Annotated in this window: 45 protein-coding genes and 1 tRNA gene; 25 read left to right on the top strand and 21 right to left on the bottom strand. The window is 68.2% G+C overall.

Annotated elements, in window-relative coordinates; translation table 11 throughout:
- Window positions 1–150: 150 nt before the first annotated feature.
- Window positions 151–798 (bottom strand): class I SAM-dependent methyltransferase, encoded by a 648-nt coding sequence (locus BEMPMBAN_RS24760; protein WP_159233966.1) that lies wholly within the window; start codon window positions 796–798, stop codon window positions 151–153.
- Window positions 795–1,709 (bottom strand): NAD(P)/FAD-dependent oxidoreductase, encoded by a 915-nt coding sequence (locus tag BEMPMBAN_RS24765; protein ID WP_159233968.1) that lies wholly within the window; start codon window positions 1,707–1,709, stop codon window positions 795–797. Before BEMPMBAN_RS24765 ends, BEMPMBAN_RS24760 begins: the two co-directional genes overlap by 4 nt.
- A gap of 46 nt (window positions 1,710–1,755) precedes the next feature.
- Between BEMPMBAN_RS24765 and BEMPMBAN_RS24770 the strand changes: the two genes are divergently transcribed.
- Both BEMPMBAN_RS24770 and BEMPMBAN_RS24775 read left to right on the top strand, forming a co-directional pair.
- Window positions 1,756–2,331, top strand: coding sequence for a type II toxin-antitoxin system RelB family anti-toxin (locus BEMPMBAN_RS24770; RefSeq protein ID WP_159233970.1), 576 nt, complete (start codon window positions 1,756–1,758; stop codon window positions 2,329–2,331).
- Between the two features lie 80 nt (window positions 2,332–2,411).
- A complete protein-coding gene (locus BEMPMBAN_RS24775; RefSeq protein WP_159233971.1) occupies window positions 2,412–2,717 on the top strand; it encodes an Rv3488 family transcriptional regulator in 306 nt (101 codons plus the stop codon).
- A gap of 46 nt (window positions 2,718–2,763) precedes the next feature.
- Here the strand turns inward: BEMPMBAN_RS24775 and BEMPMBAN_RS24780 are convergent, their stop codons facing one another.
- The 4 genes from BEMPMBAN_RS24780 to BEMPMBAN_RS24795 form a co-directional block, all read right to left on the bottom strand.
- Window positions 2,764–4,062, bottom strand: a complete 1,299-nt coding sequence (locus BEMPMBAN_RS24780; protein ID WP_159233973.1) for an APC family permease — start codon at window positions 4,060–4,062, stop codon at window positions 2,764–2,766.
- Between the two features lie 159 nt (window positions 4,063–4,221).
- Window positions 4,222–5,340: a bifunctional RNase H/acid phosphatase gene (locus tag BEMPMBAN_RS24785; protein ID WP_159233975.1), complete on the bottom strand. Its 1,119-nt coding sequence runs from the start codon at window positions 5,338–5,340 to the stop codon at window positions 4,222–4,224.
- Entirely contained in the window at window positions 5,337–6,074 is a 738-nt protein-coding gene (locus BEMPMBAN_RS24790) for a zinc ribbon domain-containing protein (RefSeq protein WP_159233977.1), read from the bottom strand. The genes BEMPMBAN_RS24785 and BEMPMBAN_RS24790 overlap by 4 nt, the downstream gene beginning before the upstream one ends.
- Window positions 6,071–7,207 carry a Nif3-like dinuclear metal center hexameric protein gene (locus BEMPMBAN_RS24795; RefSeq protein ID WP_159233985.1) on the bottom strand — a complete coding sequence of 379 codons (1,137 nt, stop codon included), beginning with the start codon at window positions 7,205–7,207 and terminating at the stop codon, window positions 6,071–6,073. Before BEMPMBAN_RS24795 ends, BEMPMBAN_RS24790 begins: the two co-directional genes overlap by 4 nt.
- Window positions 7,208–7,298: 91 nt before the next feature.
- Between BEMPMBAN_RS24795 and BEMPMBAN_RS24800 the strand changes: the two genes are divergently transcribed.
- From BEMPMBAN_RS24800 to BEMPMBAN_RS24810, 3 genes are read left to right on the top strand one after another with little or no spacing between them, the layout of a single operon-like run.
- Window positions 7,299–7,988, top strand: coding sequence for an HAD-IA family hydrolase (locus tag BEMPMBAN_RS24800; RefSeq protein WP_234897683.1), 690 nt, complete (start codon window positions 7,299–7,301; stop codon window positions 7,986–7,988).
- A 52-nt stretch (window positions 7,989–8,040) separates the two neighbouring features.
- Window positions 8,041–8,556, top strand: coding sequence for a low molecular weight protein-tyrosine-phosphatase (locus tag BEMPMBAN_RS24805; RefSeq protein WP_272952251.1), 516 nt, complete (start codon window positions 8,041–8,043; stop codon window positions 8,554–8,556).
- A gap of 2 nt (window positions 8,557–8,558) precedes the next feature.
- Window positions 8,559–9,413 (top strand): SURF1 family cytochrome oxidase biogenesis protein, encoded by an 855-nt coding sequence (locus tag BEMPMBAN_RS24810; RefSeq protein ID WP_159234053.1) that lies wholly within the window; start codon window positions 8,559–8,561, stop codon window positions 9,411–9,413.
- Here BEMPMBAN_RS24810 and BEMPMBAN_RS24815 read toward each other — a convergent pair.
- Window positions 9,367–10,317 (bottom strand): cobalamin biosynthesis protein, encoded by a 951-nt coding sequence (locus BEMPMBAN_RS24815; protein ID WP_159233989.1) that lies wholly within the window; start codon window positions 10,315–10,317, stop codon window positions 9,367–9,369. The two genes, BEMPMBAN_RS24810 and BEMPMBAN_RS24815, sit on opposite strands and share 47 nt — an antisense overlap.
- Window positions 10,318–10,389: 72 nt before the next feature.
- Between BEMPMBAN_RS24815 and BEMPMBAN_RS24820 the strand changes: the two genes are divergently transcribed.
- The 3 genes from BEMPMBAN_RS24820 to BEMPMBAN_RS24830 all read left to right on the top strand — a co-directional run bounded on the left by BEMPMBAN_RS24820 (window position 10,390) and on the right by BEMPMBAN_RS24830 (window position 14,485).
- Window positions 10,390–12,099 (top strand): amidohydrolase, encoded by a 1,710-nt coding sequence (locus tag BEMPMBAN_RS24820; RefSeq protein ID WP_159233991.1) that lies wholly within the window; start codon window positions 10,390–10,392, stop codon window positions 12,097–12,099.
- 186 nt (window positions 12,100–12,285) lie between these two features.
- Entirely contained in the window at window positions 12,286–13,842 is a 1,557-nt protein-coding gene (locus tag BEMPMBAN_RS32820) for an alpha/beta hydrolase (RefSeq protein WP_234897684.1), read from the top strand.
- Window positions 13,843–13,852: 10 nt separating this feature from the next.
- Window positions 13,853–14,485 (top strand): LppA family lipoprotein, encoded by a 633-nt coding sequence (locus BEMPMBAN_RS24830; RefSeq protein WP_159233993.1) that lies wholly within the window; start codon window positions 13,853–13,855, stop codon window positions 14,483–14,485.
- Window positions 14,486–14,702: 217 nt separating this feature from the next.
- Here the strand turns inward: BEMPMBAN_RS24830 and BEMPMBAN_RS24835 are convergent.
- The 4 genes from BEMPMBAN_RS24835 to BEMPMBAN_RS24850 all read right to left on the bottom strand — a co-directional run bounded on the left by BEMPMBAN_RS24835 (window position 14,703) and on the right by BEMPMBAN_RS24850 (window position 16,427).
- Window positions 14,703–14,774, bottom strand: a tRNA-Val gene (locus tag BEMPMBAN_RS24835).
- Between the two features lie 47 nt (window positions 14,775–14,821).
- A complete protein-coding gene (locus BEMPMBAN_RS24840) occupies window positions 14,822–15,286 on the bottom strand; it encodes a peroxiredoxin (protein ID WP_159233995.1) in 465 nt (154 codons plus the stop codon).
- A gap of 35 nt (window positions 15,287–15,321) precedes the next feature.
- Window positions 15,322–15,750: a DUF3052 domain-containing protein gene (locus tag BEMPMBAN_RS24845; protein ID WP_200846113.1), complete on the bottom strand. Its 429-nt coding sequence runs from the start codon at window positions 15,748–15,750 to the stop codon at window positions 15,322–15,324.
- A 104-nt stretch (window positions 15,751–15,854) separates the two neighbouring features.
- Window positions 15,855–16,427: an Rv2240c family protein gene (locus tag BEMPMBAN_RS24850; RefSeq protein ID WP_200846111.1), complete on the bottom strand. Its 573-nt coding sequence runs from the start codon at window positions 16,425–16,427 to the stop codon at window positions 15,855–15,857.
- A 199-nt stretch (window positions 16,428–16,626) separates the two neighbouring features.
- Here BEMPMBAN_RS24850 and aceE point away from each other — a divergent pair, with 199 nt between their 5' ends.
- From aceE to BEMPMBAN_RS24885, 7 genes are all read left to right on the top strand, one after another.
- A complete protein-coding gene (aceE, locus tag BEMPMBAN_RS24855) occupies window positions 16,627–19,416 on the top strand; it encodes a pyruvate dehydrogenase (acetyl-transferring), homodimeric type (protein ID WP_159234002.1) in 2,790 nt (929 codons plus the stop codon).
- A gap of 50 nt (window positions 19,417–19,466) precedes the next feature.
- A complete protein-coding gene (locus BEMPMBAN_RS24860; protein ID WP_159234004.1) occupies window positions 19,467–20,756 on the top strand; it encodes a PucR family transcriptional regulator in 1,290 nt (429 codons plus the stop codon).
- A 143-nt stretch (window positions 20,757–20,899) separates the two neighbouring features.
- Window positions 20,900–21,844: an ACP S-malonyltransferase gene (locus tag BEMPMBAN_RS24865; RefSeq protein WP_200846114.1), complete on the top strand. Its 945-nt coding sequence runs from the start codon at window positions 20,900–20,902 to the stop codon at window positions 21,842–21,844.
- Window positions 21,845–21,908: 64 nt separating this feature from the next.
- On the top strand, window positions 21,909–22,208 hold the full coding sequence (gene acpM / locus BEMPMBAN_RS24870) for a meromycolate extension acyl carrier protein AcpM (RefSeq protein ID WP_159234008.1): 300 nt from the start codon (window positions 21,909–21,911) through the stop codon (window positions 22,206–22,208).
- Window positions 22,205–23,455 carry a 3-oxoacyl-ACP synthase KasA gene (kasA, locus tag BEMPMBAN_RS24875; protein WP_159234010.1) on the top strand — a complete coding sequence of 417 codons (1,251 nt, stop codon included), beginning with the start codon at window positions 22,205–22,207 and terminating at the stop codon, window positions 23,453–23,455. Before acpM ends, kasA begins: the two co-directional genes overlap by 4 nt.
- A 55-nt stretch (window positions 23,456–23,510) precedes the next feature.
- The gene (gene kasB, locus BEMPMBAN_RS24880; protein ID WP_159234012.1) at window positions 23,511–24,764 is read left to right on the top strand and encodes a 3-oxoacyl-ACP synthase KasB; all 1,254 of its coding nucleotides are present in this window, start codon (window positions 23,511–23,513) and stop codon (window positions 24,762–24,764) included.
- Between the two features lie 11 nt (window positions 24,765–24,775).
- Window positions 24,776–26,197: an acyl-CoA carboxylase subunit beta gene (locus BEMPMBAN_RS24885; protein ID WP_159234014.1), complete on the top strand. Its 1,422-nt coding sequence runs from the start codon at window positions 24,776–24,778 to the stop codon at window positions 26,195–26,197.
- Between the two features lie 50 nt (window positions 26,198–26,247).
- Here BEMPMBAN_RS24885 and BEMPMBAN_RS24890 read toward each other — a convergent pair whose 3' ends face one another.
- Both BEMPMBAN_RS24890 and BEMPMBAN_RS24895 read right to left on the bottom strand, forming a co-directional pair.
- On the bottom strand, window positions 26,248–27,831 hold the full coding sequence (locus BEMPMBAN_RS24890) for a glycerol-3-phosphate dehydrogenase/oxidase (RefSeq protein ID WP_159234016.1): 1,584 nt from the start codon (window positions 27,829–27,831) through the stop codon (window positions 26,248–26,250).
- Window positions 27,828–28,406 (bottom strand): TetR/AcrR family transcriptional regulator, encoded by a 579-nt coding sequence (locus BEMPMBAN_RS24895; RefSeq protein WP_159234057.1) that lies wholly within the window; start codon window positions 28,404–28,406, stop codon window positions 27,828–27,830. Before BEMPMBAN_RS24895 ends, BEMPMBAN_RS24890 begins: the two co-directional genes overlap by 4 nt.
- A gap of 53 nt (window positions 28,407–28,459) precedes the next feature.
- Between BEMPMBAN_RS24895 and BEMPMBAN_RS24900 the strand changes: the two genes are divergently transcribed.
- Both BEMPMBAN_RS24900 and BEMPMBAN_RS24905 read left to right on the top strand, forming a co-directional pair.
- On the top strand, window positions 28,460–30,040 hold the full coding sequence (locus tag BEMPMBAN_RS24900) for an FAD-binding oxidoreductase (protein WP_159234019.1): 1,581 nt from the start codon (window positions 28,460–28,462) through the stop codon (window positions 30,038–30,040).
- Between the two features lie 22 nt (window positions 30,041–30,062).
- Complete coding sequence (locus BEMPMBAN_RS24905; RefSeq protein ID WP_159234021.1) at window positions 30,063–30,989, top strand: diacylglycerol kinase; 927 nt, start codon at window positions 30,063–30,065, stop codon at window positions 30,987–30,989.
- On the opposite strand, the gene BEMPMBAN_RS24910 is transcribed toward BEMPMBAN_RS24905, so the two are convergent.
- The 5 genes from BEMPMBAN_RS24910 to BEMPMBAN_RS24930 form a co-directional block, all read right to left on the bottom strand.
- Window positions 30,970–31,482 carry a DUF3145 domain-containing protein gene (locus tag BEMPMBAN_RS24910; protein WP_159234023.1) on the bottom strand — a complete coding sequence of 171 codons (513 nt, stop codon included), beginning with the start codon at window positions 31,480–31,482 and terminating at the stop codon, window positions 30,970–30,972. The genes BEMPMBAN_RS24905 and BEMPMBAN_RS24910 overlap by 20 nt on opposite strands.
- Before the next feature lie 118 nt (window positions 31,483–31,600).
- Window positions 31,601–32,425 carry a serine hydrolase domain-containing protein gene (locus BEMPMBAN_RS24915; protein WP_159234025.1) on the bottom strand — a complete coding sequence of 275 codons (825 nt, stop codon included), beginning with the start codon at window positions 32,423–32,425 and terminating at the stop codon, window positions 31,601–31,603.
- 12 nt (window positions 32,426–32,437) lie between these two features.
- Window positions 32,438–33,406 carry a mechanosensitive ion channel family protein gene (locus BEMPMBAN_RS24920; protein WP_159234027.1) on the bottom strand — a complete coding sequence of 323 codons (969 nt, stop codon included), beginning with the start codon at window positions 33,404–33,406 and terminating at the stop codon, window positions 32,438–32,440.
- A gap of 51 nt (window positions 33,407–33,457) precedes the next feature.
- Entirely contained in the window at window positions 33,458–34,540 is a 1,083-nt protein-coding gene (locus BEMPMBAN_RS24925) for a class I SAM-dependent methyltransferase (RefSeq protein ID WP_159234029.1), read from the bottom strand.
- Between the two features lie 115 nt (window positions 34,541–34,655).
- Window positions 34,656–36,272: a LuxR family transcriptional regulator gene (locus BEMPMBAN_RS24930; RefSeq protein WP_159234031.1), complete on the bottom strand. Its 1,617-nt coding sequence runs from the start codon at window positions 36,270–36,272 to the stop codon at window positions 34,656–34,658.
- Between the two features lie 141 nt (window positions 36,273–36,413).
- On the opposite strand from BEMPMBAN_RS24930, the gene BEMPMBAN_RS24935 reads away from it, so the two are divergent.
- Together BEMPMBAN_RS24935 and BEMPMBAN_RS24940 are read left to right on the top strand one after the other, a co-directional pair.
- Window positions 36,414–37,499, top strand: a complete 1,086-nt coding sequence (locus BEMPMBAN_RS24935) for an S-(hydroxymethyl)mycothiol dehydrogenase (RefSeq protein ID WP_159234033.1) — start codon at window positions 36,414–36,416, stop codon at window positions 37,497–37,499.
- Window positions 37,496–38,134, top strand: a complete 639-nt coding sequence (locus tag BEMPMBAN_RS24940; protein ID WP_234897685.1) for an MBL fold metallo-hydrolase — start codon at window positions 37,496–37,498, stop codon at window positions 38,132–38,134. Before BEMPMBAN_RS24935 ends, BEMPMBAN_RS24940 begins: the two co-directional genes overlap by 4 nt.
- A gap of 102 nt (window positions 38,135–38,236) precedes the next feature.
- Here the strand turns inward: BEMPMBAN_RS24940 and BEMPMBAN_RS24945 are convergent, their stop codons facing one another.
- On the bottom strand, window positions 38,237–38,848 hold the full coding sequence (locus BEMPMBAN_RS24945; protein WP_200846112.1) for an SHOCT domain-containing protein: 612 nt from the start codon (window positions 38,846–38,848) through the stop codon (window positions 38,237–38,239).
- 100 nt (window positions 38,849–38,948) lie between these two features.
- On the opposite strand from BEMPMBAN_RS24945, the gene BEMPMBAN_RS24950 reads away from it, so the two are divergent.
- Complete coding sequence (locus BEMPMBAN_RS24950) at window positions 38,949–40,034, top strand: class I SAM-dependent methyltransferase (protein ID WP_159234035.1); 1,086 nt, start codon at window positions 38,949–38,951, stop codon at window positions 40,032–40,034.
- A gap of 56 nt (window positions 40,035–40,090) precedes the next feature.
- Here the strand turns inward: BEMPMBAN_RS24950 and BEMPMBAN_RS24955 are convergent, their stop codons facing one another.
- Entirely contained in the window at window positions 40,091–41,119 is a 1,029-nt protein-coding gene (locus BEMPMBAN_RS24955) for an NAD(P)H-dependent amine dehydrogenase family protein (protein ID WP_234897687.1), read from the bottom strand.
- Between the two features lie 100 nt (window positions 41,120–41,219).
- A complete protein-coding gene (locus BEMPMBAN_RS24960; protein ID WP_159234039.1) occupies window positions 41,220–41,741 on the bottom strand; it encodes a hypothetical protein in 522 nt (173 codons plus the stop codon).
- Window positions 41,742–41,841: 100 nt separating this feature from the next.
- Here BEMPMBAN_RS24960 and BEMPMBAN_RS24965 point away from each other — a divergent pair, with 100 nt between their 5' ends.
- The 5 genes from BEMPMBAN_RS24965 to BEMPMBAN_RS24985 are packed head-to-tail and all read left to right on the top strand — an operon-like array spanning window position 41,842 to window position 47,644.
- Entirely contained in the window at window positions 41,842–43,401 is a 1,560-nt protein-coding gene (locus BEMPMBAN_RS24965; RefSeq protein WP_159234041.1) for an ABC transporter substrate-binding protein, read from the top strand.
- Window positions 43,402–43,403: 2 nt separating this feature from the next.
- The gene (locus tag BEMPMBAN_RS24970; RefSeq protein WP_159234043.1) at window positions 43,404–44,378 is read left to right on the top strand and encodes an ABC transporter permease; all 975 of its coding nucleotides are present in this window, start codon (window positions 43,404–43,406) and stop codon (window positions 44,376–44,378) included.
- Window positions 44,375–45,250, top strand: a complete 876-nt coding sequence (locus tag BEMPMBAN_RS24975) for an ABC transporter permease (RefSeq protein ID WP_159234045.1) — start codon at window positions 44,375–44,377, stop codon at window positions 45,248–45,250. The genes BEMPMBAN_RS24970 and BEMPMBAN_RS24975 overlap by 4 nt, the downstream gene beginning before the upstream one ends.
- Window positions 45,250–46,872, top strand: coding sequence for a dipeptide ABC transporter ATP-binding protein (locus BEMPMBAN_RS24980; protein ID WP_159234047.1), 1,623 nt, complete (start codon window positions 45,250–45,252; stop codon window positions 46,870–46,872). Before BEMPMBAN_RS24975 ends, BEMPMBAN_RS24980 begins: the two co-directional genes overlap by 1 nt.
- A gap of 31 nt (window positions 46,873–46,903) precedes the next feature.
- Window positions 46,904–47,644 (top strand): SDR family NAD(P)-dependent oxidoreductase, encoded by a 741-nt coding sequence (locus BEMPMBAN_RS24985; RefSeq protein WP_159234049.1) that lies wholly within the window; start codon window positions 46,904–46,906, stop codon window positions 47,642–47,644.
- Window positions 47,645–48,004 lie beyond the last annotated feature (360 nt).

The raw sequence follows: 48,004 nt of genomic DNA on the forward strand, positions 1-48,004 counted from the left end.
GAGCTGCTCGACCTGCGCGCGCAGCTCAGCCTCACCAGCGGCCACATCCACATCGAACACACGTTCGAACATGAAACCCGGGCTACTACCGCCCGCCGACAAGAAAGCCCTACACGCCGTCATCTCGGGAGCCGGCCTCTCGCCACCTGACTATCCCGACTGACCGGCTTCAGCCGCTACCCGGCGCAACACGATGAGGTTGTCCACCAGCACCCCGGCCTGCCCGTCCGGCCCGACCGCATCGCGTTCTGCAGATCCGACCCGCACCCGATCCCATTGTCGTTCATCGAGTTCGATGGTCTGCAACACTTCCTCGGCGCTGGGGAAGACATGCTCACGAAAATGCTCCGGCGCCCACGGCGGAGCGGCACCGTGATCCACGATGATCAGCACCCCACCCGGGGCGACGGCATTCGCGGCCGCCGTGAAGATCCACATGCGGTCGAGGTGCACCATCGATTGCAGGAACTGCGCCGACACCAGGTCGAACGCTCCTTCGGGGAACGACTCGGACAGGTCCCTCTGCTCGAACCGCACCCGGTCGGCCAACCCCATGGTCACTGCTTGCGTTGCTGCGCGGCGCAGCGCGGTGTCAGAGATGTCCACTCCCAGCACATCCCAGCCGTGTTCGGCGAGCCAGAGGGTGTCCGCCCCCTCACCGCAACCGAGATCCAGCGCACGCGCCGGCGTTGACGACGCCGCGAACTCTGCCAGCCAGGGGTTGACGCGCCCACTCCAGATCCGCTCGCGTTCGGCGTACCTGTCTTCCCAATGCTGCTTGACCTCAGATGCTGTCATATCTCCTCCATCAGACTTCGAACCATTGATGCCGCAGCTGCCGAGCCGGCCGCAACAGCGGCCGCCACCTGAGGCATCTGCGTACACACGTCCCCCGCTGCGAACACTCCCGGTGCCGACGTCTGGTACAGCGCGTCGACTTCGACCGCCTCCATCGAAACCGGGCCCGGGTCAACAAAATTCACACCGAGCTGAACGGCCAGGTCGGTGCGCTGGTGCAACATCGCAGGCACCAGCAGCCCTCGCCGGGCCAGCCGGGACCCGTCTGCGAACACCACCGCCTCCAATTCACCGTCGGCCGTTGCCAGTCGGTCGATCGGGCGTTCGTCCACCGGAACCCCTCCGGCGCCGAGACAGGCCCTGGTTTCGGCAGTGAGCTCCCCCGTCCCGTTGGTCAGCACGATCACGTCGTCGCTCCACCCACGCAGCATCCGCGCCATGTGCATCGCGCGCTCGCCCTGGGCCAGTACCGCGAGGGGCTGGTCGCGGACCTCCCAGCCGTGACAGAACGGACAGTGAAACGCCGAGCCGCCCCACAGCTCATCCAGACCGGCCAACGCCGGTGGCCGATACTCCATCCCCATGGCCAGCAGCACCAGCTTGACCCGTTCGCGGCTGCCGTCGGCGAGCTCGATGTCGAATCCGCCGTCGTGGCGCTGCACGGTGCGCACCTCGCCGGTGCGCACCTCGACGCTCGGATACTGTTGCAGCTCTTTTCTGCCCAGCTCGTACAACTCGGCGGCGGGCCGGCCGTCGTGCCCCAGGAGACCGCCGATCCCTTTGGCCGCCAGGTTGCTCTGTCGGCCGGCATCGACGACCAGCGTGCGTCGACGCGCCCTGCCGAGCACCAGCGCGGCACTCAGTCCCGCCGCTCCGCCGCCGACAACCAGACATTCCCAATCCGTGTTCATGACCCGAGCTTGCCCAAGCGCCGCAACAATGCCAAGCTAGCTTGCCATGCAGGCAAACGACGACGACGGCGTCGACCTTCGGGTCCGGCGACGACTGCGAGAACTACGGCAGCAACGCGGCATGACGCTCGACGACGTCGCCGGCAGGTCCAACATCGACGTCTCCACGCTCAGCCGGCTGGAATCCGGCAAGCGCCGGCTGGCCCTCGACCACCTGCCCCGACTCGCCGCCGCCCTGTCGGTGAGTACCGACGAGCTGCTCAGCGCCCCGGAGGCGCCCGACCCGCGGGTCCGCGGGGGTGCACACACCCGTCATCTGGTCACCTATTGGCCGCTGACCCGGCAGGGTCCGGCAGGCGGACTCCACGCGTTCAAGATCCGGGTGAGCGCGCGGCGGCGTACCCCGCCCGCCGAGTTACCGGTTCATGAGGGGCACGATTGGATGTACGTGCTGTCCGGGCGGCTCCGGCTGATCCTCGGAGAGCGCGATTTCGTGATCGAACCCGGTGAAGCGGTGGAGTTCTCGACGTGGACGCCGCACTGGTTCGGTGCCGTCGACGGCCCAGTGGAAGCGATTGCGCTGTTCGGCGCACACGGTGAGCGGGCGCACCTGCACACCTGACGGTGATGGTGTGCCTCGCTGCACACCGCGTAGAATCGGCTTCCGATATCGGATTCATCACTACCGGGGAGACGCCTGCCATGCGTGAGTTCCAGCGTGGCGCGGTGCGATTGCACATCCTGCATCACGCCGCCGAGCAGGAGGTCCACGGCGCGTGGATCACCAAGGAGCTTGCCCGGCACGGCTATGACATCAGCCCAGGCACGCTGTATCCGACATTGCATCGGCTGGAGGCCGAGGGGCTGCTGAGCTCCAAGCAACGTGTCGTCGACGGCCGGGCGCGCCGGGTCTACCGAGTGACGCAGGCCGGGCGGCGCGCATTGCGCGAGGACCGCAAGGCACTAGAAGAGCTCGCTCGGGAAATCCTCGGCTACCCGCCCGGATAGCCGGCCAGCCGAACGCGGACCCGATGCGGGGCCGTCGGCTTGTGGATCACGGCGAATCGCCGGGTCCAGTCTGTTGTTCGCGGCGGGTGACGATGCGACGTATCCGGTATGCGGCGACGCCGACTCCGAGCACTGCAGCGCCCGAAATCACCGAGGACACCGGCAACGCGAACGCCAGAACCACACATCCGATCGCACCCACCACGGGGACACCCCGGTGGGGCCTGCCCTCACCGGGGCGCAGCGTGAAGGCCGAGGCATTGGCGATCGCGTAATAGACCAGGACGCCGAATGACGAGAAGCCGATCGCACCGCGGACGTCCGCGGTTGCCGCCAGCGCCGCGACCACCGCCCCGACCACGAGTTCGGCGCGGTGGGGCACCTTGAACCTCGGGTGCACGGCGGCCAGGGCGTGCGGTAGGTGCCGGTCGCGGGCCATGGCCAGGGTGGTGCGCGACACCCCGAGAATCAGGGCCAGCAACGCGCCCAGCGCGGCCACCGCAGCACCCACTCGAACCACGGGCTCCAGCCAGCTCACGCCGGCGGCCGCTACGGCTTCCGACAACGGTGCCGTGGCCTGCGCGAGCCGCTGCGGTCCGAGGACCGTGATCACGGCGACGGCGACGACGACATACACGGCCAGTGTGATACCAAGCGCGAGAGGGATTGCGCGCGGGATCGTGCGGGCAGGGTCGCGGACCTCTTCACCCAGGGTCGCGATGCGTGCGTACCCGGCGAACGCGAAGAACAGAAGGCCCGCCGCCTGCAGCACCCCGCCGAGCGATGCGTCCGCGCCGATGTCGAGTCGCGCCGCGTCCGCGGTCCCGGAGCTGAAGGCGGCTACCGCGACTGCGGCCAGCACCGCCAACACCACCGCGACGATCGCGCGGGTGAGCCAGGCCGACTTCTGGATCCCGGCGTAGTTCACCGCGGTCAGCGCCACCACCGCCCCCACGGCCACCGCATGCGCGTGGGCCGGCCATACGTAGAAGCCGATCGTCAGGGCCATCGCAGCACAGGATGCGGTTTTGCCGACCACGAACGCCCAGCCCGCCAGGTACCCCCAGAAGTCGCCGAGACGCTTCCGGCCGTACACATAAGTGCCGCCTGAAGCCGGGTAGAGGGCCGCCAGCCGCGCGGAGGAGATCGCATTGCAGTAGGCGACCACCGCGGCCACCGCCAACCCGATCAGCAACCCGGAGCCGGCCGCGTGGGCGGCCGGCGCCAGCGCGACGAAGATTCCAGCGCCGATCATCGACCCCAGGCCGATCACCAACGCGTCGAAGAGGCCCAGCCGCCGCCGCAGCTCATCGGCGACGCCGCTGGGTCCAGATGGCTCGCTCATGCCTTCATTCCCCGGCCCACGCCGACTAATGCTACGGCTTCCGATATCGGGGGGCGATACAAGTGAGTTGGGGCTCGTGCAATCGGGCGATCTGCGGTGCGCGGAGACACGAAAATCTCCAAGCCGCCGCTTTATTCGAGTCGCCTGGCGCAGAGCAGGTCACAGGTATGCGGTCTGGTTGACCAGTCGCACCGACGCAGCGCCGTCGGGGTAGAACTCGGCGATCGACAGCGATGCGAGGTCGAGGTGCAGCCGGTACAGAATCGCCGGACCGGCGTCGAGCGCCACCCGCAGTAGGGTCTTGATCGGGGTCACATGCGAGACCACCAGGACCGTCTGGCCACTGTGTTCGGCGATGATCCGCTGCTGGGCGCTGCGCACCCGGGCGGCAACGGCATCGAAGCTCTCCCCGCCCGGCGGCGGCACCGAGGTGTCGCGCAACCAGCTGCGGTGTAGCTCCGGATCCCGCTCGGCGGCCTCGCCGAACGTTAGTCCTTCCCACGCACCGAAGTCGGTCTCGATCAGATCGTCGTCGACCACGACGTCGAGGCCCAATTGTCCCGCGGCGGCCGAGGCGGTGTCGTGCGCCCGCCGCAACGGTGAGGACACTACGGCGGCGATCCCGCCTTTCACTCCGAGGTACTGCGCGGCCGCCTCCGCCTGTCGTGCACCGAGATCGGTCAGTGCCGGATTTCCGCGTCCGGAGTAGCGACGCTGGACCGAGAGCTCGGTCTGTCCGTGGCGAAGAAGCAGCAGCCGGGTCGGCGCGCCCACTGCCCCCGTCCAACCGGCCGGGTTGGTGACCACCTCCGTGGTGGCCGAACGGGTCTCGGTGACTTCTGGCACTTCGATTTCCGCCGGGGATCCGGTGATGCCCGCCGCCGCATCCATGGCCTCGTTGGCCAGCCGGTCGGCATGGCTGTTCTCCGCCCGCGGAATCCACGCGTAGGTGACGCGATCGAACTTTCGGGCGATGTCTTTCGCTTGCTGATGCAGCGGCGCGAGGTCGGGATGCTTGACCCGCCAGCGACCCGCCATCTGCTCGACCAACAGCTTGGAGTCCAGGTAGACCTCGACCTCGGTGGCGCCGACACCGGCCGCTTCCTCGAGGCCGGCGATCAGCCCGCGGTACTCGGCGACATTGTTGGTCGCGCGCCCGATAGCTGATTTGGCTTCCGCGAGAAGCGTTGTCCGGTCTGCCGACCACACCACCGCGCCATAACCCGCGGGTCCGGGATTGCCGCGGGATCCCCCGTCGGCCTCGACCCGTACCTTCACGCGTGCGAACCCTTGACCCGCAACAGGATGGCCGAGCACTCCGGGCAGTGCAGCACCTCGTCCTCGGCAGCTGCGGCGATGCGCGCCAACTCCCCTCTGTCGATCTCGATCCGGCAGGCGCCGCAGCGCCGGCCCTGCAGAGCCCCGGCGCCCGCTCCCCCGCGGGCGCGCTGACGCTCGTAGACGGCGATCAACCCGTCGTCGATGCCGGCAACGAGATCGTCACGGCGTGACAGGGATTGGTCTTGCAGCTGAGCAAGCTCACTGCGGGCATCGTCACACACCCGTTGGGCATCGCTCAACGTGTTCTGCAGCCGATCGACGTCGGCCAGAGCGCTTTCCTGATCGGCGGCCAGCTCCTCTCTGCGCTCCATCACCTCCAGCAGCGAATCCTCCAGACTGGTCTGGCGCCGCTGCAGGGTTTCGAGCTCGTGCTGCAACTCCGTGAGCTGTTTGGCATCCACCGTGCCGCCGTCGAGCAGGGAGCGGTCACGATCCTCCCGCTGCCGGACGCCGTCGATCTCGTTCTCGAACTTCGCAACCTGCGCGTCGATGTCGGCGAGAGCGAGCTGCAGTGCGGCAAGGCGGTCGTTGGCCTCCTGGTGCGCACTCTGCGCCTCCTCCAGCGCCCGCTGCTCGGCGAGGTTCTTGGTCCGATGCTGGATCCGTGAGATCTCGGCATCCAGCTCCGCCAGCTCGAGTAGCGACTGCTGTTGTGTCACATCAGCTTTCATGTACAGCTTCCTTCGACATTCCATGGGTCGGTGCGCACGTCGGACACCGTGACCGGCAGCGATGCACCGAAGTGGTTGCGCAACAGTTGAGCCGCCTGGCCGCACCAGGGGAACTCGCTGGCCCAGTGCGCGACGTCGATCAGCGCGACGTCCGAGACCCGCCGGTGCTCGTCGGCGGGGTGATGGCGCAGGTCGGCGGTGACGTAGGCCTGCACTCTGGCAGCGGCCACCTCGGCGAGCAACGAATCGCCCGCCCCGCCACACACCGCAACCCGGGACACCGGTGCCGTGGCGTCCCCCGACGCGCGCACCCCCCACGAGGTCGCGGGAAGCCCATCACGAACCCGGGCCACGAACGCCGACAGCGGTTCCGGCTGCGCCAACGTCGCGATGCGCCCTAGGCCCACGTCACCGTTGGTCTGCGCGAGGGCGATGACGTCGAACGCCGGCTCCTCGTACGTATGCGCGCTGCGCAAACCGGTCAGCACCGCGGTTCGTCGCGACGCCGGAGCGATCATCTCGATCCGGTCCTCGGCGACCCGTTCGACGGTGCCGACCGTCCCGATCGCGGGCGTCGCGCCGTCGTGGGGCAGGAACTGGCCGGTTCCCCCGACGCTCCAACTGCATTGCGAGTAGTCGCCGATCTGTCCGGCACCCGCCGCGAACATCGCGGACCGAACGGCGTCGGCGTCCGCTGGATTCCCGGACGGCACGAACACCACCCATTTGTCCAGAGCCGGGCCGGTCGGTATGGGCGAGAGCACGTCGGTCACCCGTAGGCCCAACGCGTCGGCCAGCGCGTCCGACACCCCGGGGGACGCACTGTCGGCGTTGGTGTGCGCGGTGAACAGTGCCCGCCCGGTGCGGATCATCGAGTGGATCAGCGCGCCCTTGGCGGAGTCCGCGGACACCGTGTCCACGCCGCGCAACAGCAGCGGATGATGCGCCAGCAGCAGCCCGCGCTCGGGCACCTGCGCCAGCACAGCGGCGGTCGCGTCGACGGCGATCGTCACCGTCTCGATGTGTTCTGCCGGATCTCCGCACACCAGGCCGACAGAGTCCCAGCTCTGGGCGAACCGTGGAGGGTAGGCGGCCTCGAGCACATCGATGACATCCGCGAGCCGGACTGTCATTGCGTCACCTCGAACAGGGAACTGCATCGACTTGCCACATCACGACACTAGTGCGGGTCGGCCCCGACCAGACATCAGGGACAATGGAGCCGTGACAGACACGCTCGACAGCAGGCAGGGCTCCGCGCAGGCGAGCCGAGGCGATCTGGTGATCTTCGATCTGGACGGCACATTGACCGATTCGGCCGAGGGCATCGTCGCCAGCTTCCGCCACGCGCTGCAGACCGTCGGCGCAGCCGTGCCCGACGGCGACCTGGTCAGTCGGATCGTCGGCCCGCCGATGCACCACACGCTGCGGGAGATGGGCCTCGGGGAGCAGGCCGACGCGGCGATCGCCGCCTACCGCGCCGACTACATCAGCCGCGGCTGGTCGATGAACCGCCCCTTCACCGGTATCCCGGCGTTGCTCGCCGACCTGCAGAGCGCCGGTGTCCGGCTGGCGGTGGCCACCTCCAAGGCCGAGCCGACCGCGCAGCGCATCCTCGCCCACTTCGGTCTCGACACCTGCTTCGAGGTGATCGCCGGGGCCAGCGTGGACGGCAGCCGCGCGTCCAAGGCCGACGTGCTGGCCCACGCACTCGCCCAGCTCGCCCCGGTGCCGGACCGGGTGGTGATGGTCGGCGACCGTTCCCACGACGTCGAGGGCGCCGCCGTCCATGGCATCGGCACCATCGTCGTCGGCTGGGGCTACGGGCGCGCCGACTTCGCCGCCGGTGACAGCCCCCGGGCGCAGGCCCACGTCGCCAGCGTCGACGATCTTCGCGAGGTGCTCGGTGTCTGATGTCGCCGGCGGGCCGGCTCCGGTGTCTGACGTCGCCGGCGGGCCGGCTCCGGTGTCTGACGTCGCCGGCAAGCCGGCTCCGGCCCTCCACGTCACGTTCATCTGCACCGGCAACATCTGCCGCAGCCCGATGGCCGAGAAGATGTTCGCCCACCAGCTCGGCGAGCGGGGACTGGCCGAGGTGGTGCGTGTCACCAGCGCAGGCACCGGCCACTGGCATGAGGGCGAACCCGCCGACCGCCGGGCCGGGCAGGTGCTGCGCGGCCACGGCTACCCGACCGCTCATCGCGCCGCTCAGGTCGGCGACGACCACCTGTCGGCCGATCTGGTGGTCGCGTTGGGCCGAAACCACCTCCGCATGCTGCAGCACCTCGGCGTTCCGGCCGACCGGCTGCGGATGCTGCGGTCCTTCGACCCGCGATCAGGGGGACACATCGACGATGTCGAGGATCCCTACTACGGCACCCACGACGACTTCGAGGATGTCTTCACGGTGATCGACGCGGCACTGCCCGGCCTGCACGCGTGGGTGGACGAGTGGCTGGCCGACCGGGAACAGGTGAGCTGACGATGCGTCGCTGGGTGTTCCTGTTGCGTCCGCAGTGGCTGGCGTTGTACGTGGTGGTGGCGGCGTTCGCCTACCTGTGTTTCACCGTGCTGGCACCGTGGCAGCTGGGCAAGAACACCGCGACGTCGCGGGAGAATGCGCAGATCGCGCGGTCACTCGAGGCCGATCCGGTCCCAGTCACGACGGTGCTACCCCAGCAGGATTCGATGGCCCCCGACGAACAGTGGCAGCGGGTCACGGCCACCGGGCGCTACCTGGCCGAGGGCCAGGTGCTGGCGAGGCTGCGGGTGATCGACGGCGAGCCCGCTTTCGAGGTGCTGGCCCCGTTCGCGGTGGACGGCGGACCGACCGTGCTCGTCGACCGGGGCTACGTGCGTCCCGTGGAGGGTTCACAGGTGCCGACGATCGAGCCGCCGCCGTCCGGGACCGTCACGATCACCGCCCGACTCCGCGACCCCGAAGGCGTCGCCATCGGGAAGGACCCCTTCCAGGCGGATGGCATCCAGCAGGTCTACTCGATCAACACCGGCCAGATCTCCGAACTGACCGGTGTCCCGTTGGCGGGCGCCTATCTGCAACTGGTCGACGGTCAGCCCGGCGGCCTCGGCGTCATCCCGTTGCCCCACCTCAACGCCGGACCGTTCCTGTCCTACGGCATCCAGTGGATCGCGTTCGGGATCATCGCGCCGGTCGGCGTCGGCTACTTCGTGTACTCCGAACTGAAGGTCCGTCGTCGGGAGAAGGCCGTGGCCACTGCGACGGCCGAGGCCGCCTCGGCCCGAGATGCCGCCGGTGAGCCGGCGCTACCGCTCACCGCCGAGGAGAAGCTCGCCGACCGCTACGGGAAGCGACGCTGACCGCCACCAACGCGGCAGCCACCTGAACGGCGCGCGACAGCCGCACCGCCCGGGCGAGGTCCCCGGTGACGGGAGCCGGACCGTCGCCGAGCGTCGGCCGGATCTCCAGCTCGTGGGCGTACTGGGTGGGACCGCCGAGGCTCACCCCGAGGGCACCGGCGAACGACGCCTCAGCCACCCCGGCGTTCGGGCTCGGGTGCTTTCGCGCGTCGCGCCGCCAGGCCCGCACCGCGGCCACCGGAGACCCGCCGACGACAGGCGCGCACAGGGCGACCAGGACTCCCGTGAGCCGAGCGCCGGCGAGGTTCAGCAGGTCATCAAAACGGGCTGCGGCCCAACCAAACCGGGCATATCGCGGCGAACGGCTGCCGATCATCGCGTCCAACGTGTTGGCGGCTCGGTACACCAGCACCGCAGGGGTGCCCCCCACCGCGGCCCACACCAGTGGGCTGACCTGGGCGTCGGACGTGTTCTCGGCGATGGACTCCAGCGCGGCGCGGGTCAGGCCCGCGGGGTCGAGCACCGCGGGGTCGCGGCCACACAGCGAGGGCAGCAGCCGGCGGGCTCCTTCGATGTCATCGGCCTGCAACAGCCCCACCATCTGCTCGCCCGTCCGGCACAGCGACGTCCCGCCCAGCGCGACGAACGTCGCCGCCGCGACGCACGCAGCCTCGCGAACTGCGCCACGGCTGCCCGCCCTCTCGCCGAGGATCCCCAACGTGGCAACCGCGACGAGCAGTCCGGCGGTGTGCACGACACCGGCGACCCGGTCGTCGGAATAACTGTGCCGCTCCAAAGCCGCTGCACCGCTGCCGAACAGCGCGACCGGATGCCCGCGCCGAGGATCACCGAACACCGCGTCGGCCGCGACACCGGCGGCGATGCCCGCCGCACGGGCCCCCATCACGAACACCATGGCAGCGTCTCACAGCGTGAATCCCCCAAAGCGGCGCGGTACAGCTGTCACACTGTGCGCATGGGCGACCTGATCGTGACCGCGGCAACCATCATCACCATGGACGACGACGTTCCGCGGGCGCAGGCGGTGGCGGTATCCGGGGAGGAGATCGTGGCCGTGGGCAGCCTCGAGGACTGCCGGGCTGCACTTCCCGACGCCGAGGTGATCGACACCGGCGCCGCCGCACTGGCACCGGGATTCGTTGAGCCGCACGGTCACCCGCTGATCAGCGGGGTCGCCACCCAGGCTCCTGCCCGCTCCATCGCACCCTGGGACGCGGCCACCTGGTCCGAGGTACAGGAAGTGTTCGCCCACGCGCTCGCCACCTCCGACCCCGACACGCCGTTGTGGTTCACCGGGTACGACGCACTCCTGCACGGCCACCCGGCGCCCAAGGCCGACGAGCTCGACGCCATCTTCGGCGACCGGGTCACGGTGATCACCGACAACTCGGGACACGGGGTCTATTTCAACTCGGCGACGATCAGGCTCCACGGTTGGGACACCGCCCCGCCCGCCGACCCTGTCGCGTCACACTACGGCCGCAACGCCGACGGATCGTTGAACGGACAAGGCTTCGAGTTGCCGGTGGTGACGGCGGTGGTCGGGCCGCTGATGGCCCGCATGGGTGACCCCCTGCTGTCCGGCGCGCACTACTACGCGCTGATGTCGCGAGGCGGCTACACCTCGACGTCTGACATGACCTACGACCCCAAGTTCGCGGCCGGCTACGAGGCGCTGGCCGCCGCGCCGTCATGCCCGCTGCGGGTCAGCATGTGGGAGATGTCGATCACCGACACCTACTCGGATCCAACAACTTTCACCGCCGGCGAGCACTGGCTGACCAAGGCGGGCGTCAAGCTGTGGACGGACGGCTCACCGTGGGTGGGCAACATCGCGATCTCATTTCCGTACCTGGACACCGAGGCCACCCGCACCGCCGGGATCGACCCTGCCACCGCGGGCGGTGCCCAGTCGATGAACTACTCCCGTGCCCAGCTCGACGAGATCCTCGACCACGCCGCACCCAAGGGCTGGCAGATGGCGTTCCACGCCAACGGCGACCTGGCGCTGGACCTCGCACTGGACGCCTACGAGGACGCGCTGCACCGGCACTCCCTGATGGGAACCGACCACCGCTGGCGGCTGGAGCACTGCGGCGCCGGCACCCGCGCGCACTTCGACCGGGCCGCCCGGCTGGGGGTGCACGTGTCGTTGGCGCCGTTCCAGTACTACTACTGGGGAGAGCTGCTCGACGGCGCGATGTTCGACCACGAGCACGGTGCCCGCTGGGCCGCCTTCGCCGACGCCGTCGCCTCGGGGGCCTGCGTGTCGTTGCACAACGACGGATCGGTGTCGCCGCCCCTTCCGGTCATCAACATTGCCACCGCGGTCACCCGGCGCACCCGCAACGGCACCGTGCACGGACCCGAACAAGCGATCTCGCTGGATCAAGCGTGGCGCGCGCAGACCATCGACGCGGCCCGCACGCTGGGACGGGAGCACCTGATCGGGTCGATCGCGCCGGGCAAGCTGGCCGATTTCGTCGAGCTGACCGCCGACCCGTGGCGCGTGGATCCGGCCGCGATGATCGACGCGGTGCAGGTGAGCGGGACCTGGCTGGGTGGGCGCCGTGTCGACCTCGGCGAGTTCCTCACCGCCGTCGGCGGTGGCGACAACACCGAGCATGCGCACCTGGTCGAGCGGAGCGCGCCGGGTTGCTGCTGAACGCCGGTGGGCGGATCAGGGAACCGCACCCTTTCCGCACAGCGGGGGTTGGGGCATCCGCCCAGGCGCGGGCGACGGCGCACACGATTGAAGCCGGCAATCTGACCTGCATAGAACTCGACTTGCCGTTACAGCGCCCCGGAATGCCTAGGCGATACTGAGGGGCATGGCGTGGGTGGTTCGCGGGTGAGCGCGATCGACGCGTTCTACGCGGTGTGGACCAATGCGCGGCGAACGTTCGGCGACGGGGCGCCAGCCGGAGGCGCACAGTTCGACGCCAGCGCCAAGTTCCGACAGCTGGGCACCGAGGTCGCCTCAGCGACGCCAGACCCGGTGTGGTCGGGTGGTGCCGCCGGCGCGTACCGGCTCAAGAACTACCGGCACCGAGCGGTGTTCGATCGGCTCGCTGACCTCGATCAGCGACTCGGCCGCAGCGTCGATCGGTCCGCTCAGCTCGTCAGCACGGGTCGGCAGAATCTGGAGTCGCTACGGAAATGGGTCAGCGACGCCGCCGCGAGCGTGCCACCGGGCAAGTTTCGGGAGGTTCAACTCACCCAGATCGCGAGCGCGGGCCTGGCCCGGCTTCAAGAAATTGTGCTCGGCACTCATACCGATCTCAGCGTGGTCGCGCAGGACATCGTCAAACTATCGACCGAGTACGGTTCACTCACCTCAGAGGAAGGCCCGTCGGGGGACGCCCGGGAAGGCGAAGAGAAGGCCGATGAGGTAGTCGACGGCACCGACAAGACCGATATGTCGTCAGGGGACATCAACCGAATCGACCAGGCCAACCGCGACATGCTCGAAGACATGCGAGCGGAGTATCAGCAGTTACCCGACGGACAAGTCAAAACCGACCGGCTCGCTGACATCGCCGCGATCGAGGAGGCGCTGCAGACACCAGGCTCGCGTCTGGTCTACCTGGAAAAGCCAGATGACCCGTCGCGAATGATCCCCGCCGCGACGTCAGTGGGTGACCCATTCACGGCCGATCATGTCTCGACCACCGTGCCCGGCGTATCAGGCACCACCCGAGGCGCCATCGCGGGGATGACGCGCGAGGCGGCAGAGTTGCGCAATGAGGCGATTGACGTCGCGAAGTCGGCCGGAAGCCCCGAGAACCCGATCAGTACCAGCGTGGCCACCGTGGCCTGGGTGGGATATCAACCACCGGCCAACCTGGGTCAGACCTCAGTCCTCGACGACGACCTCGCTCAAGCGGGCGCACCGAAGCTGACCTCGTTCCTCGGCGAGCTCGACGCCGCCTCCCGCAATCCCAGCCAGACCACGGCGCTGTTCGGGCACTCCTACGGCTCGCTGACCTCCGGCATCGCATTGGGTGACGGGGCAAGCCAATACGTCGACAACGCGGTGCTCTACGGCTCCCCCGGCTTCCAGGCCGTCACCCCGGCCGACCTCGGCATGACCGACGACAACTTCTTCGTGATGGCCACCTCCGACGACCCGATCAACTACGTCGCCGACCTGGCACCGCTGCACGGCTGGGGCGCCAACCCCAACGACGTCATCGACAACGGCGACGGGACACTGCGGTTTCGTTTCGAGCACCTCGAGACCGACGCAGGCAGCACGCCGATTCCCGGCTACGAGTCCAAGGCCGCCGCATCCGGGCATTCCGATTACGGGCGCAACGCCGGAGAACGGATGACCGGATATAACCTGGCAGCGATCCTGCTCGACCGCCCCGACCTCACGGTCAGAGAGACTCCGCTGACATGGTGACCCGAATGACATGGTGACCCGAAACCGCGCCCGACTGACATTCCGGCTCACCGCCGCAACAAGTCTGTGTGTCTCCATCCTGATTGGTGGTTGCTCCGTGACCGAGAACCCGTACGAATCCCAGACCGTGAAAGGGAACGAGGCTGTCGAGGTGATCGACAGCCTGCGCCCGGAAGGCTCCTACGAGGACGCCCGGCGGCGCATCAACGACGCCGCAGCCACCATCGCCGAGCGGATCGTTGCCGCCGTCCCGGGCCAGACGTGGCAGTTCAGTGCCGACCCGAACGTCCAGGAGGTGAAAAGCGATGGGTTGCCCTGCGAAAAACTCACCGGTGACATTGCGCGACGGCCACTTTCCGACATGGTTGAGTTCGGCCGACCGTTCACGGCTGACGAATTTGCAACGGCCAGTGACATCGTGCGCGCCCAGGCAGCCGGGTTCGGTGCCACCGGCGAGGATTCGTTGTTCAACGAAGAGTCGCGACGTGACTTCCATGTCCAGGGCGGCGGATTCGAGTTCGACCTCAGGCAAGGCGGATCAGCGATCTTCACGATTACCGGCGACTGCTTCCTCATGCAGTCCGTAGTCGACCTGCCTGCAGGCCAGCTCCCACCAAAGCCGCCAACCACACCGTCCTCGTAACCTGGCCCGCTGTACCGCGATCCTGGCGCACACTGCCGCTCACGAACCGCAGCACATCGTCCTCACCCTCGCAGGACGCAATTCCGGGGATGGCGGCGGCTGCGCAGTTCGGACTCCGCGAGTCCGCACGCAGCCGCGTCAACATCACAGATTCGGTTTCCAGCGAGAACGCCGTGGTACTCCGCAGAGCTTTGATGAGTTCTGCAGAAGCTGCCGGTGGGCGCGGACGGTATCGAACCGCCGACCGCTGGTGTGTAAAACCAGAGCTCTACCACTGAGCTACGCGCCCGATCCCGGGCAGGCTACACGCACCGGACCTGCCACCGGAAATCCGCCTCAACCCGATCGCAACGCGGCCAAGGCATCGGACCACACGGCCCGGTCGCGAACCTCGCCGGGCTGCTTGCATTCGGCGAACCGGATGATCCCGGAGCGGTCCACCGCGAAGGTGCCCCGGTTGGCGAACCCGCTGTCGTCGTTGAACACCCCGTAGGCCTGGCTGACCGCACCGTGCGGCCAGAAGTCGGCCAGCACCGGGAAGGTGAAGCCGCGCTGGGACGCCCACACCTTGTGCGTCGGCGACGGTCCCACCGAGATCGCCAATGTGGCGGTCTCGTCGTTGACGAAATCCGCCGGGTGATCGCGGATCTCGTCCAGCTCACGCGCACAGATGCTGGTGAAAGCAAGCGGGAAGAAGACCAGCAGCACGTTCTTGGCACCACGAAAGGAACTCAGCGTCACCGGCTGGTTGTTCTGATCCTTGAGGGTGAAGTCCGGTGCGTCGTCGCCGACACCAAGCACGCGCTACCGCTGCCGTCTGCTCTTCGCGCAAGCGCTCATCGCTGCTTGGTGATGGCGTTGGCTTTCGGCTGCACCAGGCGACTGGCACTCCAGTCCCCCAGGTTCGCCGACGAGGTCTGCATCAGTCCCGCAGTCGGTGCCGACTCCGCGATCTCGGCAGGCAGCACGTGCCCGCTCTTGCCGGTCTTGGGAGTGACGACCCAGATGACGCCGTCCTCGGCAAGCGGGGTGATCGCATCCATCAGGGTGTCGACGAGGTCGCCGTCCCCGTCACGCCACCACAGAAGCACCACGTCGATGACTTCGTCGGAGTCCTCGTCGAGCAGGTCGGCGCCGGACGCATCTTCGATGGCGAACCGGATCTCGTCGTCGGTGTCCTCGTCCCAGCCCAACTCCTGCACAACCTGATCTTTTTCGATGCCCAGTCTCTGGGCGTAGTTCGGGGGGTCACCCGCCGAGACCACCTTCAGTCCTCCTTCAGCCAATTCGACTCATTGTGCGCTGTGTCATGTTTTCTCGCCCTATCGTCGCACGGCCTGCCGCGACAGCGAACGTGTGCTGGCAGGTTTCATCGGTATGCCGCGTCGCATCGATCCAGCGCGACGGTCTTGGAATCGTTGAGACGGGTGATTGCGGAGTTGAATTCTTCGGTCCCGTAGTTGCCCACGATGGCGGTCGCCACCGCCCGTGCGGCATCCACCCAGCCGTTGAGCGCATCCCGCAGTTCGGGGGGTAGGCGGTCGGAGACGGTGCCTGCGACAAGGTCGGCGCTGAGGTTCAGCGCGTCCACCGCCGGGCCCGCGGTGCGCGCGATGTCGGCGGGGTTGGAGTTGAAGGCGGCGACGTAGGTGTTGACGGCGCCGATGGCATCGGCGCTGCTCGAGCTCATCGCCTCGCACGAGGTCTGGATCGCCTCGGCGGTCAAGGTCTCTTGGCGTTCGGCCTCGCGGGCGCTCGAACTCGCCGCGGATTCCTCGAGCGAGGCCGACACCGACGCCCGGTACAGCGGCGCCTCGCCCCCGGCCACCGCGGCATCACCGTCGGTGACGTTGGTGCAGCCGACGACGATCATGGCCAGCGCGGCCAGAGTGCCGGTGACGAAGCCGGCGACTCGGGCACGGGGCGCGCTCAGCCAACCCATCAGCACCGTGCAGACGTTACCGGTTCACCTGCCGGTCCAACGCAGGTTCCGCTGCGAGCGACGGTTCCCCGCACTCCCGCCACCCCTTCGGCGCGGATGGGGCAGGATTAGACGAGGATGGGACCATCCGGGCGCGAGAAGCGAGGCAAACCCACTTCGCGGATCGCGCACTTTTACACCGCCTAACAAGGAGCGGAAGTTGACCACCGAGTTCGTGCGCCAGGATCTGGCCCAAAACTCCAGCAGCACAAGCGAACCCGACCGAGTTCGGGTAATCCGGGAAGGTGTCGCGTCATACCTGCCGGACATCGATCCCGAGGAGACCGGTGAGTGGCTCGAGTCATTCGACGACCTACTCGACCGATCCGGACCGGCCCGCGCCCGCTACCTGATGTTGCGGTTGCTGGAGCGCGCGGGAGAGCAGCGCGTCGCGATCCCGGCGTTGACCTCCACCGACTACGTCAACACCATCCCGACCGAGCTGGAGCCGTGGTTCCCCGGCGACGAGGACGTCGAGCGCCGCTACCGCGCCTGGATCCGCTGGAACGCCGCGATCATGGTGCACCGGGCGCAGCGGCCTGGAGTCGGTGTCGGTGGGCATATTTCGACCTACGCGTCCTCGGCGGCGCTCTACGAGGTCGGGTTCAACCACTTCTTCCGCGGCAAGTCACACCCCGGCGGCGGAGACCAGATCTTCATCCAGGGCCACGCGTCCCCGGGCATCTACGCCCGCGCGTACCTCGAGGGAAGACTCAGCGCCGACCAACTCGACGGCTTCCGGCAGGAGCACAGCCACCCCGGCGGCGGCATCCCCTCCTACCCGCACCCGCGCCTGATGCCCGACTTCTGGGAGTTCCCCACGGTGTCGATGGGCCTGGGCCCGATGAACGCCATCTACCAGGCACGGTTCAACCACTACCTGCACGACCGTGGCATCAAGGACACCTCCAACCAGCATGTGTGGGCGTTCCTGGGCGACGGTGAGATGGACGAGCCGGAGAGCCGCGGTCTGACCCACGTAGCCGCACTGGAGGGCCTGGACAACCTGACCTTCGTCGTCAACTGCAACCTGCAGCGCCTCGACGGCCCGGTGCGCGGCAACGGCAAGATCATCCAGGAGCTGGAGTCGTTCTTCCGCGGCGCCGGCTGGAACGTCATCAAGGTGGTCTGGGGCCGCGAATGGGATGCCCTGCTGCACGCAGACCGAGACGGTGCGCTGGTCAACCTGATGAACACCACCCCGGACGGGGACTATCAGACCTACAAGGCCAACGACGGCGGCTACGTCCGCGACCACTTCTTCGGGCGTGATCCGCGGACCAAGGCCCTGGTCGAGCCGATGTCTGACACCGAGATCTGGAACCTCAAGCGCGGCGGTCACGACTATCGCAAGGTCTACGCCGCCTACCACGCCGCGATGGAACACAAGGGCCAGCCGACGGTGATCCTGGCCAAGACGATCAAGGGCTACTCGCTGGGCTCGCATTTCGAGGGCCGCAACGCCACCCACCAGATGAAGAAGCTGGCGCTGGAGGATCTGAAGAATTTCCGCGACGCCCAGCGCATCCCGGTCAGCGACGAGAAGCTCGAGGCAGACCCCTACCTGCCGCCGTACTACCACCCCGGGCCGGAGGCTCCGGAGATCCGGTACCTGCTCGATCGCCGACGGGCGCTGGGTGGATTCCTGCCCGAGCGCCGCACCAAGTCCAAGGCACTGAAGCTTCCGGCCACCGACGCCTACAAGGCGCTGAAGAAGGGGTCCGGCAAGCAGGAGGTCGCCACCACGATGGCGACGGTCCGCACATTCAAGGAGATCCTGCGCGACAAGAACATCGGGCACCGGATCGTCCCGATCATCCCCGACGAAGCGCGCACCTTCGGCATGGACTCGTGGTTCCCGAGCCTGAAGATCTACAACCGTAACGGGCAGCTGTACACCTCGGTCGACGCCGAACTGATGCTGGCCTACAAGGAAAGCGACGTCGGCCAGATCCTGCACGAGGGCATCAACGAGGCCGGGTCGATGGGCACCTTCATCGCGGCGGGCACGTCCTACTCGACACAGAACGAGCCGATGATCCCGATTTACATCTTCTACTCGATGTTCGGGTTCCAGCGCACCGGCGACAGCTTCTGGGCGGCTGCCGACCAGATGGCGCGCGGCTTCGTCCTCGGCGCCACCGCGGGCCGTACCACGCTGGTCGGGGAAGGCCTGCAGCACGCCGACGGGCATTCGTTGCTGCTGGCCTCCACCAACCCGGCCGCGGTCGCCTACGACCCCGCGTTCGCCTACGAGATCGCCTACATCATCGAAAGCGGCCTGGACCGCATGTACGGCGAGAACCCCGAGAACGTGTACTTCTACATCACCATCTACAACGAGCCCTACTCCCAGCCGGCAGAACCGGAGGGACTCGATGTCGAGGGTCTGCTGCGCGGGATCTACCGCTACCAGCAGGCGCCGGAGAAGAAGTCCCACACGGCGCAGATCCTGGTGTCGGGCGTGGCGATGCCCGCGGCGCTGAAGGCTGCCGAGATGCTTGCCGCGGACTGGGACGTCGCCGCCGACGTATGGTCGGTGACCAGCTGGAACGAACTGAACCGCGACGGCGTGGCCATCGAGAAGGAGCGGCTGCGCCACCCCGACCGCGAACCGGGGACGCCGTATGTCACCAAGGCACTCGCCGAGGCGTCCGGCCCGGTGGTGGCGGTCTCGGACTGGATGCGCGCGGTGCCCGAACAGATCAGGCCGTGGGTGCCCGGCACCTACCTCACCCTGGGCACCGACGGATTCGGCTTCTCCGATACTCGCCCGGCCGCCCGCCGCTACTTCAACACCGACGCCGAGTCGATCACCGTCGCCGTGCTCGAAGGCCTGGCTCGCGACGGCAACATCGACATGTCGGCGGCGATCGAGGCTGCCAGGAAGTACGAGATCGACGATGTGATGGCGGCGCCGGAGCAGACGTCGGACCCCGGGGTGGCGTAGGCCAGCAGTCCTTGGAGGATTTCTCCAGTTCGAGGGCGTAGATTTTAGGGATGACCGACAACAATCGGTTCATCCCGCCGCGATCGACCGTCGAAGTGCTGGAGAACGTTCCCGAGTCGGCGCTGCGCCGCCTCAAGCAGTACTCCGGCCGGCTGGCCACCGAGGCAGTGCACTACATGGAGGAACGGCTGCCGTTCTTCGCCGACCTGGAGGCGTCGCAGCGGGCCAGCGTCCAGCTCGTGGTGCAGACCGCGATCGTCAACTTCGTCGAGTGGATGCGTAATCCACAGAGCGACGTGAGTTACACGGCGCAGGCCTTCGAGGTGGTGCCCCAGGATCTGCGCAGGCGCATCGCGCTGCGCCAGTCCGTCGACATGGTGCGCATCACGATGGAGTTCTTCGAGGAAGTCGTGCCCCTGTTGGCACGTTCCGAGGAGCAACTGACCGCGCTGACCGCCGGCATCCTGCGCTACAGCCGGGACCTGGCCTTCGCCGCCGCCTCCGCGTACGCCGACCAGGCCGAGGCCCGCGGGGCGTGGGACACCCGGATGGAGGCCAACCTGGTCGATGCCGTCGTCCGCGGTGATCTCGGCCCGGAACTGCAATCCCAGGCCGCTGCGCTGAACTGGGACGCCACCGCGCCCGCCACCGTCCTGGTCGGGACACCCCAACCGGGCCGGATGGACTTCGTCAGCGACGACGTCCACGACGTGGCGAAGCGCAACGGGCGGGCCGCTCTGTCCGACGTCCACGGAACGTGGCTGGTCACCATCATCTCGGGTGGCCTGTCACCGACCGATCGCTTCCTCTCGGAGTTGATGAAGGTGTTCGACGACGGGCCGGTGGTGGTCGGGCCGACCGCGCCGACGCTGGGCGCGGCGCACCGCAGCGCCACCGAGGCGATCGCGGGGATGAACGCGGTGGCCGGCTGGGCGGGGGCGCCGCGGCCGGTGGCCGCCCGCGAGTTACTCCCCGAGCGGGCCCTGCTGGGAGACGCCACCGCCGCGGTGGCATTGGAAGCCGAGGTGATGCGGCCACTCTCGGACGCCGGGCCGGCACTGATGGAGACACTGGATGCCTACCTGGACTCCGGCGGCGCCATCGAGGCGTGCGCGCGCAAATTGTTCGTTCATCCAAATACCGTCCGGTATCGGCTCAAACGAATCGCCGATTTCACCGGCCGCGATCCGACGGTTCCGCGCGACTCGTACGTATTGCGGGTGGCGTCCACGGTGGGCCGGCTGACCCGCCAGGCTCAGCAGTCGAGCTCTGCGGTCACCGGCTCCCGACAGGTCGCAGGTGTTACCCCGGTCACTCTCGCGGACCAAACGGGCGCGTAACAGATTGCAGCCCGGTCTCAATGGAGTCCCATCACATGCGCTTTTGTGGACTTCCTACAAAAACCTAAGACAAGGTTCATAATCTCTTACACCGTGCAAAACCGACTTCTCAATGTTTCCTTAGAGACGTGCCCCAGAAGACTGTGCTTGCCTTCCTCGCGCCCGGACAGGGCTCGCAGACTCCCGGCATGCTCGCCGACTGGCTCGAGCTACCCGGAGCCGCCGAGCGCATTGCGGCGTGGTCCGACATCAGCGGCCTCGACTTGGCCCGTCTGGGCACCACCGCCACCGCCGAGGAGATCACCGACACCGCGGTGACGCAACCGCTCGTCGTGGCGGCGACCCTGCTCGCACACGAGGAGCTCACCAAGCGCGCGAACCTCGCCGACATCGGCGCAGACATCATCGTCGCCGGACACTCGGTCGGAGAGATCGCGGCCTACGCGATCGCCGGAGTCATCTCGGCCGACGAGGCCGTCTCGCTGGCCGCCACCCGCGGCGCGGAGATGGCCAAGGCCTGCGCGATCGAACCCACCGGCATGTCCGCGCTGCTCGGCGGCGACGAGGCCGAGGTGCTCGCCCGCCTGGAGGCCCTGGACCTGGTCCCGGCCAACCGCAACGCGGCCGGGCAGATCGTCGCCGCTGGTGCGGTGTCGGCGCTGGAGAAGCTGGCCGAGGATCCGCCGGCGCGGGCCCGGGTCCGTCGCCTCGCCACCGCCGGTGCGTTCCACACCCAATACATGGCCCCGGCGCTCGCCGGGTACACCGCGGTTGCCGATCGAATCGCGCCGACGGAGATCTCCTCACCCGCCGTCACGCTGCTGTCGAACGCCGACGGCCGTCCGGTGTCCTCCGCTGCCGATGCGTTGGACAAACTGGTGGCGCAGATGACCAAGCCGGTCCGCTGGGATCTGTGCACCGCGACCATGCGTGAGTTGTTCGAGCAAGCGGACAACTCGGCGATCATCGAGTTCCCCCCGGCGGGAACACTGACCGGAATCGCCAAACGCGAATTGAAGGGAACCCCGAACCACCCCATCAAGTCCCCCGCCGACCTGGACGGACTTGTGGAATCCCTCCGCAACTGACCAGCCCATCCCGTAGTTCGTACGTTCCGTAATAAGTAACAACACACAGATAGAAGGAGCCACCGTGCCCGCCACTCAGGACGAAATCATCGCCGGCCTCGCCGAGATCATCGAAGAGGTCACCGGTATCGAGCCCTCCGAGGTCACCCCCGAGAAGTCGTTCGTCGACGACCTGGACATCGACTCGCTGTCGATGGTGGAGATCGCCGTGCAGACCGAGGACAAGTACGGCGTGAAGATCCCCGACGAGGACCTCGCCGGGCTGCGCACCGTCGGTGACGTCGTCGCCTACATCCAGAAGCTCGAGGCCGAGAACCCCGAAGCCGCCGCGGCCATCCGGGCGCAGATCACGGGTGACAAGTGACCAGACCTTCCACTGCTAACGGCGGTTACCCCAATGTTGTGGTAACCGCTGTAACAGCGACGACGTCGATCGCGGCGGACATCGAGAGCACGTGGAAGGGCTTGTTGGCCGGCGAGAGCGGTATCCACGTCCTCGAGGACGACTTCATCACCAAGTGGGACCTGCCGGTGAAGATCGGCGGGCACCTCAAAGAACCGCTCGACCCGCTGATGACGCGGCTCGACCTTCGCCGGATGTCCTACGTCCAGCGGATGTCGAAGTATCTGGGCAACCAGCTCTGGGAGACCGCGGGTTCGCCCGAGGTCGATCCGGATCGCTTCGCCGTGGTCATCGGCACCGGTCTGGGTGGCGGCGAGAAGATCGTCGAGACGTATGACGCGATGAACGAGGGCGGGCCCCGCAAGGTGTCCCCGCTCGCCGTTCAGATGATCATGCCGAACGGCGCCGCTGCCGTCGTCGGCCTCGCACTGGGCGCCCGCGCCGGGGTCATCACCCCGGTGTCGGCCTGCTCGTCGGGGTCCGAGGGCATCGCCCACGCCTGGCGCCAGATCGTCATGGGTGACGCGGACATCGCCGTATGCGGTGGCGTCGAAGGCGGCATCGAAGCACTGCCCATCGCAGCGTTCTCGATGATGCGCGCCATGTCGACCCGCAACGACGATCCGGAAGGCGCGTCGCGGCCGTTCGACAAGAACCGCGACGGGTTCGTCTTCGGTGAAGCCGGTGCGCTGATGGTCATCGAGACCGAGGAGCACGCCAAGGCCCGTGGCGCCAAGCCGCTGGCCCGGTTGCTCGGCGCGGGCATCTCGTCGGACGCCTACCACATGGTGGCGCCGGCGCCGGACGGTCTGCGAGCCGCGCACGCGATGAAGCGGGCGATGGAGACGGCGGGCTTGTCGGCCAAGGACATCAACCACGTCAATGCCCACGCCACGTCCACCTCGATCGGTGACCTCGCCGAAGCCAACGCAATCAGGGCGGCCGGTGTGGAACACGCCGCGGTGTATGCGCCGAAGTCGGCGCTGGGTCACTCCATCGGCGCTGTCGGCGCACTGGAGTCGATCCTCACAGTGCTCGCACTGCGGGACGGCGTCATCCCGCCGACACTGAACTTCGAGACGCCCGACCCTGAGATCGGTCTCGATGTCGTCGCGGGTGAGCCTCGATATGGGGAATACCAGTACGCCATCAACAATTCGTTCGGGTTCGGTGGCCACAATGTGGCATTGGCCTTCGGTCGCTACTAGAAGACCCGGACGACCATACTGATCGGAGATCGGAGAAAGGACGCGCAGCTCACCCATGCCTTCGGCTACCACAGGTAACGGACTTCCGGACGTCGTCGTCACCGGCATCGCGATGACCACGAGTGTGGCCACCGACGCCGAGGCGACGTGGAAGGCGCTCCTGGATGGGCAGAGCGGCATCCGTCAGCTCGAGGATCCCTTCATCGAGCAGTTCCAGCTCCCGGTCCGCATCGGCGGCCACCTGCTGGAGGACTTCGAGTCGGAATTGACCAAGGTCGAGAACCGGCGGATGTCCTACGTGCAGAAGATGGCCGCCGTGCTGGGCAGGCGGGCCTGGGACGATGCGGGCGCTCCGGAGGTCGACACCGATCGGCTGTTGGTGTCGATCGGAACCGGTCTCGGCGGTGCCGAAGCGTTGGTGTTCGCCTACGACGGCATGCGGGAGCGCGGCCTCAAGGCCGTCTCACCGCTGTCGGTGCAGATGTACATGCCCAACGGGCCGTCGGCCGTGGTCGGACTCGACCGCCACGCGAAAGCCGGCGTCGTCACCCCGGTGTCGGCGTGTGCGTCCGGTTCGGAGGGGATCGCCCAGGCCTGGCGCAACATCGTGCTCGGCGAAGCCGATATCGCGATCTGCGGCGGCGTCGAGCAGCGCATCGAAGCCGTGCCGATCGCCGCGTTCGCCCAGATGCGCATCGTCATGTCCACCAACAACGACAACCCCGCCGGTGCGTGTCGCCCGTTCGACAAGGACCGCGACGGGTTCGTCTTCGGCGAAGGCGGTGCGCTGATGGTCATCGAGACCGAAGAGCACGCCAAGGCGCGCGGCGCCAAACCGCTGGCGCGGCTGTTGGGTGCGAGCATCACCTCCGACGGGTTCCACATGGTGGCCCCCGACCCGAACGGGGAACGTGCCGGCTACGCGATGACGCGGGCCATCGAGTTGGGCGGTCTTCAGCCTTCCGACATCGACCACGTGAACGCGCACGCCACCGGCACCAGCGTCGGCGACGTCGCCGAGGGCAAGGCCATCAACAATGCGCTGGGGAGGCACCGCCCCGCGGTGTACGCCCCGAAGTCCGCGCTGGGTCACTCCGTCGGCGCGGTCGGTGCGGTGGAGTCGATCTTGACCCTGATGGCGTTGCGCGACGGTGTCATCCCACCCACGCTGAACCTCGAAAACCTCGATCCCGAGATCGATCTCGACGTCGTGGCCGGGAAACCGCGCACCGGAGAAATCCGGTACGCGATCAACAATTCATTCGGATTCGGCGGGCACAATGTCGCACTCGCCTTCGGTAAGTACTGACAGGAGATCACATGACGACAATGGCCCCCGAAGAGGTAAACGAATCACTCGATCCTCGTGATCCGCTGCTGCGACTGTCGACGTTCTTCGACGACGGCAGTGTCGAACTGCTCCACGAGCGGGACCGCTCCGGCATTCTGGCCGCGGCCGGCACCGTCAACGGTGTGCGCACCATCGCGTTCTGCACCGACGGCACCGTGATGGGTGGCGCCATGGGCGTCGAGGGCTGCAAGCACATCGTCGACGCCTACGACGTCGCGATCGAGGAGCAGAGCCCGATCGTCGGCATCTGGCACTCCGGCGGCGCGCGACTGGCCGAGGGCGTCAAGGCGCTGCACGCGGTCGGCCTGGTCTTCGAGGCGATGATCCGGGCGTCGGGCTACATCCCGCAGATCTCGGTGGTCGTCGGTTTCGCCGCAGGCGGCGCCGCCTACGGCCCCGCGCTCACCGACGTCGTCATCATGGCGCCGGAGGGCCGGGTGTTCGTCACCGGCCCCGACGTGGTGCGCAGCGTGACCGGTGAGGATGTCGACATGGCCTCGCTCGGCGGTCCGGACACCCACCACAAGAAGTCCGGTGTCTGCCACATCGTCGCCACCGACGAGCTCGACGCCTACCAGCGCGGTCGTCGCCTGGTCGGACTCTTCTGCCAGCAGGGCCATTTCGACCGCAACAAGGCCGAGGCCGGCGACACCGATCTGCGGGCGCTGCTGCCCGAGTCGTCGCGACGCGCCTACGACGTGCACCCGTTGGTCGAGGCGCTTCTGGACAGCGACAGCCCGTTCGAGGAGTTCCAGGCCAAGTGGGCTCCGTCGATGGTGGTCGGCCTGGGCCGGCTGTCGGGACGCACCGTCGGCGTGCTGGCCAACAACCCGTTGCGCCTCGGTGGCTGCCTGAACTCCGAGAGCGCGGAGAAGGCAGCACGTTTCGTGCGGCTGTGTGATGCCTTCGGTATCCCGCTGGTCGTCATCGTCGACGTGCCCGGCTACCTGCCGGGCGTGGACCAGGAATGGGGCGGCGTGGTGCGCCGCGGCGCGAAGCTGCTGCACGCGTTCGGCGAATCCTCGGTTCCGCGAGTCACCCTGGTCACCCGCAAGATCTACGGCGGCGCTTACATCGCGATGAACTCGCGGTCGCTGAACGCCACCAAGGTGTTCGCGTGGCCGGACGCCGAGGTGGCCGTCATGGGCGCCAAGGCCGCCGTCGGCATCCTGCACAAGAAGACGCTGGCCGCCGCCGCGCCCGAGGACCGCGAGGCGCTGCACGAACAGCTCGCCGTGGAACACGAGAAGATCGCCGGCGGCGTCGACTCGGCGATCGACATCGGCGTGGTGGACGCGAAGATCGACCCGTCGCACACCCGCAGCGTGCTGACCCAGGCGCTGGCCGAGGCACCCGCACGCCGCGGCCGCCACAAGAACATCCCGCTGTAAAACCTCTCCGCCGGAAAACCTCTCCGCCGGAACGGTATTCCAGCAGGCCGTCACTCGGGCTTTCGCTGCTGGAATACCGTTCCGGCGAGCATTTCCGCAGCCACGTGCTCGGCTCGCGCACGGTCTCCGGCGACCAGTCCGATGCGGGTACGCCGGTCGAGGATGTCCTCGACTGTCATCGCGCCCTCATGGGTGACCGCGTACTCGAACTCGGCGCGGATCACATCGATGCCGTCGGCGACCGGATCGGTGGGCCGTTCACAGCCGGCCTGCGCGATCACGTTGGGCGCCTCCGCGCCGTAGCGAGCCACCAGTGAGCTCGGCAGCTCAGCCGGTGAACGCAGCGTGGCCACCGGGTTGGACGGGGCGCCGACCAACGGCAGATTGCGAGTGCGGCAGGGCCCGGCGGTCAGACCGCGCAGTGTCACGGCACGGTCCACGACGTCTTCGGCCATGTACCGGTATTCGGTCAGTTTCCCGCCGATCACGCTGATCACCCCCGAAGGCGAGTCGGTGACCGCGTGGTCCCGCGAGACGTCGGCGGTCCTGCTCTGGCCACCACTGCTCCTCGCGTCCGCATCACCCGTGTCGATCAACGGCCGCAGGCCCGCATAGGAGCCGACGATGTCGTCGTGACCCAGGGCCGTGTCCAGTGCGGTGTTGACGGTGTCGAGCAGGAACGAGACCTCCGACGGCGTCGGCTGCGGCACATCGGGGATCGGCCCGGGGGCATCCTCGTCGGTCAGTCCCAGATACACCCGGCCGAGCTGCTCAGGCATCGCGAACACGAACCTGTTGAGCTCGCCGGGGATCGGAACGGTCAGCGCCGCAGTGGGATTGCCGAACGCGGCGGCGTCGAACACCAGATGGGTGCCACGGCTGGGCCGTAACCGGATGGAGTCGTCGACCTCGCCGGCCCACACCCCGGTGGCGTTGACGACCGCGCGGGCCGTGACGTCGGTCGACTCCCCCGTCGACATGTCGGTGAGCGTGACCGAAGTGCGCGTCGCGTTCGACGCTGCGACCCGGGTGAGGATCCTGGCACCGTGCTGGGCGGCGGTGCGGGCCACCGCGGTGACCAACCGGGCGTCGTCGATGAGCTGTCCGTCGTAGGCCAGCAACGCACCGTCGAGGCCGTCGCGGCGCACGGTCGGCGCCAGGGCGACGGCCCGGTGCGCATCGATGCGGCGGGACCGGGGCAACGTGGACGCCGGCGTGCCCGCCAGCTTGCGCAGCCCGTCGCCGGCCGCAAACCCGAATCGCACCAGCGCCCGGGAGGCTGCCGACATCTCGGGCAACAGCGGCACCAGCTGCGGCATCGCCCGCACCAGGTGAGGTGCGTTGCGAGTCATCAGGATTCCGCGTTCGACAGCGCTGCGCCGGGCGATGCCCACGTTGCCGGTAGCCAGGTAGCGCAGTCCGCCGTGCACCAGCTTCGAACTCCACCGGCTGGTGCCGAACGCCAGATCGTGCTTCTCCACCAGCACCACCGACAGGCCCCGCGTTGCGGCGTCCAGGGCGATCCCGGCGCCGGTGATGCCGCCGCCGATGACGACGACGTCGACGGTCGCGCCGTCGAGCGCGACGAGTTCCCGGGTGCGCCGCGAGGCGTTCAGAGCCGTTGCGCTGCTCATGGTTTCAGATATCCGTTCAGTGAGTGGGCGAGCTCGACACCGAGCGCCTCGCGGTCGAGGATCTTCTCGACCATTTGGGAGGACTGGATGGTCGACTGCGTGATGAGCAGGCACATCGCGCCCATCTGACGTGCGTCGCCGGGCCGGACGCTGCCGTCGTCCTGCGCCGTCGCGATCGCCTCGGCCAGTGCCTCGACCAGGATCTGCTGACTGGTTCCGAGGCGTTCGGCGATGTAGACCATCGCCATGCTCGGCGCGTTGATGATCACCGACATCACCACCTCGTCGTTGCGCAGGTGCTCGGCGACTGCGACCACACGGTCGACCAGGGCGGTGCGTCCGGGCCCGCGGGACGGGACGGTGTCGAGCACCCCGGCGATCCGGACCGTCAGCAGTTCGGCGATCACCCAGCGGATGTCCGGCCAGCGCCGGTAGATCGTCGGTCGGCTGACCCGCGCCCGTCGTGCGATCTCGGTCATCGTCGTCCGCTCGATGCCGTAGGCCAGGATGCACGCCGCGGCGGCATCCAGGATTCGCTTCTCGACACTGGCATCAGCGTTACGGATTGACATGATCTGTAATACTGTAACCCATGACGCGCCTCGATGCCCATCCGGACCACCCCCCGATGCAGTGGAACGCCTGGGGAGACGCCGCTGCGGCCAAACCCCTGTCCCCCGGAACCCGCGCGCTGCTCGAGCAGGCGCTCGGCATCGAGGCTCACGACGTCGACGAGCCCAGCGCCGACCAGGTCCGGCTCCGTCCATCGGCGTTGTCCCAGACCGACCGCAACGGGCTCAGCGCGATCGTCGGCGAGGCCAACGTCACCGTCGACGACACCGCACGGTTGCTTCGTGCCGGCGGCAAATCCACTCTGGACCTGCTGCGGCGCCGCGACTTCGGCGTTCAGGACGCTCCCGATGCAGTGTTGGCGCCGGGCGACGAGGACGAGGTGTCCGAGATCCTCGCGTTCTGCGGGGACCGCAGTATCGCCGTCGTACCGTTCGGCGGCGGCACCAGCGTGGTGGGCGGACTGGACCCGCTGCGCGGAGACTTCAAGGCGGTGGTGTCGCTGGATCTGCGCAGGCTCGACGAGTTGCACGCACTCGACGAGGTCTCCTGGGAGGCCGAGTTGGGTGCCGGTCTGAGCGGGCCGGAGGCCGAACGACTGCTCGGCGCGCGCGGCTTCGCCCTGGGCCACTATCCGCAGAGCTTCCTGTTCGCCACCATCGGCGGGTTCGCCGCGACGCGGTCGTCCGGGCAGGATTCCGCGGGTTACGGCCGGTTCAACGACATGGTCCGCGGCCTGCGTGCCGTCACCCCGGCCGGCGTCCTCGACCTGGGGCGCGCCCCGGAGTCCGCGGCCGGGCCTGACCTGCGCCAGCTGTTGATCGGGTCGGAGGGCACCCTCGGGGTCATCACCCGGGTGCGGGTCCGCGTCCACCCGGTCCCGGCCGCGACCCGGTATGAGGCCTGGTCGTTTCCCGACTTCGCCACCGGCGCCGATGCCCTGCGCGCGGTCGTCCAGACCGGCACCGGCCCGACCGTGATCCGCTTGTCCGACGAGGCCGAGACCGGTGTCAACCTCGCCACCACCGACAACATCGGCGAACAGACAAACACCGGCGGATGCCTGGCGATCACCGTGTTCGAGGGCACCGAGGCCCACGTCGCCAGCCGCCACTCCGAGACCCGCGCGCTGCTGGAGGCCGGCGGCGGCACATCACTGGGCGAGGAGCCGGCGCGCGCCTGGGAACACGGCCGGTTCAACGCGCCCTATCTGCGCGATGCGCTGCTGTCGGCCGGCGCCCTGTGCGAGACCTTGGAGACGGCCACCAACTGGTCGAATGTGCCGACGCTGAAAGCAGCGGTCACCGAGGCGCTCACCGCCACACTCACCGATTCGGGGACACCGGCGCTGGTGCTGTGCCACATTTCGCACGTGTATCCGACCGGGGCATCGCTGTACTTCACGGTTGTCGCCGCCCAACGGGGCAACCCGGTCGAGCAGTGGCGCACCGCCAAAGCGGCCGCATCCGACGCGATCATGCGTGTCGGCGCCACCATCACCCACCACCACGCTGTCGGCGCCGACCACCGGCCGTGGATGCGCGACGAGATCGGCGACGTCGGCGTGCAGGTGTTGCGCGCGGTCAAGAAGACCCTCGACCCGGCGGGCATCCTCAACCCGGGCAAGCTGATTCCGTGAGGCCGCGCACGCGAGGAGCAATATGACCCGCGTCACCGTGTTGACCAACCCCGCTTCCGGGCACGGCCGCGCGCCACACGCCGCCGAGCGTGCCATCACCCAACTGCACCGTCGGGGCGTCGACGTCGTCGCGGTCGCGGGCCGCGACGCCGAGCACGCCCGGCAGCTCGTCGCCGGGGCCCTGGACCGCGGGATGGACGCGCTGGTGGTAGTCGGCGGCGACGGCATCGTCTCCCTCGCGCTCCAGGTGATCGCGCAGACCGAGATACCCCTGGCCATCATTCCGGCGGGTACGGGCAACGACCACGCGCGGGAGTTCGGGATTCCCGCGCATGATCCCGAAGCCGCCGCCGACGTCGTCGTCGACGGTGTGGCGGACGAGGTCGATCTGGGCCGCATCGTCGGCGCCGACGGCACCAACAAGTGGTTCGGCACCGTGATGGCCGCCGGGTTCGACTCGCTGGTCACCGACCGGACCAACCGGATGCGCTGGCCCCACGGCCGGATGCGCTACAACCTGGCGATGGTGGCCGAACTGTCCAAGCTGCGGCTACTCCCGTTCCGGTTGACTTTCAGCGGGCCGGGCGGCGACGAAGAGATTCTCACCGATCTGACGCTGGCCGCGTTCGGCAACACCCGCAGCTACGGCGGCGGGATGCTGATCTGCCCGGGAGCCGATCCGACGGACGGGCTGCTGGACGTGACGATGGTGGCGTCCGCGTCCCGCTCCCGGCTGATCCGGTTGTTCCCCCGGGTCTTCAAGGGCACCCATGTCCACCTCGATGAGGTGCAGACGGCCCGGGCGCGCACCATCGCCGTGGAGTCGCCGGGGATCAACACCTACGCCGATGGCGAGTACGTGTGCCCGCTGCCGGTGCAGGTGTCCGCGGTGCCGGGGGCGCTGAAGATCCTGCGCCCGCGAAGAACAGTTAGCCGACCCCTCGGTTGAGCCAGCTGACCTCGGCGCCGACGCCGCCGTCCCGATAGGCCTCGAGGGCCTCGTCCCAGGCGGTGCCCAGCACCGAGTCCAGTTCGACGGCCAGGGTGTCGGCGCCGGATGCCATCAGCGTGCGTAGCCGCATCTCCCCGACCATCACGTCACCGTTGGCGCTCATCGCCCCGCTCCACATGCCCAACTGCGGGGTGTGGCACCAGCGGTGACCGTCGACCCCGGTACTGGGATCCTCGGTCACCTCGAAGCGCAGCACCGACCACGAGCGCAGCGCGTTCGCCAGCTGGGCGCCGGTGCCCACCGGCCCGACCCAGTTGGTGACGGCGCGCAGCTGACCCGGCATCGCGGGTTGCGGGGTCCACTTCAGGTTCGCCCTCGCAGAGAGGGTCGACGACAACGCCCACTCGACGTGCGGGCACACCGCCGCGGGTGAGGCATGGATGTAAACCACGCCCGTCGCCGCGTCGGCGAATTGGTTCGCTGCACGCATCTGCTGCTCCTTCGGCTCCACGAGGGACGTCTTCCCCAACGACCTGGTGAACCATTCAGAGACAGTAGATGCAGTTGTGCTGTACGTGCCTATTGTGCCTTGTGAGACGGATGTTGCGCTAGTCCGGTCCGAATTCTCTCAGAACTTCATCAGACAGCGCCGGCATCACGGTGTGTGCCCACTCGCCGAATTTGCGGTCGGTCAGCACCACCAAGGCCAGATCCACGCCCGGATCGACCCACAGAAACGTCCCTGACTGGCCGAAGTGCCCATAGGTGCCAGCGGAATTGCGCTTGCCGGTCCAGTGCGGTGATTTGCCGTCCTTGATCTCGAACCCCAGCCCCCAGTCGTTGGGGCGCTGCACGCCGAAGCCGGGCAGCACCCCGTCGAGCCCGGGAAACTGCACGGAGGTGGCCTCGTGGTGCATCTGGGGTGACACCGTCGCCGGCACCAGCAGGTCGCCGGCGAATGCCACCAGGTCGTCGACGGTCGAGGTCGCACCGTATCCGGCGGCCTGCGCGCCACCGTCGAGGTCGGTGTCGGCCATCCCGAGCGGTCCACAGAGCGCCTCGGCCAGGTAGGTGGCGAACGGGATGTCTGATTCTTGCTCGAGGACCTCGGCGAGCACCGCGAACCCGTGGTTCGAGTAGATCCGGCGGGTGCCCGGTTCGGCGAGCACCTTCGCCGAGGTCATCTCGTAGCCGGCGGCGTGGGCGAGCAGGTGGCGCACCGTCGATCCGGGCGGACCGGCCGCGGTGTCGAGTTCCACCGCTCCCTCTTCGACGGCCACCTGCGCTGCGCGGGCCGCCAGCGGCTTGGTCACCGACGCCAGCGCGAAGCAGTGCCGGGTGTCGCCGTGGCTGTCGAGCACTCCGGTGGGACCCACCACCGCCGCGGCGACGGTCGGAACAGGCCAGTCGGCGAGGACGTCCAGGGCTGCCATCGACTGAGCAGCCTAGTTCGTCTCCCCGTTCGGGTTCGAACCGCCGACCAGAGCGTGGATACGTCCCCGGGGGTAGGGCAGATCGATGCCGTGCTCGTCGTAGGCGCGAAGGATCTCCCGACGCAACCGCCGCTGCACGGCCCACTGGGCGCCGGGACGGGTCTTCAAGGTCATCCGCAACGTCAGCAGATCCGGCGACAGTTCCTGCACGCCCAGCATCTCGGGCCGGCCGAGGACCTTCGCCTCGATCGACTCGTCGGTGAGGGCGGCCTCGGCCGCGTCGAGAGCTACCCGCTCGGCCAGGTCCACATCGGCGGTCAGGGACACCGGTACCTCGATCCGCGCCACGGCGTACTCCTGACTCATGTTGCCGACGCGGGCGATCTCACCGTTGCGCACGTACCAGAGCGTGCCGTCGATGTCGCGCAGCGTGGTGATCCGCAACCCGACGCTCTGCACCTCACCGACGGCCTCGCCGAGGTCGACGATGTCACCGACGCCGTACTGGTCCTCCAGCAGCATGAACACGCCGGTGACGAAATCGCGCACCAGGTTCTGCGCGCCGAAGCCGATCGCGAGCCCGACCACACCGGCCGAGGCGATGAACGGCGCGATGTTCACGCCGACGACGTTCAGGATCGCCAGGATGGCCCAGACCAACAGCACGATCGACACCGTGGACTTGAGCACCGACCCGATGGTCTGGGCCCGCAGTTGGCGCCGTTCACTCACCTGCTGGCTGGTCGCGGTGGCAGGCACCCGGTCACGGAGGCCACGCAGCAACGGCGGCTTGGCCGGTGCGTTCTCGTCACCGCTGGCCTTCTTCTTGCCCGACCGGCCGGTGGCCCGGTCGATCATCCGGTGCAGGACAAAACGGGCGATCAGGACCACGACGATGTAGATCGCGATGCGTATCGGAACCTCACCGAGCCAGTAGCGACTTGTCTCCGTCCATTCGAAAGCCAACGCGTGCACATCCATGCTCTCGACCGTACGGATCGTCCCGGTGTTGTCCAACCCCTTCCCGGGCGCTCACTTCCTGGCGATGTAGTAGTAGTTCAGCGGGTCGGACTCGATCTCGCGCACCTGCACATCGGCGAATCCGGCGTCGGCCAGCATCGAGGTCGCGACCTCGCGACCCCAGCAGGTGCCCAGCCCGTCGCCGTCGAGACCCAGGGACACACTCATGCAGTGCATCGTCGAAACGGTGTACAGGTAGGACCCGAACGGCACCCCGATGTTGTCCTCCAGCCGGCTGGACGCCTTGATGTCCACCATCAGGAAAACGCCTCCGGGCCGCAGCGCGCGATGGATGTTGGCCAGCACCTCGGCCGGGTGCGCCTGGTCGTGGATGGCGTCGAACGCGGTGATGACGTCGAAGGCCTCGGTCCTGCGGTCCTCGGCGACGTCGGCGGACTCGAAGGTGACGTTGGTCAGCCCGAGCCGCAGCGCCTCCGCGGCACCCGCGGCAAGACCCTCCTGCGAGAAGTCGATCCCGACGAACCGGCTGGACGGGAACGCCTGCCCCATGACGTTGACGGCGTGTCCGCTGCCGCAGCCGAAGTCCGCCACGTCGACACCGGCCCGCAGCCGTTCTGGCAGCCCGTCGACCAACGGCAGGATCCCGTCGACCAGCGCGGCGTCGAAGACCTCCCCGCTCTCTTCGGCCATCAGCTTGTGGAAACGCGGATACTCGCTGTAGGACAACCCGCCGCCGTGCTCGAAGCAGCCGATCACCTTCTGCTCCACCTCGCCCAGCAGCGGGATGAACTGCGCGACGCGCGAGAGGTTGTCCGGGCCGGCGGCCCGGGTGAGTACCGCGGCGCGCGTCTCGGGAAGCGAGTACGTCTGCGTCGCAGGGTCGTAGTCGACGATGCGGCCGGCGACCACGCCGCCGAGCCACTCCCGGACGTAACGCTCGTTCAGCCCGGCGGCGTCGGCGATCTGCGTGCTGGTGGCCGGGGGCAGCCCCGCCAGCGTGTCGAACAGTTTGGTCTGGTGGCCGATCGACAGCAGGAGGGCCACGCTGGCGGCATCGATGGCGCCGACGATCCGCTCGGCGAACTCCTCGGTGGCCTCGGTTGCAGTTGTTGGGTTTGCGTCGATAGTCGTCATGTCGGACACGCTAGGCCGACCCCGCCGCCCCCGGCATCGATCACCCGATGCAACTTGCTGCCAGTCGATGGTGCAAATGATGCAGACGCCCGCGCGTGACCTGCAGGACGTGCCGTCAGAGGATGTTGTGTTCGCGCGCCCAGGCCACCGCCGCCGTCCGGTTGGAGACCCCCAACTTGGCGTAGATGTTGGCCAGATGCCGACCAACGGTCTTGTCCGAGAGGCACAACTGCTCGGCCACCGCCCGGTTGGTGGCGCCCGCTGCCACGGCGCACAACACCTCGACCTCGCGTCGGGTCAGCCCACCCGGCGACGGCGATCCGCAGATCCCGGCGGGCTCTACGCCGAGTTCGGCGTAGATCGTGNCGGCTGNCGCCGCGNCGGNGGNGGCGGCCGCTGACTCCCCCAGACCCCGGTGGGCCAGCGCCATCCACTCGTACACCTCGGCGGTCTCGTAGCGGGACTGCTGGATCCGGTACTCCCGCAACGCCGCCTGCAACGACTGCAGTCCCAAATCGAACTCCCCACGGCGCACCGCCACGGCGCCGCGCGCATGCGCAGCCCACGCCAGATAGCCCGGCGTCCCGAAGGATTGCGCGTCTGCTTCCAGTTCACGACAGTGCCGTTCGGCCTCCTGCAGGTCGTCGCGGCTCAATGCGATCTCCACGGCGGCCCGCAACAAGCGCACCCGGGCCAGCCGGTCGTCGCCGGTGAGCGCGAGCCGGATCGCCGTCCACGCCCCGACGACGTCGCCACGGCGGCATGCCAGCAGCGCCTCGCCCGGCTGCGGATCCATGCCCAGCATTCGCGCCTGGGCGAATGCTGTTGCGGCGCCGTCGAAGTCGCACATGAGTCGGCGCACCTCACCGAGCTGGTAGTAGCCCTCGGCGGCCGCCCAGGCGTTGGCCCCCTCCAGTGCCCGGCTGGCCAGCCCGAGCCGGTCCTCCAGAGCGCGGTAGTCGGCCTGGTAACTGGTGGCCACCTGTACCTGCAACCGGTGCACGTCGCAGACGCCGCCGTAGGTCACCGATCCCGAAACCCCGCACCACTGTTCCATCGACTGCGTCCAGGAGCGCATCCTCGGCAGATCGGCGAGCTTGTGACAGTGGTGCAACACGATGCAGTAGATGTCGCCGGCCCATTCGATCGGCACCTCGTCGGCCAGCAGCGGCAGGATGCCCTCGTCGATCAGCGCGTACCCCTCGGCGGTGCGCGCGTGCAGGATCGCCTCGATGCCGGCGGCGATCAGACTCAGCGCGGAGATCGCCGGCGCTTCCAGCCGCCGAGCCAGCTCGCGCAGCGTCTGCACCCGCGCCGTCAGCGCTTCGACATCCAGCGAGACAGCGGCGACGGCGGCATCGAGATAGGCGAGGTAACCGTGGGCGGGACCCTCCTCAGCGTCGGCGAGCAGTCGGCGGGCGCGGTTCATCCAGCCCTGGCCGATGTTGACATCGCCCCGGACCAGCCACCCCAGCGCCAACTCGTTGGCCTTCATGGCGGCGGCCACCGGGTCGGTTCTGGTCAACGCGGCGAACACCCGCTCGGCGGCGCGGATGGACTCCTTGACGTGGCCCAACCGCCACGCGGCGAACGCGAACGCATCCAGGTCGTCGGTGTGCAACGGCGCGTAACGGCCGGCCAGGTCGAAGGCGTGGTAGCTGGCAGCCCAGTCCCGCCGCTGGTGCGCTTCGCGTGCGGCGGCGAGAAGGTCGGTCTGAGGGTCGGCCAGCATCGATGTCTACGGTATGCCGATCAGCCTGCTCAGAACAGGTCGTAGCGCGGTCGGCCACACAGCTGCCCCGATGTGGACGGCCGTTTGGACACCGGTCCGGGTCACTGCCCCCTCGTCGGTGTGAACTATTAGGGTTTAGGCATGACTCAGACGGTGCGAGGTGTGATCTCCCGGACGAAGGCTCAACCCATCGAAGTGGTGGATATCGTCATCCCCGATCCGGGGCCGGGTGAGGTCGTGGTCGACATCCAGGCGTGCGGGGTGTGCCACACCGACCTGACCTACCGCGAGGGCGGCATCAACGACGAGTTCCCGTTCCTGCTCGGCCATGAAGCCGCCGGCGTCGTCGAGTCCGTCGGCTCCGGCGTGACGAACGTCGAGCCCGGCGACTTCGTGGTCCTCAACTGGCGGGCGGTGTGCGGTCAGTGCCGGGCGTGCAAGCGCGGCCGCCCGCACCTGTGTTTCGACACCTTCAACGCCGCGCAGCCGATGACGCTGACCGACGGCACGCCGCTGACTGCAGCGCTGGGCATCGGCGCGTTCGCTGACAAGACGTTGGTGCACGAAGGCCAGTGCACCAAGGTCGACCCGGCCGCCGACCCCGCTGCAGCAGGCCTGCTGGGCTGCGGCGTGATGGCAGGGCTGGGAGCGGCCATCAACACCGGCGCGGTCAACCGTGATGACACGGTCGCGGTGATCGGCTGCGGCGGGGTCGGCGACGCGGCGATCGCGGGCGCCCGCCTGGTCGGCGCCAAACGCATCATCGCCGTGGACACCGACAACCGAAAGCTGGACTGGGCCCGCGAGTTCGGTGCCACCCACACCATCAACGCCCGCGAACTCGACCCGGTGAAGACCATCCAGGACCTCACCGACGGCAACGGCGCCGACGTCGTCATCGACGCCGTCGGCCGGCCCGAGACGTGGAAACAGGCGTTCTACGCACGCGACCTCGCGGGCACCGTGGTCCTGGTCGGAGTGCCGACCCCGGACATGACGCTGGAGATGCCGCTGATCGACTTCTTCTCCCGCGGCGGGTCACTGAAATCCTCGTGGTACGGCGACTGTCTGCCCGAACGCGATTTCCCGACGCTGATCAGTCTTTATCTGGAAGGCCGCTTCCCCTTGGACAGGTTCGTCTCCGAACGCATCGGGCTGGGCGACATCGAAGAGGCGTTCCACAAGATGCACGCCGGCGAGGTCCTGCGTTCGGTGGTGATCCTGTGAGCACCGAACCCATTGGCCCGATCCAGCGCCTGGTCACCAGCGGCACCTTCGAACTCGACGGAGGCAGCTGGGATGTCGACAACAACATCTGGCTCGTCGGCGATGACAAGGAAGTTGTGGTGTTCGACGCCGCGCATACCGCGCAGCCGATCATCGATGCGGTCGGCGGTAGGCACGTGGTGGCGGTGGTATGCACGCACGGTCACAACGACCACGTCACCGTCGCACCGCAGCTCGGCGAGGCTCTCGACGCGCCGGTGCTGATGCACCCGGCCGATGATGTGCTGTGGCGGATGACCCACCCGGACAACGACTTCCGATCGGTGGCCGATGGCGAGACACTGCGGGTCGCCGGCACCGAACTGCGTGCGCTGCACACTCCCGGGCATTCCCCCGGTTCGGTGTGCTGGCACGCACCCGAGCTGAGCGCAGTGTTCAGCGGTGACACCCTGTTCCAGGGCGGGCCGGGGGCCACCGGCCGCTCGTTCTCCGACTTCCCCACCATTCTGGCGTCGATCTCGGAGCGCCTCGGGAAGTTGCCCGGGGACACGGTCGTCTACACCGGCCACGGCGACACCACGACCGTCGGTGACGAGATCGTGCACTACGACGAGTGGGTGGCGCGCGGCAGCTGAGCCGGTTGCCCCGGTTGCCCCGCGAGCGCGCATGTTTGCACGTCGACGCACCGGTCCGCGCGTACAAAGATGTCGCGCTCGTCGTGGTCGAGCGCGCGCGGGCTACACCGGAGGCGGCAGCGGACCCGGCCAGTCGGGCTCGTCCAGGCTGACCGGACCCTGCAGCGGACGGGCCTTCTTCCCCGATCGCACCCGCCATGTCACCGCGGCCACGAGCGCAAGGACGCCCGCTGCGGTCACGCCGCCGAACATCCACAACAGCCCCGCCGGTGAACTGTCGCGACCGAAGGCCAACTGCGGGTTGATGTAGCCGCCGACGTTGCCACCGGTGGAGATGTCGTAGACGCCGTCCTGCGGGATCTGGGCGACCCAGATCCGGATCCGGACATCGTTGTTGATCGACGTCGTGGTGCCCATCGTCTCCGTGACGACCGGCTCGGCAACCCCCTCCGGTGGTGTGATGCCGAGTTGCAGGGCGGGGACCGGGAAACCGCCGTTCACCCCGCCCGTCACCGCGGTGTGGAAGCTGATCGTCACCTCGCCGGCCGGCAGTTGCAGCCTGCCCGAACCCGGAACCGGCACCTCGCCGTAGGCGTCGAACTCGTCGAAGACGAACACGTTGAGCACGATCGCGACGATGAACCCGACCACGCCGGCCACCAGCGTCAGGACCGCGCCGCCGATCGCGATCCGTGGACCGACCCGCCCCGTCATGCGGCGAGTCTGTCATGCGCGCGCTTCTGCGGCGCGCCGCTCGGGTGAGGACTACCGTCCGAAGAGACGGAAATTGACCAGATGCCCTCGAAAGGTCGCGATGCCTGAGTCCAGCATCGTCGTGCAACCCGAGCCGATGGACAGCGGCACATACACCGCCGCGGCTCGGTTGCAGGCGGCCGGGCTGCAGTCGGCCATCGCCGTCTTTGAGGAGGCTGCGGCCGCGGTGCCGATACCGGCTCCGCCGCAGCCGATCGTGATCGCCGATTACGGCGCAGCCAGCGGACACAACTCACTGCTGCCCATCGGCGCCGCGATCGCGGTGCTACGCGGGCGGACCCGCCCCGAGCACTCTGTGCTGGTCACCCACACCGACCGGCCGGACAATGATTTCACCGCGCTGTTCCGGACCCTGGAGGAAGACCCCGACACGTATCTGCGCAAGGACCGCGCCACCTTCGCCTCGGCCATCGGACGGTCGTTCTACAGCCAGATTCTGCCGTCCAACAGCGTCAACCTCGGCTGGAGTTCCTGGGCGATCCAGTGGCTGAGCCGGGTGCCGGGCGTCATCGAAGACCACCTCCAAGTCGCCTATTGCGCGGACGAATCCGTGCGCGCCGCCTTCGCCAAACAGGCCGCCCGCGACTGGCACGAGTTCGTCGCCTTCCGCGGCCGCGAGCTGTGCCCCGGCGGCCGTCTGGTGGTGACGACGATGGCGGTCGGCGACGACGGCGAGTTCGGCTACCGGCCGCTGCTGTCGGCGATGGTCGACGGTCTCGACGAACTCGCGGCCGGCGGGTTGATCACCGATGACGAGATGTTGCGGATGTGCGTGCCCACGGTCGCGCGGCACGCTGCCGACTTCGCGGCGCCGTTTGCGCCGTCCGGACGCTTCGAACGCCTCGAGATCGAACGCCTCGAGATGTTCGACGCGGAGGACCGCTTCTGGCGGCGCTACCGGATCGACAGCGACGCAAGAGCTTTTGGCGCCCGATGGGCCGGTTTCGCCCGCATGTCGGTGTTCCCGGAGCTGACCACGGCGCTGGCCGACGGCGCCGAGGATGCGCGCGCACCGGAACTGTTCGACCGGCTCGAAGCCGGCGTCGCGGAGCGTCTGGCGGCGGCGCCGGAGCAGATGCGGATCCCGCAGGCGCACGTCGTGCTGGTCAAACGCCACACCACCTGATCGATCGAGGACGCTGGCGGCGGCGCGCGCCGACTTGCTGCGGCGGCTGGGGCGAGCTACCGGATGGTGCCGACCCCCGGGATCAACGGCAGATCCAGCGCCGTGACCCAGCCCGGTGAGAGGTCGTTGACCGCCGGTACGGCGTTGAGCGCCCGAAGACCGGTGGCCAGACAACCGGCCGCCGCCGCGTCGCGGCCGGACCCGTCGGTGAACCGGAACGCGGTCTCCTGGAACATGCTCGGGGTCCCCTCGATGTCGACGCGATAGACGTCGTTCTGGTCACCCGACGGCCAGTCGGGGGCCGCGTCGTTGCCGATCCGGTTGACGTGCTCGAGCTGGATGCGGGTCTCGCCGCGGTACACCCCGTTGATGGTGAACCGGACAGCGGCGACGTTGCCCGGTTCGATCACGCCCTTGGCAGTCGGGCGCGGATCGGGGGTGACCCACTTGTCCCACGTGGTGGTGATCTCGTCGAGCATGATCCCGGCGGCATGAGCGATCATGGGAACTGTTGCACCCCAGGCGAATACCAGGATATCGGGATTCTCCAGCATCGGCCGGTACTCGGGTGGCCTGCCGATGCCCATCTCGCGGTCGTAGTCACCGGTGTAGTTGGTGTAGTCCAGCAACTCGGAGGCGCGGACTCGACGCACCTCCGAACACAGGCCCATCAATGTCATCGGGAACAGGTCGTTGGCGAAGCCCGGGTCGATACCGGTGGTGAAACACGACGACTCCCCCAGCTCACACGCCACGGTGATCGGCTGGATCCAGTTCGGCGGATTGAGATGCATGGTCGGCCAGATCCACGGGGTCATCGCAGTCGAGCAGACGTCGATCCCCGCGCGCAGAAACCGGGTGATCAGCTCGATGTTGGCGTCAGCGTGCGCGGCCGTGGGCCCGTAGTGCACCAGCGCGTCGGGTCGCAGGTCGATCAGCGCGTCGATGTCGTCGGTGGCGGTCAAGCCGAGGTCGGCTCCGAGGCCGCAGAGCTCCCCCACGTCTCGCCCGACCTTGTCCGGGTTGCTGACCCCGACCCCCACCAACTCGAAGCACGGGTGCCCGATGATCTCGGCGATCACCATCCTGCCGACGAACCCGGTCCCCCAGACCACCACCCGTTTCACGTCGGGTCCATTCACAAGCGCCGCCTCTCGTGGTCTCGACTGTCCGCCGGGATCGGCGTCAGAAGCAGCGTCGCAGACCCCCCGGTTCACAGATCAGCGGGTACTGGTCGACCGGGATCGGCAGTGGCTCCTTGTACGACAGCGTGAATGGCGTGTTGATGATCGCCGGTGCCAGGCCGCAGTTTCCGGCGTGCGACACGCTGCGCGTCCCGGACATCGTCGCGTCGTCGAACTTGTAGGTCTCGACGGTGGGCCCCCAGCTGCCGTCCGGACACCGCATGCCCTCCTTCTGCGGCACACTGAAGCTCCATATCCCCCCGACCAGCCTCGCGTCCCCACCGGTCAGCCCCGTCGAGGCCGAGACCTTCAACCGGCAACCGACCGGCAGGTACAACGGCTCACGCAGATCCCCGACGACCGGCACGCACGACGGGTAGATGCTCCACGTTCCGGCCAGTCCCTCGGCCGGCGTGTAGTCGAACACCCCCTCCATCACCTGCGCGGCCTGGGCAGGGGCAGGCAATCCGAGGGCGACACCGAGGGCGACGACGGCGGCGCTGATACCGCGCAGGATCTTCACGGGTCCGAGTATTTCAGTCGCGGACGGACAAAGTCACGGATTTGTAGCCTCGGCCGATGGGTAGTAAAACCGAGGCAGGCTCGAATCCGGGGTGGTGCAGATGACGAGAACAGCGGTCTCGACCGCTGTCTTGCGCGTATTCACAGCAGCCGTCGTGCTGGCCGTCGTGTTGGCCGGCTGCTCGACCGGGCAGCGGGTGGATCTGGGCGCCGGGGCCGACGGCGTGGTGGCTGCCATTGCCGGTGAGCCCGATCAACTGGACCCGCACAAGACCACCGCGTATTTCTCGTTCGAGGTGCTCGAGAACGTCTTCGACACCCTGGTCGAACCCGACGAGAACCTGCAGATGCAGCCTGCGCTGGCCGAATCGTGGGAGGTCAGCCCAGACGAACTCACCTGGACGTTCCGGCTGCGCGACGGCGTCGTCTTTCACGACGGCACTCCGCTGACCGCTGACGACGTGGTGTTCTCCTACCGCCGCATCATCGACGAAGAGCTCCCCAACTCCGACAAGTTCAGCGCGGTGACCGCCGTCGAGGCGCCGGACCCGTCGACCGTGGTGATCCGCACCGACCGCCCGGTGCCGAACATGCTCACCAACCTCGGCGGGTTCAAAGGCATGGCGATCGTGTCCCGCCGCAATGTCGAGAGCGGACAGATCGCCACCCGGCCGATCGGCACCGGACCGTTCAGCTTCCGCGATCAGCGCAGCGGCGACTCCATCATGCTGGCGGCCAACCCCGACTACTGGGGTGGCGCCCCCGACATCACGGGGGTGACGTACCGGTTCATCTCCGAACCGTCGACGGCCCTGTCGGCGCTGCAGGCCGGCGAGATCGACTGGACCGATTCCATTCCGCCGCAACGGGTGGCGCAGCTCGGCGACGACGACTCGGTGACGCTGGCTGTGACGCCCAGCAACGACTACTGGTACCTGGCGCTCAACCAGGCCCGCGACCCGTGGGACGACGTGCGGGTCCGTCAGGCGATCGCGTACGCCGTGGACCGCGACTCGATCGTCCAGGCCACCAGCTACGGCACCGCGGAGGCCAACCAGCTCGCGATACCGCAGGGCAATCCCTGGTACACGCCGTATGACCGGTATCGCGAGGGCGGCAGCGAGGACGGTCTCAACAGGGCCCGCGAGCTGCTGCGGGAGGCGGGCGCTGCGCCGTCGAATCTCGACATGCTCGTCACCACCGACTATCCGCAGACGGTGACGGCCGCCCAGATCATCGCCGACAACCTGTCCTCCCTCGGCATCACCGTGGACATCCGCACCGTCGACTTCGCCACCTGGCTCGACGAACAGAACTCCGGCAACTTCGACATGCTGATGATGGGCTGGCTGGGCAACATCGATCCCGACGACTTCTACTACGCCCAGCACCACACCGACGGGACCAGCAACGCGCAGAAGTTCTCCGACCCCGAGGTGGACCGCCTGTTGGACGCGGGCCGGGTGGAAACCGACAGGGACGCCCGCGCCGAGGACTACGCCGGTGCCGCGACCCTGATCGCCGACAAGGTGAGCTACATCTTCTTGTACAACCCGTCGGTGATCCAAGCCTGGAACCCGGCCTTGTCGGGATATCAGGCGCGCCGCGACGGAGCCGTCCGGTTCCGGGACGCGACGATGAACCCGGACGGCGGTGTGTAGCCGTGGCCGCTGCCTCCGTGCTGACCCATCCGGTCACCCGGTTCGTCGCGCGCCGGCTGGTGTACTCGGCGGTGGTGCTGCTCGGGGTGCTCGTGGTGGTCTTCGCGCTGGTGCATCTGGTGCCGGGCGATCCGGTCCGCATCGCTCTGGGCACCCGCTACACCCCGGAGGCTTACGAGGCACTGCGGGCGGCCAGCGGTCTGGACCAGCCGATCGTGTCGCAGTTCTTCGGCTACCTCGGCTCGGCGCTCACCGGTGACCTCGGCGTCAGCTTCCGCAACGGTGACCCGGTGACCGTCGCGTTGCTGGAACGGCTTCCCGCGACGCTGTCGCTGGGCTTCGCCGGCATGGTCATCGCGCTGGTGATCGCGCTGCCCGCCGGCATCTACGCGGCGCTGCGGGAGGGTCGGGTCAGCGACGGAATAGTCCGCGTGACAAGCCAATTCGGGGTTTCGGTGCCCGACTTCTGGCTCGGTATCCTGTTGATCGCGCTGTTCTCGACGACGTTGGGCTGGCTGCCCACCTCGGGGTACCGACCGCTGTTCGACGACCCGGGAGGCTGGCTGCGGCACATCGTCCTGCCCGCGTTGACCGTCGGTGTGGTGGCCGCGGCGATCATGACGCGTTATGTCCGTTCGGCCGTGCTCGAGGTGGCCGCGATGGGCTATGTCCGCACCGCCCGCTCCAAGGGGCTCTCGCCACGCGTGGTCACGTTCCGGCACACCGTGCGCAACGCGCTGGTGCCGATCCTGACGATCACCGGCATCCAGTTGGCGACAATCCTCGGCGGGGTGATCGTCGTCGAGGTGGTGTTCGCCTGGCCGGGGCTGGGCCGGCTGGTCTTCAACGCGGTGGCGGCCCGCGACTACCCCCTCATTCAGGGTGCGGTGCTGCTGATCGCCGCGCTGTTCCTGCTCATCAACCTGCTCGTGGATCTGCTCTACGCGGTGGTCGACCCGAGGATCCGGCTGGCATGACGACCTCAGAATCCACCCGGGTCTCGTCCTGGCGACTGCTTGCGCGCAATCCGATCACGCTGATCAGCGCGGTGACGTTGGTGCTGGTGGCGCTCGTCGCGCTGACCGCCAACTGGATCGCCCCCTATGGCGTGAACGACGTCGAGGTGCCCAACGCGCTGCAACCGCCCAGCGGCTCGCACTGGTTCGGCACCGACGAACTGGGCCGTGACGTGTTGTCCCGGGTGCTGGTCGCCATGCAGGCCTCGATGCGGATCGCCGTCGTCTCGGTGACGTTCGCCGTAGTGGTGGGGGTGGCCGTCGGGGTGGTGTCCGGCTATCGCGGCGGGTGGCTGGACGCGGCGCTGATGCGGGTCGTCGACGTGATGTTCGCGTTCCCGGTGCTGCTGCTGGCGCTGGCGATCGTCGCCATCCTGGGACCGGGGGTGACCACGACGATGCTGGCGATCGGCATCGTGTTCACCCCGATCTTCGCGCGGGTGGCGCGCGCCAGCGCGCTGAGCGTACGCACCGAACCGTACGTCGCGGCCTCGCGCGCCATGGGGACCGGCGACCTGTACATCCTGCGGCGGCACATCCTGCCCAACATCTCCGGACCACTGATCGTGCAGACCTCGCTGTCGCTGGCCTTCGCGATCCTCGCCGAGGCGGCGCTGTCGTTCCTGGGTCTGGGCATCCAGCCTCCACAGCCGTCACTGGGCCGGATGATCTTCGACTCCCAGGGCTTCGCGACGATGGCCTGGTGGATGGCGGTGTTCCCGGGAGCGGCGATCTTCCTCATCGTGCTGGCGTTCAACCTGTTCGGCGACGGTCTGCGCGACGTGCTCGATCCGAAGCAACGCACCACCATCGAGGCCCGGAGGCAGCAGTGATGAGCCCGCAGCCGGTGTTGAGCGTGCGCGACCTCGGGGTGCGCATCGGGTCGCGGACGCTCGTCGACGGGGTGTCGTTCGATGTGCACCGGGAGCAGACCGTGGGCATCGTCGGCGAATCCGGGTCCGGCAAGTCGATGACGGTGCTCGCGGGGACCGGGCTGCTGGACGCGCCGGGAGCACGGGTGTCGGGCACCAGCACCCTCACCGGTGAGACGGGCGAATCGGTGCAGTTGGTGGGCGCCTCGCCACGGGTGCTGCGCCGGGTGCACGGCGCCCGGATCGGCTTCGTCTTCCAGGATCCCGGCACCTCACTGAACCCGCTGCTGACCTTGGAACGCCAGATCACCGAATCGCTCGAGACGCACCGCCGAATGACGCGGCGGGAGGCCGGAACCCGGGCGCTGGAGTTGCTCGAGGCGGTCGGGTTGCCCGACCCCGAGATGCGTCTGCACGCCTACCCGCATCAGCTCTCGGGCGGGCAGCGCCAGCGGGTGATGATCGCGATCGCGTTGGCGTGTGACCCGGAGGTGCTGATCGCCGACGAGCCCACCACGGCGCTGGACGTCACGACGCAGGCGCAGATCGTCGAGCTGGTGCGGACATTGCAGCGCGACTTCGGCACCGCGGTGGTGTGGATCAGCCACGACCTGGGTGTGATCGGGCAGGTGGCCCGAGAGGTGACCGTGTTACGTGACGGCGTGGCCGTCGAGCAGGCACCGATCATGGACGTGTTCGAGCGGCCGCGCGACGAGTACACCCGCGACCTGCTGGCCGCCCGCCCGGTACTCGACGGTGCCGGCCCGGCGGCGGTCCCCTCCGACGCCGAGGCGCTGCTGGAGGTCGACGGGCTCGACGTCCGGTTCGCGGTGTCCACCCCGGTGGGCCGGTCCACGGTGCACGCGGTCAAGGACGTGTCGTTCCGGATCCGCCGCGCGACGACGCTGGGTCTGGTGGGCGAATCCGGTTCCGGGAAGTCGACCGTCGCAGCCGTGCTGACCGGGCTGGTGAAGCCCGACGGCGGCAGCGCGACGCTGGACGGCACGGACATCCTGAGCGTGAAGGGATCCCGGGCCAAGGCGCTGCGTCGCCGCATCGGGCTGGTGTTGCAGGATCCGTTCTCCTCGCTCAATCCGCGCGCCCGCGTGGATGTCTCGATCTCGGAGCCTCTGAAGGTGCATGGGCTGGCGGACAGCGCGCAGGCGCGCCGCGACCGGGTCGCCGAACTGCTCGAGCTGGTCGGGCTGCCCACCGCTTTCGCACAGCGGTACCCGCATGAGCTCTCGGGCGGGCAGCGGCAGCGGGTGAGCATCGCGCGGGCGCTGGCCGCCGAGCCGGACCTGCTGATCCTCGACGAGGCGACCGCGTCGCTGGACGTGTCGGTGCAGGCGCGGGTGCTCGAACTGCTGTCGCGGCTGCAGCACGAGTTCGGACTGACCTACCTGCTCATCGGACACGACCTGGCGGTGATCCGGCAGCTGAGCCACGACGTGCTGGTGATGCGTGACGGCGCTGTCGTCGAGAGCCGGCCTGCCGACGAGTTGTTCGCCGCTCCCGAGCAGCAGTACACCCGGGACCTGTTGGCTGCCGTTCCCCCGGTGACACCGCGCGCCGCCGTCTGAACGCCGCTGCGCCCGTGAGAAGGTCGTGGGCATGAGTCAGCTGAGCGGGAAAGTCGCGTTGGTCACCGGCGCGTCGGCAGGTCTGGGCGCGGCGACGGCGCGGTTGTTCGCCGAGCGCGGCGCGAAAGTGTTCGGGATCGCCCGGGACGCCGCGCGGATGGCGGAGGTGTTCGCCGATGTGCCCGACGCCGGATTCGCGTCGGTGGACATCGCCTCCCCGCAGGCCTGCGCGCAGGCCGTCGAGGACTGCGTCGCGCACTTCGGCCGGCTCGACGTCCTGGCCAACATCGCGGGGTTTCACCAGATGCGGCACACCGCGACAATGACCGACGACGACTGGGCCACCGACCTTGCCGTGAACCTCAACGGGCCGTTCTACCTGAGCCGCGCGGCACTGCCCCATCTGTTGGAGACCGGTGGCAACATCGTCAACGTCTCGTCGATCGCCGGCGTCGAGGGCGAGGTCTACTCGGCGGGCTACTGCGCGGCCAAACACGGGCTGATCGGCCTGACCCGCGCGCTGGCAATCGAGTTCACCAAGGAGAAGCTGCGGGTCAACGCGGTCTGCCCCGGAGGCATGCCCACCGCGCAGACCACCGAGTTCCAGGCACCGGACAACGCCGACTGGGATCTGATCATGCGGATCGCTTCGCCGCGGGGATTCATGGCCACCGAGGACGTCGCCAAGGTGATCACGTTCCTGGCCAGTGACGACGCCGCGGCGATCCACGGGGCGGTGTACCGGGTGGACAACGGCAAAGGCGCGGGCTGACTCCAGCCCGGGGGCGTCAACTGGACACCTGTCTTTTATTGAGGCTGCTCACGGGGGTCCATACGATAGCCGACTGGCCACGCACACGGTCGGACCTGCTCCGCTTCTAGCCTGATAGTGGTTCACCACAAGGCTTTTCATACCGAAATTGTCTCTGGAACCGATATCTGGCTAAACTGGACTGGTGTCCAGTCAATCTTCCGGCACCGGCCTTGGCTTTGGCCTGGTGTTGTTCACCTCTGATCGTGGTATCGCTCCGGCGGCGGCCGCGAAGCTCGCCGACGAGCACGGCTTCACGACGTTCTACGTGCCCGAACACACCCACATCCCGATCAAACGCCAAGCCGCCCACCCCACCAC

The sequence above is a fragment of the Mycolicibacterium austroafricanum genome, assembly GCF_902705885.1.
In the GTDB taxonomy this organism is placed as follows: domain Bacteria; phylum Actinomycetota; class Actinomycetes; order Mycobacteriales; family Mycobacteriaceae; genus Mycobacterium; species Mycobacterium vanbaalenii_A.

Bases quoted from the DNA above. Each gene is read 5' to 3' on its own strand.
- BEMPMBAN_RS24760 (WP_159233966.1), bottom strand. From the start codon at position 798: ATGACAGCATCTGAGGTCAAGCAGCATTGGGAAGACAGGTACGCCGAA.
- BEMPMBAN_RS24765 (WP_159233968.1), bottom strand. From the start codon at position 1,709: ATGAACACGGATTGGGAATGTCTGGTTGTCGGCGGCGGAGCGGCGGGA.
- BEMPMBAN_RS24770 (WP_159233970.1), top strand. From the start codon at position 1,756: ATGCAGGCAAACGACGACGACGGCGTCGACCTTCGGGTCCGGCGACGA.
- BEMPMBAN_RS24775 (WP_159233971.1), top strand. From the start codon at position 2,412: ATGCGTGAGTTCCAGCGTGGCGCGGTGCGATTGCACATCCTGCATCAC.
- BEMPMBAN_RS24780 (WP_159233973.1), bottom strand. From the start codon at position 4,062: ATGAGCGAGCCATCTGGACCCAGCGGCGTCGCCGATGAGCTGCGGCGG.
- BEMPMBAN_RS24790 (WP_159233977.1), bottom strand. From the start codon at position 6,074: ATGAAAGCTGATGTGACACAACAGCAGTCGCTACTCGAGCTGGCGGAG.
- BEMPMBAN_RS24795 (WP_159233985.1), bottom strand. From the start codon at position 7,207: ATGACAGTCCGGCTCGCGGATGTCATCGATGTGCTCGAGGCCGCCTAC.
- BEMPMBAN_RS24810 (WP_159234053.1), top strand. From the start codon at position 8,559: ATGCGTCGCTGGGTGTTCCTGTTGCGTCCGCAGTGGCTGGCGTTGTAC.
- BEMPMBAN_RS24815 (WP_159233989.1), bottom strand. From the start codon at position 10,317: ATGGGGGCCCGTGCGGCGGGCATCGCCGCCGGTGTCGCGGCCGACGCG.
- BEMPMBAN_RS24820 (WP_159233991.1), top strand. From the start codon at position 10,390: ATGGGCGACCTGATCGTGACCGCGGCAACCATCATCACCATGGACGAC.
- BEMPMBAN_RS24830 (WP_159233993.1), top strand. From the start codon at position 13,853: ATGGTGACCCGAAACCGCGCCCGACTGACATTCCGGCTCACCGCCGCA.
- BEMPMBAN_RS24850 (WP_200846111.1), bottom strand. From the start codon at position 16,427: ATGGGTTGGCTGAGCGCGCCCCGTGCCCGAGTCGCCGGCTTCGTCACC.
- BEMPMBAN_RS24860 (WP_159234004.1), top strand. From the start codon at position 19,467: ATGACCGACAACAATCGGTTCATCCCGCCGCGATCGACCGTCGAAGTG.
- kasB (WP_159234012.1), top strand. From the start codon at position 23,511: ATGCCTTCGGCTACCACAGGTAACGGACTTCCGGACGTCGTCGTCACC.
- BEMPMBAN_RS24885 (WP_159234014.1), top strand. From the start codon at position 24,776: ATGACGACAATGGCCCCCGAAGAGGTAAACGAATCACTCGATCCTCGT.
- BEMPMBAN_RS24890 (WP_159234016.1), bottom strand. From the start codon at position 27,831: ATGAGCAGCGCAACGGCTCTGAACGCCTCGCGGCGCACCCGGGAACTC.
- BEMPMBAN_RS24900 (WP_159234019.1), top strand. From the start codon at position 28,460: ATGCAGTGGAACGCCTGGGGAGACGCCGCTGCGGCCAAACCCCTGTCC.
- BEMPMBAN_RS24905 (WP_159234021.1), top strand. From the start codon at position 30,063: ATGACCCGCGTCACCGTGTTGACCAACCCCGCTTCCGGGCACGGCCGC.
- BEMPMBAN_RS24910 (WP_159234023.1), bottom strand. From the start codon at position 31,482: ATGCGTGCAGCGAACCAATTCGCCGACGCGGCGACGGGCGTGGTTTAC.
- BEMPMBAN_RS24915 (WP_159234025.1), bottom strand. From the start codon at position 32,425: ATGGCAGCCCTGGACGTCCTCGCCGACTGGCCTGTTCCGACCGTCGCC.
- BEMPMBAN_RS24920 (WP_159234027.1), bottom strand. From the start codon at position 33,406: ATGGATGTGCACGCGTTGGCTTTCGAATGGACGGAGACAAGTCGCTAC.
- BEMPMBAN_RS24925 (WP_159234029.1), bottom strand. From the start codon at position 34,540: ATGACGACTATCGACGCAAACCCAACAACTGCAACCGAGGCCACCGAG.
- BEMPMBAN_RS24935 (WP_159234033.1), top strand. From the start codon at position 36,414: ATGACTCAGACGGTGCGAGGTGTGATCTCCCGGACGAAGGCTCAACCC.
- BEMPMBAN_RS24945 (WP_200846112.1), bottom strand. From the start codon at position 38,848: ATGACGGGGCGGGTCGGTCCACGGATCGCGATCGGCGGCGCGGTCCTG.
- BEMPMBAN_RS24950 (WP_159234035.1), top strand. From the start codon at position 38,949: ATGCCTGAGTCCAGCATCGTCGTGCAACCCGAGCCGATGGACAGCGGC.
- BEMPMBAN_RS24955 (WP_234897687.1), bottom strand. From the start codon at position 41,119: ATGGTGATCGCCGAGATCATCGGGCACCCGTGCTTCGAGTTGGTGGGG.
- BEMPMBAN_RS24965 (WP_159234041.1), top strand. From the start codon at position 41,842: ATGACGAGAACAGCGGTCTCGACCGCTGTCTTGCGCGTATTCACAGCA.
- BEMPMBAN_RS24975 (WP_159234045.1), top strand. From the start codon at position 44,375: ATGACGACCTCAGAATCCACCCGGGTCTCGTCCTGGCGACTGCTTGCG.
- BEMPMBAN_RS24980 (WP_159234047.1), top strand. From the start codon at position 45,250: ATGAGCCCGCAGCCGGTGTTGAGCGTGCGCGACCTCGGGGTGCGCATC.
- BEMPMBAN_RS24985 (WP_159234049.1), top strand. From the start codon at position 46,904: ATGAGTCAGCTGAGCGGGAAAGTCGCGTTGGTCACCGGCGCGTCGGCA.